Raw genomic sequence first — 57,671 nt, 5'->3', positions numbered from 1 at the left:
CGGCGCAATATTGAGCGCGCGCAAGGCATTGGCTGCCACATTGGCAAACACCGGCGCGGCAACGGTGCCGCCGTAGTGATTACCGGCACTGGGCTCATCAATCATCACGGCGATGATCAGACGTGGATCAGACATCGGTGCGATACCGACAAAGTCAGCCACATATTTGTGCACATATTTGCCACCAACAATCTTATAAGCCGTACCAGTCTTGCCACCAACCCGATAACCGGGAACCTGCGCCTGTGGTGCGGTACCACCAGGTGCGGTCACGGTTTCCAGCATGCGACGCATCTGCAATGCGGTGTTTTCCGCAATCACGCGCTGCCCAACCGGGCTCTCGGAAACCTTCTGGAAGGATAATGGAATGATGTCGCCATTGCGGGCAAAGATCAGATAGGCATGGGCCAACTGAATCAATGACAACGAAATGCCGTGACCGTAGCTCATCGTAGCCTGCTCAATCGGACGCCAGGCTTTATAAGGGCGCACGCGCCCTGCCACCGCGCCCGGAAAACCGAACTTCGGTTGCTGCCCGAGACCGACCTTGGTGAACATTTCCCACATTTCCTGCGGCGGCATTTGCAGTGCCACCTTGGCAGTACCGATGTTCGAGGATTTCTGGATGATTTCTGCGACCGTGAGCGCGCCGTGTGGCTCGGCGTCACCGATGGTGGCGGTACCAATGGTCATTTTCCCGGGCGCCGTCTGGAAGACCGTCGATGGTGTTACCCGATGGGTATCAAGCGCTAATGCAATCGTGAACGGCTTGAGTGTCGAGCCTGGCTCGAAGGTATCGGTCAGCACCCGATTGCGCAACTGCTCGCCGGTCAGCACCGAGCGGTCGTTAGGATTGTAGGTCGGCAGATTCGCCAATGCCAGCACCTCGCCAGTACGAGCATCGACGACGATAATGCCACCGGCCTTGGCCTTGTTCTTATCGACCGCTTCCTTGAGCTGGGTGAAGGCGATGTACTGAATCTTGCTATCGATGGACAGCGTCAGATCCTGACCATCATGCGGTTCGCGTACCGCTTCGATATCTTCAACAATACGTCCCAGCCGGTCCTTGATCACGCGACGGCTCCCGGTGGTGCCAGCCAGCGTCTTTTGCGAGCCAAGCTCCATGCCGTCCTGCCCCGCATCCTCGACATTGGTAAAGCCAACCACGTGCGCCATGACTTCCCCCTCAGGGTAGAAGCGCTTATATTCCTTGCGAGTTTCGATACCCGGAATGCCCAGTTTGAGAATTTTGTCGGTGGTGTCTTGCTCGACCTGCCGTTTAAGGTAAACAAAGCTGCGATCCGAATCCAGCTTCTTGCGCAGTTCGGCATCACTCATGTCCAGCAACGTAGCCAGTGCATGTAGCTTTTCCTTGGGCGCCTCTTGAACGTCGTCAGGAATTGCCCAAATAGCCTTGACCGGTACCGAGGACGCCAACACCTGACCATTGCGGTCGGTGATCTTGCCACGTGTCGCGGGCAACTCCAGTGTACGGGCATAGCGTGACGCCCCCTGCTTCTGCAGGAAGTCGGTCGACATGCCCTGCAGGAACAATGCACGGCCGGCCAAGGCAACAAATGCGGTAAATAACACAAACAGAACCAGCCGCGAACGCCAGGCCGGCATCTTGACCTGCAAGACCGGACTCGCCGAAAAGGCGACGCCACGAGAGGCGGCGACGCGTCCAGTGGCGTTGGGGGTGCGCGGCGGCATGCGTGTCATTTCGCCCCCACCGTCAGATATTGAGTACGTTGTGGCGTCAGTGAAACCATGTTCAGATCGCGCCGCGCAACTTCTTCAATCCGCGCATTTTTGCCCAGCGTAGACTGATCCAGCTGCAACTGCGCCCAATCAATATCGAGCTGGCGCGCTTGCGATTGGGCGCGCTCCAACTCGATGAACTGACTGCGCGCCTGATACTGGGCATTGACCAGCGACAGCGCGCACAGCACCAGCAAGGCAGTCACTACAACGCTGAGACGGCCGATCATGGTGCCACCTCGTCGGGAGCACGTTCAAGCGCACGCATGACTGCCGAGCGCGCACGCGGATTAGCGCTGACTTCAGCATCACTCGGTTTGACGCGTGGCAGAAGTCTGGCCAGCGGTTGCGGCAAATCCACGGCACGAATGGGCAGGCGACGGTCGGGCTGCGGCACATGGGCTTTGGATGCCATGAACTGCTTGACGATGCGATCTTCCAGCGAGTGAAAGCTGATCACAACCAATCTCCCATGCTGCGCCATCTGGCGAAATGCCTTCTCCAGCCCTATCTCGAGTTCTTCAAGCTCTTTATTGATGAAAATCCGTACAGCCTGAAAGGTACGAGTGGCCGGGTCTTTGCCTTTCTCGCGGGTTTTGACGACTTGTGCCACGAGCGTGGCAAGCTGTCGTGTGCCTGAAATTGGTTCGACTGCCCGGCGAGCAACAATCGCCTTTGCAATCTGAACAGCAAACCGTTCTTCCCCATAATCTCGTATCACCTTTGCAATTGTCTGTTCATCGGCTGTTGCCAGCCACTGTGCCGCCGAGATGCCACGGGTGGTATCCATGCGCATGTCCAGCGGTCCATCGAAGCGGAAGCTAAAACCACGTGCCGCGTCATCCACCTGCGGCGACGAAATACCCAAATCCATCAAAACGCCATTGACGCGATGCACACCCTGTTCGGCCAACGCCTCATCGAGCGTCGCAAAACTGTCATGCACGATCGTAAAGCGTGGGTCGGCGATGGTCTGCGCAGTGGCGATCGCCAGCGGATCCTTATCAAACGCAATCAGACGCCCGCGTGGGCTGAGCCGCTCCAGAATCGCCCGACTGTGACCGCCACGGCCGAAGGTACCGTCCAGATACACGCCATCAGCGCGCGCGCCAGTAATGGCCAGCGCGTCAACCGCTTCTTCCAACAGCACTGTGCGGTGCTGCAAATCGGGCACCGATTGCATAGTCATCACGCGCTGCCGTCAGAAGGAAAAATTACTCAACACATCTGGCATGCCCGCAGCAACAGCTTCCGACTCACTCTCGGCCAGCTTGGCAGCATCCCAGATTTCAAAATGGCTTCCCATGCCCAGCAACATGACGTCGCGCTGTAAGCCAACGGCGGCGCGCAACTCCGGCGCAATCAAAATGCGCCCGGCCGAGTCGAGCTCAACGTCGCAGGCATTGCCTAGGAAAATACGCTGCCAGGCGCGTGCCGACATCGGCCAGGAGGCAATCTGCTCGCGATGACTTTCCCAGGTCGGCCGTGGAAAAAACAGCAGGCAACCGTGCGGGTGACGGGTCAGCGTTACCCTTCCCTCGCACTGCACGGCCAGGGCGTCACGATGCTTGGCCGGGATTGTCATCCGTCCTTTGGCATCGAGATTGATCGCTGAGGCGCCCTGAAACACTGTGTCTGACCTTTTTACTGTTGCGGTTGGCATGGTTATGGTGTGCTGTCCTTTCGCAGGAAATCCAAAAAATCCCCACAAAAAAACACTTTTTCACACTATCGCCCACTTTAGAGGATGCACTAATACAGGTCAAGCGATATTGCATGTCCAAAACAGGGGTTTTGCCAATAAAGTCAAAGACTTAGCGCACTTATCTAAAAAGCATCAAAAAGCCATTTCTTTAGAAAAATGAATGACTTAGCGAATTTTTGAAAGATTTCACATGAGCTATACACATGTGTTTCACGCGTATTGCGCATGGTCTCTGGGATGGAAGGCGATTGACGCTACCGCGGAGCACTTCGTGACGCACCGCAATCGGGCAGATCAGCAACGCAGGAGGGAAGTAACAGAAGACGCTCGTTGCATCAGGAGGCATCAATCTACGCGAATAATATTAACGAAATGACAAGCAAATGTCACTGTCTTGAAAGCGCTCCGAGGAGTCAGAAAATCGTCAAAAAAAATTGGCGTCGAGGCAAAAGCAAATCGCCGCACATAAAAATCCTTTTATACCGATTGCCGTTTCCATTATTGAAGTAAAAATAGATCACCACAATTCAATTAAACGCAGATGGGGCTTGCCGACTAGCCGCATTCCAATGCTAAAATCTCGGCACCTTAACAGTGAAAGGAATTTTAAAGTGAACAAATCTGAATTGGTCGACGCAATCGCTGCTGATACTGAAATCTCGAAGGCTGCTGCACAACGTGCATTGGACTCAGTCGTTGAGAACATCATCAAGGCTGTGACCAAGGGCGACACCGTACAACTGGTTGGTTTTGGTTCCTTCTCGACAGGCAAGCGCGCTGCACGTACCGGCCGCAACCCACAAACCGGCGAAGAGATCAAGATCGCTGCTGCAACCACCGTGAAGTTCTCGGCTGGTAAGTCGTTCAAAGAAGCAGTGAACAAGAAGAAAAAATAATTGTTCGATTTGAATGCTGTGAACCTGGAGTTCACAGCATTCAAATATCCCCCACATCAGCGCCTGCGTCGTATCCAGCTGCACTATCCCGCAGCTCCCTCCCGATTACATCCCGTTCACACTACCTGTCACAGCAACCGTCACGCGACATTGCATTGACTACGCCTGCGCGAAGGAAATCTCGACAACCCCAATACCAGGTAAATCACCCCTGACTTGCGTACCGGGTGCTGCGACCAGCTTGCCGGTGCAGGAGCCGGTGGTCACAAACTGCCCCGCCTTGAGACCATCTCCGCGCGCAGCGAGATGATTGGCCAGCCAGGTCAGCAACGGCCAGATGTCACCAACCGGATTGCCGCCAACCGTGGAAACGACTTCCTGCCCGTCAAAATACAGGTGAGCAGCCTGAGTTAGCTGATCCACCATTCCCAGATCACTGCGTCCCGCTCCGTAGATAAAAGCACCATTGCTCAATGCGTCGGCCAACGCCGCCAGCGGGCTGGCAGCAGCGGAATGTTCAGTACGGGAATAACGCGAAGACACGATTTCAATGGCTGGATGGATCGTTCCCACCGCAGCCACGACCTCTGCCTGCGTATAAGGCGTTGCACGCGGCGGTAGATCTTGCTGCATGCGCACGGCAATTTCGAGCTCGATACCGCGCTCACCCGCCACGAGCAGGTCGGCAAAATGATAGGGGGCGGCGAAAGTCAGCGATGCCGGCATGGGAGCGCAACTGGCTGGCGCATCAGGTGCCTTGGCGCCAACCTTCCAGCCGCCGACCTGCCCTAGCGCCAGACTGACGGCATCTTGTACCGCATAGGCCTCAGCGGCATCTGCTGGCAGACAGTCCTGCGGCAGATGTGACAAACTGGTTTCATGTTTGCGTACGGCCAGCAAAAGGGTGGCCGCTGCCTTGATTTTTTCGGTATTCATGACGGTTCCAGAGTAAAAGGAAGCGCTGCGCATGCCATTGCTTGTCAACAGATGTCTTGCACATTGCTATTCGGCGATTATTTCATGTCGGCGCTAGAATAGGGGCCCAAGCGATGGATTCTCCACGCCCGCTCTTGCCAGAAAGGACCGTCATGACCGCTGCCCGCCCGCCGCTACCGCCATTTACCCGCGACACCGCCATCATCAAGGTACGTGCTGCTGAAGATGCCTGGAACTCCCGCAACCCGGAAAAGGTGTCGCTGGCCTACACCGAAGATAGTCGCTGGCGTAATCGCGCCGACTTCCTGCAAGGTCGTGCCGACATTGTCAGCTTCCTCACCAAAAAATGGATCCACGAGCAGCAATATCGTCTCGTCAAGGAAATCTGGGCGCATGACGACAACCGCATTGCGGTGCGCTTTGCCTACGAATGGCACGACGATTCCGGCAACTGGTTTCGCTCTTACGGCAATGAAAACTGGGAATTTGATGAAAATGGCTTGATGCGCGCCCGCCATGCCTCAATCAATGACGTACCAATCAAGGAAAGCGAACGCAAGTTCCATTGGGACCGAAGCGCCCCACGCCCAGCGGATCATCCTGGGCTGAGCGAACTGGGTCTGTAATTCTAACGCCGATCTCAGGTCAGCTCAGGTCAAATCAGCCAGTGGATGCGCCTCTGCAGCCCAAGGATCGGCGAAAAAACCCTGCAACCAGGCCGCACTAGCATCTTCAAGGCGTGCTGGTTGCCATTGCGGCTGATTGTCCTTGTCAATAATCAGCGCCCGGATACCCTCCACGAAGTCGGGTCGAGCTGCGCAATGCAAAGCCACCACCAGCTCCAGGCGAAACACCTCCGCCAGCGACCTATGCCGCACACGCCGCTGCAATTCCAATGACAACAGCGCCGAACCAGGTGCACCGGCTTTCAGGTTGGCCTGTGCCTTGTGCCACCATGGCTGTTCAGTTTCCAAGGCCAAAATGGCTGCGACCGTCTCCTGTGGCGTCGGTGCGCTGCAAAGCTGGTTGATCAAATCGAAATGTTCACGCAATGACGACGGCGCAAACTGACTCGCATCAGCGGCCTGTTCTGACTCGCGCAACGCGTGGGTAAGTAGCGCGTCGTTGGCATCAGGTAGATCGGACCAGGGTTGTTGCAACAGGGTGGCGAGGACTTGCCGCTTGCTTTCGTGGGTCAGGCGATAATCGGCCAGACCAACCAGCAGAGCATCGTTGGCATTCATACTGACACCGGTGAGCGCCAAAAAGGCCCCGAGTTTGCCCGGCGCACGACTCAAAAACCAGCTGCCACCGACATCCGGAAACAAGCCAATCAGGATTTCCGGCATCGCCAGACGCGAACGCTCAGTGACCACGCGATGGTTGCAACCGGCCATCAGACCAATCCCGCCGCCCATCACGATGCCATGACCCCAGCACAATAAAGGCTTGGGAAAAGTATGCAAGCGATAGTCGAGCCGGTATTCGTGCTCAAAGAATTCTTCCGCATAGCGATTGCCGCGGATGTCGTCGCGCTGTGGCGAAGCATGATGCTCGCGCATGGTACGGTAGAGTTGCTGCAGATCACCACCGGCACAGAAGGCTTTTTCACCCTGCGCCTGCAACAGGACCATGGCAATCTGCGGATCATCGGCCCAGCGCAGCAATTGTGGCGTGAGCAAATGCACCATCTCCAGCGACAGCGCATTGAGCGTCTTTTCCGAAGCCAGCGACGCCACACCAATGCGGCGGCCGTTCTGGCACAACAGTTCTTCAAACAAAACCGGTTGGCTCATGCTGGTCCCTGGTCCCGTGTCTCGAATTGATCGATTGTGATCGAATTTTTTATTTATTGCCTGCTGCAGCGGCCTCGTAAGTTACCGCAGCAATGTAAAAAAGTGAAGCAAGCCGATAGGCCGGATTCTGTTACGACGGTTACCCGTTATGACAGCCATTCCTCTAGGCGCGGGATTGCTCCAGCGCTCAAGCTTTCTACCCGCACGCTCCGCGAGCAGCATCAATGCGTGCCTATTTGAAATTGCTCCGGGTGGAGGTTACCGCGTTTCACCGTAACTTAATACGCTCGTCTCTGTGGCCCTATTCCTCGCCTTATACCGGCTTGCACCGACTTTCAGCGGACGGCCGTTAACCGTCACCCCGCTCTATGGAGTCCGGACCTTCCTCCCGCCATCGCATAAACGACGGCCAGCGGCTGTCTGGCTTGCTTCGGGCGCTATTGTACTAGAACTGCCGGGCTTGGCGATGCCGGCGGTGATTCCTAAAACTGTCAAGATCATTTGCAGAATGGTCCTATTGCGAATGTGACATCAAAAAAACATACTGAGAAGTTTTTGAGCAGAGGGAAAATGAAATTTCTCATCAGAAGAATCGCCATCGGGCTAGCTGGACTCGGCACATTCTGGATGTTGGGAATGATCAACAGCAACGAGTTGCTGAAATCTGGCGTGCTGCTGACAAGCGGTGTACTGGGACTATGTGGATTGTGCTTCCTTGGACGCGAGCGACACACTGCGGCATCACGCATCGCAACTTCGCTTTATCTCCTGTTTTTCATCGATGCCGCCATCAAAGGGTTTCTGCGCGACTATTTTGGCTTACGCCCGAATCATGTGATGGTTCTGCAGGCTATTTTTGACACTAATGCGATGGAAACACGAGAGTTTTTCATACATAACTGGCACATGCTCGGCATCGTCACCCTGACATGTACATTCCTGGTGATCCTGGCATTGCTGCTACAGCGCGGGTGTCAACAATGGGAACAATCGCCAGCAACTGCACCGGCAGGCCGCAAGACCAGGGTCGCGGCGCTGGCATCGCTGGTCATTTTCCTTGGCTTGCATTTCAATCCCACCATGGCCCGAGAAAATCCACTGCTGTTCTGGCCAATTCGGTACAACTATTATCAGCAACAACAGTTGTCACTGCAGCGCATGCAGCATGAAATTGCCGTCAATATGGCACCAAGGCAGGACTGGCAGGTACATTACGACGGTGAAGCGCAGCACACTGTGGTACTAGTCATCGGCGAAAGCATGAACCGCGTCAATATGTCCCTGTATGGTTACCCCCGCTCCAGCACACCACTGCTGAGTGCACGCCGGTCCGAGCTGATCGTGTTCCAGGATGTGGTCTCGCCGGATGCAACGACGCTACCGAGCATGATGAAGATGCTGACATCAGCCGATTTACAGCATCCAGCCCTGTGGCAAAGCCAGCCCGATGTTTTACAGATTGCCAAAGAAGCCGGATACAAAGTCTTCTGGCTCTCCAATCAATACATTGGAGATGGCTGGATCAGCCTGACGGCGCAACATGCTGACACACAAACATTCATCAACCATGGCAGCGGGCGCGGTGAAAACAATCTTGATGGCAACCTGCTCGAACACCTGGGCAATGCCCTGTCTGATCCCGCACCGCTCAAATTTGTGATCGTCCATTTGCTGGGTGCACATCCCACCTACGAGATGCGCTACCCCGCAAATTTCGCCAGATTCGATAACGCCGATGATGCCGTCTCCGCCGCACTCAAGGAGGCGGGCCGATCACTTTGGGTGCGCTATCAGCGTGACCGCTATGACAATGCTGTCGCCTACAATGATTTCGTCATCGACAACCTGATCGGCCGTCTCGCTGCCCAAAGACCAGAGCACGCTGCGAGCCTGATTTACGCCTCAGATCATGGCCAGGAAGTCGGCCACTACCGTGACCATGCCGGTCATTCTTCGGCAGACCCTTCCGGGTATGAAATTCCCATGCTGATATGGAGCAACCGGCCGATCTCCCAAACCGCCCAAGAGAAAGCAGCCATCGAACAAAGGCCTTACCAGACCGATGCTTTGAACCATACCTTACTGGGCTTGTTGCGTACCCGGAGCAGCACCTACCAACCAAAATCTGACATTTTGCATGACGAATTTCAGCCGACTCCGCGTTTTCTTGATGATCGTCCATATCAAGCACAGAGCGAACCGTCACGTCCACAATAGTTGCTCCTGCGACAGCCAGGGCGGCATTTTTGAAGTGTACCAATACTGCCACCGCACCAGACCTGGCAGCGCGATATGATTATCGCTATCGCCACACAATAAATTAATGACCTGCCTGCTGGCATTCTCACAATACCAAACAGCAGCAGGTAACTGCTTCGTCATCTATAAAGGCGCGCCATGAACCTGGATTCTGCGACCCTGAAGTTTCGAGCATTGATATGCAGGTTGGCACCTGCTGTTGCCTTGGCGTTAATCGCGCTGCCATCGTGGTGTAGCAATAACGCCGCAGATGAGGTACCAGCGGTCGTCCTGATCGGTTTCGCTGGTCCGCTCTCAGGCGCCTCCGCCAGCATTGGCCAGAGCATGGAACATGCAGTCGAGATGGCATTGACTGAAGCCAATGCACATCCACTACGCATCGATGGTAAATCGATTCAACTACGCATATTGTCACAGGACGATGAGGGCAAGCCGCGCACCGCAGCGATCGTAGCTGGCTATCTCGCCAAGGCCGGTGCTGTGGCTGTCGTCGGTCATTGGCAATCGACTGCCAGCCTGAGCGCAGCACCGATCTACCGTGCGGCCGGCATCCCGCAAATTTCACCGGGCTCCAGTAATTATCAGCTAACCGCCAACGGCGATAAAAATATCTTCCGGGTAGTTGGCCGGGACAAAGATATTGCCTATCGTTGTGCCCAGATCGCCCAGCACACCCTACAGGCCAAGCGGATTGTCATAATCAACGACGATACTATCTACGGCAGCACCCTGGCCAGCTTTTTCAGTGAGAGCCTGGAACCGCAGCAAGGTATGCTGGTCTCGCACTATAGCGTCAACAACACGACCTCAGACTTCAACGTTGTGCTCAACGCGCTCAAGACCAACCACCCCGATCTGGTGTTCTTTGGTGGCCAGATGCACCAGGCTGCCGTACTGCAAACCAATCTCAAGCGGGTTGGTATCACCGCCAATCTGATCGCCCCAGGCATTGTTGATCCAGACTACCTGAATTTGACCGGTGCCGCTGGTGAGGGATCACTTGGCGTGTCCACGGGCATCCCCCAGGAACGCATGCGTGGCTGGAAAAAATTCAAGGATAGGTATAGCGCCATCTTCGGCGATCACATCGATTATTACGCGCCATTTGCCTATGATGCCGCGAATGCCATCATTGCAGCTATCAAGCAGGCCAACTCCGTCGCGCCGGAAAAACTCATTGCTGCGCTGCACAGCCTGCGCTACCAGGGACTGACCGGCCCCATCTCGTTTGACGCCCAGGGTAATCTGAACCACCCTACCTATACTCTGTTTCGCGTACAAAGTGGAAAGTGGCAGCCGGTTGAGAGTTTCGGAGGGAAATAAGACTGCAACGACAATGCCGATTCAGCATACGACAGCGATTATGATTCTGGGTATAGTTAGTGGGTTGTCAGCACCTCCCCGACGACATTAACAGGACCATGCCATGCATCTCTGCGTACTCGGCGCCGGTGTAATCGGCGTCACATCAGCTTATCGTCTCCTGCAAGACGGTCATCAAGTCACCCTCATCGATGCTGCGCCCCAAGCTGGTCATGGCACCAGCTTCGGCAATGGCGCGCAATTGAGTTACTCCTACGTTGCACCCTTGGCTGACCCGTCAATCTGGAGCCACTGGGCACATTACCTGTTCAGCGCTGACTCGCCGCTGACCCTGCGGCCACAAATAGAATCGGCGCAATGGCGCTGGCTGTTGTCATTTCTTGGGGCCTGCAATGCCAGGCAAGTAAAAAGTACCACCATTGCCCTGCTGCGGCTGGCGTTCCATAGCCGGGATGAAATGAACCGCCTGCAAAAAAATAGCAACATTGAATTTTCCCACCGTGTGGCAGGAAAGCTGGTGCTCTACAGTGACGCGGAAGGACTGCAGTCAGCGCGCCGACAAGTCGATTTTCAGGCGCAGTTTGGCTGCAAACAAGAAGTCATCGACCTGCAACGTTGTCTCGAGATCGAACCAGCATTGGCCGGCGCACAGCGCACCTGGGCCGGCGGCGTCTATACGCCCAGCGAAGCCGTCGGCGACTGCGCACAGTTCTGTCAGGGGCTGGTCGATACCATGCAGCAAAATACAGCATTCCGTTTTCTGTCCGCCACTACCATCCAGCGACCAGTGATGCAACAGGGTCGAATCCAGTCCGTACAGACCAGTGCGGGCAAGATTGAGGCTGATGCCTTTGTGCTGGCAATCGGCAGCGAGAGTGTCGTATTTGCACAGCAGGCAGGTGTGCGCCTGCCGCTCTACCCACTCAAAGGTTATAGCATCACTGTGCCGCTCGATGACACCAGCAGTCAGCAAGCTGCGCCACAAGTATCCATCACGGATTTGTCACGCAAGATCGTGTATGCACGTCTGGACAATCGCCTGCGTGTTGCAGGGCGGGTCGAGCTGGTTGGTCGCGATCGTAGCATTCCCGCGCGCGCCATCGGGGAATTGCAAGAGGGTGTACGTACCCTGTTCCCCGGCAGTCTCGGCAACAAGAATGATCACAATGGCAACGACAGCGCCAGCCGCTTGTCACCCTGGACCGGCTTTCGCCCAGCGACACCCAGTGGGGTACCGATTGTCGGCGCGTCTCCCATCGACAACCTGTATCTCAATCTTGGTCAAGGCGCACTGGGCTGGACGCTGGCCTGCGGCAGTGCTGCGGTGCTGGCAGCCAAAATCGGCGGCTATCGGAGCGCCATTGATGACGCGCCATTCCGCTATCAGCCATAAACGATAGCGCGCTTGTTTTCAGCATCGTCCTATGTTCAGGTTTTATCAAACGCTCATATACTCGAAAAATTTTCTGGTGTATCAAACGATAAATTGCGCGTCGCCTAGTGAATTGACACCCGGCGGGCCACCAACTGAAGGGGAATTTTGTTGAAATCAGCAATGCGTATCGCACTGGCCGCCTTCATCATGGGCAATGCCATCAGCTCTGGCGCCACCGGCCTCGTTACACTCCCGGATGACGACAACGCCAGCGAGGAAGCGATTGCCAACTTGAACCACGACAGCCCTTGCTGGTTCACGCGGCAATCGGGGCTGGAAAGTCACTACATGAATCTACGCCTGTGTCGTCAGGCAGAAGCGGCGCGCGGCATGTCCCTGCCACATCAGGAGTCCAGCGCACCGTTAGTACCCGGCACCCAGCCGGGCTGAGTGCCGCCACATCAAGACCAGCCTAGCGCGCTACCGGACGTCCAAAGAAAGGATAGTTGGGATCGTGATAGCCCGGTGTGGAGGCATGCCCCGGTGTTACCAGACTATCCACTAACGCCTCTTCCTCGGCTGAAATCGTCAGACTGACTGCCGCATAATAGTCCTCCATCTGCGCCAACGTACGCGGACCGGCAATGACACTGCTGACAGCCTGATTGGCGAGCACCCACGCTGTTGCAAACTGGCCCAGTTTGATGTCACGCGTGATCACATGTTGCTGCAGTCGCTCAGCAACAATCAATGACTCTTCACGGAATTCAGTTTCCAGAATGCGCTTGTCACCACGTCCGGCGCGGGTATCTGCGCCCGGCTGTTGGCCCGGCTTGTATTTGCCAGTCAACACGCCACGCGCAATCGGGCTGTAAGGCACGACACCCAGACCATAATGCAGGCAGGCTGGCAGAATCTCCACCTCGGGCATCCGGTTGAGCAAGTTGTAATAAGGCTGGCACACCAGTGGCAAAGGCACATGATGCTGCTGGCACAGGCGCACGATTTCGGCAATGCGCCAGGCGCGGAAATTGGACACGCCAAAGCCCAGAATCTTGCCACTGCGAATCAGGTCGCCCAGCGCCAGCACCGTTTCTTCAAGATTCTCTTCATGGTAATCGCGGTGCAGATAGAGGATGTCGAGATAATCAGTCTTGAGCCGACGCAGGATATTGTCGGTTTCACGCACGAGCCAGTGCCGCGAATAATGCGACTGGTTCGGCGTCTCACTCATCGGATTGCCCAGCTTGCTGGCCAATACCCACTCATGTCGCTGCCCCTGGAGCAGCGTGCCCACCATCTCTTCAGACTTGCCCTTGCTATAGACATCGGCGGTATCGATAAAATTGACACCATGCTCACGCGCCGAGGCGACGATACTGGCGGCTTCCTTACTATCAGTCTGGTCGCCAAACATCATGGTGCCAAGACACAGCGCCGATACTGTTAAGTTGCTTTTGCCGAGGCGACGGTAGTGCATGAGAGTCTCCGTAGAATGAATCGAAAATCGGTCGAAAATGGTTCGATAAGAGGAAAAGAAAGACCGCAAGGTACAAACAAGGGAAATGATTCTAGCGCGTTGTGCACATCTGTGCAGTCCTTGACTTTACCTTGCCCAAGCTCACAAGACCGGCGCTTCCTCTTCCTGCCAGCGCTGCTTGTCGCGCAACGGTGGCGCTCCGAACATGCGGCTATATTCGCGACTGAACTGAGAGGCACTTTCATAGCCAACGGCCTGCGCGGCCACAGCAATATTGAGGTCATCAACCAAAATCAGGCGACGTGCTTCCTGCAGGCGTAGATTCTTTTGATACTGCAACGGACTCATCGCCGTGACAACCTTGAAATGATGATGCAGCGACGACACGCTCATGTGCACGTCGCGCGCAATATGATCGATGCGCAAGGGCTGGGCAAAACTTTCCTTGAGCAAACGTACTGCTTTGGCAATCCGGTTCATCTGGCTGTCCTGCAACACGGTCTGGCGCAGCAAAGCGCCCTGCCCATTCATCAACAGCCGATACAGGATCTCGCGCTTGATCATTGGCGCCAGAATTGGAATATCACGCGGCGTCTCCAACAGGCGCAATAACCGCAACACAGGATCAAGCAGGTTGACATCAAGCCGATGGATAAACAGTCCACGCGCCGCTTCCGAGGCAATCCCCTGAGGCAGTTGCGCATCGCCGATCAGCGCGGCAATATCGCGGGTATCGAGATCCATGCGCAGCCCAAGATAAGGCTCTTCGGAACTGGACAGACTGACTCTGCCCACGGTCGGCAGATCCACCGACGACACCAGATAGTGCATGGGATCGTACTCATAGACATCCTCTCCCACGAACAAGCGCTTGGAGCCTTGCGCAATGACGCCAAAAATCGGTCTTTGCACAGCGTGCTTGGGGCCGCCCGGCTGGCAGATGCGATGCAGATAGAAACCCTCGATCGCGGTCTCGATCGAGCCTTCATAACCCGCTGTCAGGCGCTCGATGAGTACGACCAGTTCCTGCTGCGCCGCCTGCAGGCGAAGTTCCGGACCAGCATCGGAGGCAACGGGTTGATCTTTGAGATCCATAGTGACACGTGCAACAAACAAAGAAGCTTTGAGCTTACTCCAGAATGCAGTTTTGCCTGAATCTCCGCTCTTCGCAATGGAGAAATAGGCAATTAATTGCGAGGATTAGGTATCCAAACTGTGATCAGACTATCGAAAAAGGCCATTCTTCTGCGGGATTTTCGTTAAAAACACGCAACGAATAACGCGAACACGCAAGCCATCCTGAAAATGAAAAAATGCCTGATCCCCCATGAGTTTGGAGAATCAGGCAAATATTGAGCAGCTTTCAGCAATGCCAATTTGCTGCACCGCACCCATAATCTGTACAGCCCAAACCGACACCCATCTCACTACCTGGTCGGTGCAACACTCCTTCCCTGATTTGTCACTTTACTGGCCCCGCCTACGATGATCCACGCTACAGGTACTCGCTCGCCTCTGCTCTCAGAACACGCTTTCAGCGATGTTGTGTTGCGCCAGGACAGCGCGCACGGTGCGACTCTCGGGGGAGGCAGTGAAGCTGCATTCTTCTGCCGTATTCTCCATCCCGATCTGGCAGGCCTTCTGCAACGGGCAGGTCGCAAACAATTCAGCCACCCAATCAACAAAGGCGCGTACCTTGGGCGACAAATGCCGGTTGTGCGGATACACCACCGAAATTGGCATTGGGACTGGCTTCCACTGCGTGAGCACCTCAATCAGATTGCCCTCGTCAAGGTGCGTCTGCACCATATACAACGGTGCCTGAACCAGACCGAAACCCTTCAAAGCACCTGCCACATAAGCATCGCCATCGTTGACCGAGAGCTTGCCGGCCATTTTCACTTCCTGCGCAACACCATCGACCATGAAGTCCCAGTCAATGGTCCGACCGGTACGACTGGAGAAATAATGGATCGCCTGATGCTGCGGCAGGTCGGCGATCGCATGCGGCATGCCATGGCGCTCGAAGTAAGCCGGCGCACCACAAGTGACAGCCTGGAAGGTACCGATGCGGCGCGCAACCAGACTCGAATCCTGCAGCTCGCCGACCCGGATCACGCAATCAACCGCCTCCTGAACCATATCCACCGGGCGGTCACCCATGCCCATGGCCAGTTCGATATCAGGGTATTTGGTGTAGAAGTCGCACAGGTTGGGCAACAACAACAAGCGACCAATCGAAGGCGGCACGTCAATGCGCAAGCGCCCTTGCGGGCCGCGGTTGACGTCACGAAACGCAGCCTCGGTTTCATCCACTTCGGCCAGAATGCGTACACAACGCTCGTAGTAGGCCGCGCCGTCTGGCGTCAGGCTGATGCGACGGGTCGTGCGGTTGAGCAAACGCACATGCAACAGACTTTCCAGCGCCTGCACGGTGGTCGTGACGGTCGCGCGCGGCAAGTTCAGATTATCAGCAGCCCGCGTAAAGCTATTGGCGTCCACTACCGCCGTAAATACCTGCATTGCCTGAAAACGGTCCATTTCACTCTCCTGAAGAGCAGCAGAAAATTTCTGCTTTTGTCGCCAAAATACGGCTTACTCATTCCTTCGTCTTCCTTTTTCACGGATAACAAAGAAAACACCATCATCCAAAAAAATCCTGATGCAAGGCTGCCTCGTCAAATTACACGCCAACCAATCGGGTTATTTTACGCCGATTGTTTGTTCAGCATGAATAGTGTTATTGGATTTGAGGACTTTATCGGCACCGATGCTGTGCCGCACAATCCGCCTCACTCTGATCAATGTGAGTTATTTACTCGCCAGAACATCATGCAATCTGCAGCAACCGGGCGCGAACCAGCCGCGCCGACGATCCGTAACTTCAGCATCCCCGGCCCGATCGGGATGATCCCGGTGCGTCTGTATCAACCAGCCGACACACCTGTGTCGAACCAACGATTACCACTAGTGCTGTATTTCCATGGCGGCGGCTTTGTCAGCGGCGGCCTCGATGATGCAGATCTGCAAGCCAGCTACATTGCGCGCCACGGGCACACCGTCGTGCTCTCGGTGAGCTACGCGCTGGCGCCCGCCAAACCATTCCCGGCCGCACCCGAAGACGCCTATGCCGCAGTGGTCTGGGCCTACAAGCACGCTGCCGAACTGCACATTGACCAACGCCGTATCGCCGTTGCCGGTGATGACGCCGGTGGCAATCTGGCCGCCAGCCTGACTATGATCACGCGCGACCGCTGTGCCATGTCGCTGGTAGCGCAGGTGCTGATCAGCCCAATGCTCGACCCCAGCATGCGCTTGCTGGGTGACGCCGAACGACTCAATTCGGACACCAACGCCACCATCTGCGCGGCCCGTTATCGCCAATATCTGCCACACACCATGCAACGCCTGCATCCCTATGCAGCGCCGCTGGAAGTCACCCGTCTGGCTGGTTTGCCGGCAGCCTTCATCGGCACTGCCGAATGCGATGTATTACATCTTGAAGCCGAGAACTATGCCGGCGCCTTGATTCGGGCCGGCGTGCACACCCAGGTTGCCCGTTTTGCCGGTATCACCCATGGCGCATTGCGCACCCACCTTCCCCTGCTCAGGGACATCGTTGATTTCCTGCGTCGCCGCTTCGGCGCGCTGGTCAATGGTGGTACCGAGCTCAGCCCCCAACCGCTTTAACTTCTCAATGAGGTCCATCATGCCCAACACATCACCCCGCCACCCCGCATTACGTTCGCGCTACACAGCAGCGGCCGCTGTCTTTGCCGTCATCGCCATCGCCGTCGCCGGCACACTGGCTGCCATTGGCGTCGATGCCAATGCCGATGCGCCACAAACACCACCCGCTGCAGCCGTCGATGTGGCTGAAGTCGTGGCACGCCAGATCGTCGACTGGCAGCAATACTCTGGACGCCTCGAAGCGGTCGACAAGGTCGACATCCGCCCACTGGTCTCCGGGACCCTGACCGCTGTGCACTTCAAGGATGGCGCACTGGTCAAGAAAGGTGACCCGCTGTTTACCATCGATCCACGTCCCTACGCTGCCGAAGTCGCCCGGGCACAAGCCCAGCTGACCGGTGCTGAAGCCCGCGCCAGCTACACCGCAACCGATCTGGCACGTGGTGAGCGCCTGCTGGCCGACAACGCCATCGCCCGCCGTGACTATGAAGAAAAGCAGAACGCCGCCCGCGAAGCCGCTGCCAACCTGCAAGCGGCGCAAGCTGCCTTGCGTACTGCCAAGCTCAACCTCGACTACACCCAGATCACGGCCCCCGTGTCTGGGCGCATCTCGCGCGCCGAAGTCACCGTTGGCAATATTGTCTCAGTCGGCTCCACCACACCACCACTGAGCACACTCGTTTCAGTCGCCAAAATCTATGCCGCCTTTGATGTCGATGAGCAAAGCTTCCTCAAATACGTCAACCCGGCGCGCAGCAAGGGAGAACAAGTACCGGTCTACCTCGGTCTGGCCAATGAAGACAGCGCTTCCCGCGAAGGCAAGGTCGGTTCCATCGACAACCGTCTCGACACCTCCTCTGGCACCATCCGCGTGCGCGCCGTATTCGATAACGCCGATGGTCAGTTGATTCCGGGGCTGTATGCGCGCATCCGTCTGGGTGGCGGCACACCACACCCTGCGGTGCTCATTGATGAGAAGGCTGTCGGCACCGACCAAGACAAGCGCTTCGTCCTGGTACTCGACAAGGATAACCATGCGGCCTATCGCGAAGTCCATCTGGGCTCAACTCAAGATGGCTTGCGCGTCGTCGAAAGTGGTCTCAAGAGTGGTGAACGCATCGTCGTCAATGGCCTGCAACGGATTCGTCCCGGTGACACCGTGAATCCGACCGTGGTGCCAATGACCAAGGCCAAGCAGGCCTGATAAGAACATTAACGGGGAGTTCCCATGAACATTTCAAAATTCTTTATCGACCGCCCGATCTTTGCGGGCGTGCTCTCGATACTGTTGCTGCTGGCCGGTATTCTGGCCATGTTCCAGCTGCCTATTTCCGAATATCCGGAAGTGGTGCCACCGTCGGTTGTGGTACGCGCATCGTTCCCTGGTGCCAACCCCAAGGTGATCGCCGAAACCGTCGCCTCGCCGCTGGAAGAGCAGATCAACGGTGTTGAAGACATGCTCTACATGCAGTCGCAAGCCAACAGCGACGGCAACCTCACCATCACCGTCAACTTCCGCCTTGGTGTTGATCCGGACAAGGCGCAACAACTGGTGCAAAACCGTGTTTCGCAAGCATTGCCGCGCCTGCCGGAAGATGTACAGCGACTCGGTGTGACCACCCTCAAGAGCTCACCCTCGCTGACCATGGTGGTGCACTTGATCTCGCCCGACAACCGTTACGACTCGACGTATCTGCGCAACTACGCCGTGCTCAATGTCAAGGATCGGCTGGCACGGATTCAGGGTGTCGGCGAAGTCGGCCTGTTTGGTTCCGGTGACTACGCCATGCGCGTCTGGCTCGACCCCAACAAGGTTGCGCAACACAATATGACCGCCAGCGATGTGGTCAATGCCATCCGCGAGCAAAACGTTCAGGTCGCCGCCGGTATCATCGGTGCCTCCCCCAGCTCGCCTAATGTGCCGGTACAGCTGTCGGTCAATGCGCAGGGACGTTTGAAGACCGAACAGGAATTCCGCGACATCATCCTCAAAAGCAGCCCCGATGGAGCCATCACCAAACTCGGTGACGTAGCCCGAGTGGAACTGGCCGCCTCAGAATACGGCTTGCGTTCGCTGCTGGACAACAAGCCTGCGGTCGCCATCCCGATCTTCCAGGCACCCGGCTCGAATGCGCTGGAAGTCTCCAAGCAAGTCCGAGCTGCAATGAAGGACCTGTCCAAAGACTTCCCTTCTTCGGTCGAATACCGCATCGTCTACGACCCGACCCAGTTTGTGCGCTCTAGCATCGAAGCTGTAGTGCACACCCTGCTCGAAGCGATTGCACTGGTCGTGATTGTGGTGATCATCTTCCTGCAAACCTGGCGTGCTTCCATCATTCCGCTGCTGGCTGTGCCGGTGTCGATTATTGGCACCTTCTCGCTGCTGCTCGGTTTTGGTTATTCGATCAATGCACTGTCGCTGTTCGGCATGGTGCTCGCCATCGGGATTGTGGTCGACGATGCCATTGTGGTGGTGGAAAACGTCGAGCGTAATATCTCGGCTGGTCTGTCACCGCGTGAAGCGACCTATCGCGCCATGCAGGAAGTCAGTGGCCCGATCATTGCGATCGCGCTGACGCTGGTCGCCGTGTTTGTACCACTTGCCTTCATGACCGGCCTGACTGGTCAGTTCTACAAGCAGTTCGCGATGACAATTGCGATCTCGACCGTGATCTCGGCCTTCAACTCGCTGACCCTGTCGCCCGCATTGGCTGCGCTGCTGCTAAAACCGCATGGCGCTAAACCTGACTGGCTGACACGCGTGATGGATCGTGTGTTTGGTGGCTTCTTCATCCGCTTCAACCGCTTCTTCAACCGCGCCTCCGAAGGTTACGGCCGCAGAGTCACTGGCGTGATTTCACGCAAGGCCTCGGTCATGGGCGTCTATGCCGTGCTGCTGGCAGCGACCGTAGGTATTGCCCATCTGGTACCGGGAGGCTTCGTACCGGGGCAAGACAAGCAATATCTGGTCTCCTTTGCACAGTTGCCAAATGGCGCCTCGATTGATCGCACCGAAGCCGTCATGCGCAAGATGAGCGAGATCATGCTGAAGGAACCCGGCGTCGAAAGTGCCGTCGCCTTCCCCGGCCTGTCGATCAATGGCTTTACGAACAGCTCCAGTGCCGGGATCGTTTTTGTCACACTGAAGCCGTTCGAAGAACGTCGTAGTAAAGAACTCTCAGGCGGTGCCATTGCCATGTCGCTGAACCACAAGTTTGGCAGCATCAAGGAAGCCTTTACCGCCGTCTTCCCACCGCCACCGGTGCAAGGTCTGGGTACGCTGGGCGGCTTCAAGCTGCAGATCGAAGATCACGGTGCAGTCGGCTATGCCGAACTGGATGCCGCTGCACAAGCCTTCATGAAGGCCGCACAAAAGGAACCCGCGCTGGGGCCGATGTTCTCCAGCTATCAGATCAATGTGCCGCAACTGGACGTCGATCTGGACCGCGTCAAAGCCAAGCAGCTCGGCATTCCGATTACCGATGTCTTCAACACCATGCAGATCTATCTGGGTTCGCTCTACGTCAACGACTTCAACCGTTTTGGTCGCGTCTATCAGGTGCGGGCACAGGCTGATGCACCCTACCGTGCTAGTGCCGATGACATCCTGCAACTGAAGACCCGCAACACCGCTGGTCAAATGGTTCCGCTGTCCTCGGTCGTCAAAGTGACGCCAACGTTTGGCCCGGAAATGGTGGTCCGCTACAACGGCTTCACCGCCGCTGACATCAACGGCGGACCAGCACCCGGCTACTCCTCGGACCAGGCAGAACAAGCCGTGGCACGTGTCGCCGCAGCCACGCTGCCGCATGGCGTACGCTTCGAATGGACCGACCTGACCTATCAGAAAATCCTTGCAGGCAATGCCGGCGTCTGGGTATTCCCGATCAGCGTGTTGCTGGTGTTCCTGGTGCTGGCTGCGTTGTATGAAAGCCTGACCCTGCCACTGGCCGTGATCCTGATCGTGCCGATGAGCATTCTGGCGGCACTGACCGGTGTCTGGCTGACCAAGGGCGACAACAATATCTTCACTCAGATTGGCTTGATGGTGCTGGTGGGTCTCTCGGCCAAGAACGCCATTCTGATCGTCGAATTTGCGCGTGAACTGGAACTGCAAGGCAGCACCGTCATCCGTGCTGCGATTGATGCCAGCCGCCTGCGTCTGCGTCCGATCCTGATGACCTCGATTGCCTTCATCATGGGTGTAGTACCGCTGGTAACGTCGCACGGTGCCGGTGCAGAAATGCGTCAGGCGATGGGGATTGCGGTGTTCTTCGGCATGCTCGGCGTCACCCTGTTCGGCCTGTTCCTGACACCGGTGTTCTATGTCCTGCTGCGCAGCATCGGTGGTGGCAAGAAGCTGCACACCGCACACAAGCATGAAGCTCCGCTGACAGCCGGCACCCATGTCGCACCGAGCGAACCACACGATGCCCGCTAAGGTGACCATGCGCCCAAGCGCATGAAGACAAGCAAAGGAAAAACACAATGAACACATTCAACCATACGCACCACAACAAGTCACACAGCCTGCGCGCAGCGCGCATCGGCTCGGCGTTGCTGGCAGCACTGCTGGTGCTGGCCGGTTGCTCGGTGGCCCCGACCTACGAACGGCCACCGGTAGCGACTTCGGTCGGCTACAAGGAAGCGGGCGATCAGTCCGGCACACCAGCCTCAGCAGACTGGAAGACTGCCCGGCCCGCCGAGAACCTGGCCCGCGGTCAATGGTGGACCATCTTCCAGGATGCCACCCTCAATGAGTTGGAGCAGCAAGCCCTGGCCGCCAATCAAAGCCTGAAAGCCGCCAGCGCCCGCCTGCAACAATCCCGCGCGCTGCGGCAGGATGCACGCGCCGACCTGTTCCCACAGGTCAGCACCGGCTTTGGCCCGACCCGTCAACGCGTATCTCCCGCCTCACAAGGACTCGCAGCCGACGCCAACACCTCGCCTACCACCCTGTGGCGTGCGCAGGCCAACGTCTCCTACGAGGCCGACCTGTTTGGCCGGGTCGCCTCCACCATCGACGCCGCCACCGCCGATGCCCAAAGCAGCGAAGCACTGTTCCAGTCAGTACGACTGGCATTACAGGCCGACGTCGCGCAGCAATACTTTCTGCTACGCGAGCTCGACGCCACGCAAGCGCTCTACAGCCGTACCGTCGATCTGCGTGAAGAATCGCTGCAACTGGTACAACGCCGCTTCAATGCTGGCGATATCGACGAAGTTGATCTGGTCCGCGCCAAATCAGAGCTCGCCTCCGCACAGGCCGACGCGTATGGCGTAGCACGCCAGCGCGCCAATGCCGAACATGCGTTAGCGATCTTGCTGGGCAAGACACCGGCCGAATTCAACTTCACGCCGCAACCGCTGTCACGGGTCGTCATCAACATCCCCGCCGGCTTGCCGTCTGACCTGCTCGAACGCCGTCCCGACATCGCCGCCGCCGAACGCACCATGGCCGCCGCCAATGCCCGCGTTGGCGTCGCCAAGGCTGCCTACTTCCCGCAGCTCAATCTGACCGGCACGCTCGGTTATGAATCAGCCAAGCTGGGAGATTTGTTCAACTGGTCCAGCCGCACCTTCCTGCTGGGGCCACTGGTCGGCACCGCATTGACGCTCCCGCTGTTTGACGGCGGTCACCACGATGCCGCCGTCAACCGCGCCCGCGCCGTGTATGAAGAAGATGTCGCCAACTACCGGCAAAGTGTGCTGACCGCCTTCCGCGAAGTAGAAGACAACCTGGCCGGACTTCGCTTGCTGGGTGGGCAGACCCAGGCACAAGATGCCGCCGTCGCCGCCTCCACCCGCGCCGCCAGCCTGTCGCACCTGCAATACCGGGAAGGTGCCATCAGTTACCTCAACGTCATCGACGCCGACCGCACCGTGCTGCAACAACAGCGCACCTCGGTGCAACTGGATGGTGAACGCGCCCGTACCACCGTCAACCTGATCCGGGCACTTGGTGGTGGCTGGCAGGGTACGCCTGCTGCCACGCAGACTGGCGATACGTTGGCCGGTGCTGTTGGTGATAGCAGTGGCAATGGTAGCAATGGTGCTAGTAGCAGCAAGGTCGCTAGTGGTGCGAAACCGGCGCTCTAAGGTACTGCTGGTTTTTTAGTTTTTGCTTTTTCATCCCCTTTCCGGCCGTGGCGAGTTCCCATGCTCACGCGGCCGGTTTTTTTATTTTTTTGAAAAAATAATTTTTGGTGCTATTCATTAATCTTCTATTTTTTTAATTCACACTATATTTCACATATCAAAATAAAATTCCAGGAATAGAAAATCATATTATTTTTATAGTAAATAATGAAAATTTCTAATCCATCTCCATTGAAAGAAATACTTGTTCAATGGAATTCATAAACAATACATCATTATTATCATCAGGATTACCTACGTAAGAAGCATAAACAGTAAAATCGGAGTCGTCTGAAGCAAAAACAATGTCTTTTTGAGTATTTTTAACGATTCCATCTAAATTTATCCATTGATGCGTCAACACCATAACTTCTCCTGTTTTATTCTTTGTGCTTAAAAAAGAATAGATATGCCTTAAATTTTTTCTTTCTAATTTTTTTAGATAATCATAATCAATATATTGTTTCGAGTTAAATATTCTCTCCATATGCATCAAAGTCGAAACATGTAGATTCTTGCCTCCTTTCTTGCTCTTCAATATAAAATCTTCCTTACAATTTTTTCAAACTAAAGGTTTTTTATTTATAAAATCAGGTATCCTGAAATTTAAGCCACCTCCGCAGTAATAAAATCTTTCTCTTTTTTCTCCCGCAAATGCGCACGACACATTATTAAAAATAATAAAAATAGCTAATAACATATTTATTATTTTCATTGCTGTCTGTCCAAGATAAATTTTAGATTTTTTGGTGGATTAATTTCAGCATCAAGAACATACAATGCATGCTCAAAACAAGGCCAGCGAATTTCTTTGAAATGTAATTCTGCAGAGTTTATGCATTTTGTGACTTGTATTGCATCCTTTATATCAACTCCTTTATCTTCCCAATAATTAATACTTTGCAACCGGTTGGGAATTAATTTTTCCTTGCCTTTTTCGTCTTTTATTTTTTTAAAACGTTGCTTTGATATCCAGTAATGACCGCTCGAATCACAGGTTAAATGTGCATCTGTTATCAGCTGCGCCGCAGTTTCATCCGTTAAAAAACACCTTCCTTTATATTTCCCGTATTGGACATAGTTACTTCTACCAGTGAGTTGGATGAGACCGCGTCCCTTAAATCTCTTTCCGTCACTCCAATGCCAGATGTACCTTGCGCCAGATACGACGCTTCGAATACCCATGCTTACGCACCTTCCATTCGCCTTCGGCGAACACTTTCAACCTGGTGCTATCAACAACCAGATGCAGGGGTTCGCGGCTGGCTGGTATGGCAAGGACCACATCAAGCTTCTGGGCACGACGACTCAGTGTTGTGTAATTTGGTACAGGCAAACCAGAGAAGGCCATATCTCGCTGACTTTGGGCGAATCCCTGAAGTGCTCGCAGCGGCAGACGAAATACCTGCTTGAGACCCAGCGGCATCTGCATACAGGCAGGGGCGATCAGGTCATCCTCGTTGATCCACATCGTGATATTGCCTCGTGCAATCAGACCAGCCTTTTAGGGTGACCAATTCCTGATCCGATAAACTTCCTTTGGCTCGCTCGTGCTGCGTTCGTCCTTGCGCATTTCTCTGCTCAAAAGAAGAGAATTTACCCAGTTCGATTCGAAGTTAACAGCACTATCGTTATCCCTGTTGGGCGTAAACGTCAGCCCGACTTGCAGCTACGGGATTTATGCAACAACGCCATAGGAAGGTACATTGTGGAGAGCAAAAAATAAAAATTACTTGATTAGTCAAACATATTTATTTAAATATTTTATTTCATCTCGTAATTTTCACAGGTGCCATGATAATTTTTATCTGATAAATCTATATTTTTATATGATTTATTATTCTTGTTTTTGGTACTTATCTCAAAAACGCCTGACGGCCTCCCTATAAAAATTTTTTCCTCAGAATTGTCCATGGCGATTTTATAAATTCCTCCCCCATCTTGAAATTCCTCCGAATGCCAAATCTCGTTAAAATTCAGATCTTTAAAAATTGAAACCCTTAATTCCGGAATTGATCCCATAATAAAATCAATTTCCTGGGATGACATTGAGTCAAATTTCGATGTTGTCGGATAGGTCCCATAAACAATAAACCATTTCCCATATTTGCTAATTTCCCACCCTATTACTCCATAGTCAAAATTAATAAAATAAATTGATGTTTTACCTATTTTTAGTATCAAAGAGCTTTCTAAATTATTTTCAATACTTGTTATTTCGCATATATTCCCCGGGTAAGCCTTACATAAATTTAAAAAAAATATAAAAAAAACCATATATTTCTTCATACTACAGTCCCGAGTATCAACCAAGCTGAAAATGTTTCGTCCAATCTCCTTCTATAGCTTTTCACATCCGTTTTTTTATTAACTATCGCCGTTACTGAATACGAAGATTTCTCATCGACACCGTGGTCTGCAGCTCTATATACTTTGTATCTGATCCAAAAAAATGCTGCGGTATCAACTGCATTCCATGGCGAATTTGCGACATCCTCTGGCTTATCTATTACTGGACCCTGCAGGTACGGATAATGTGCAAACCAATCTGCTATATAACTCCTACGATCAAGCCATCCTCTAAAAACCCAGTACTCAGAATAGTTGTATCTACCAGTCAGTTGTTTAAAACCTCTGCCTCTAAATTTGAGGCCGTCACCAGGAGAGGTATTCCCCAAATTTTTCTTGAGCTCCAAGTAGTTAAAATAACTATATTTAGACAAATCTTCTTTCTCGTAACCAATAAAACCATTATTTTCAGGTCGAATCATAATATGATTATTTTTAATCGCCCGAGATACGTCAATTGGCACTTCACGAATCGCCATCATGTAGTAAGTTTCTACAGCAACTTGGCCTAAAAAATGCGCCTGTCGAGTTGCATTAGTTAAACCGTATTTCCGCATAATTTTATTCAACGGGATCTCATATAAATTTATGTACTCAACAGCTTTCTTTCCAAATGAAGCATATGCTGAATCTGGGTAAAGTCGAACCAATTCCGCTTCACTCAACCACCCGCACTTCCTGAAATGCTTGATGAACTCCGTCGGATGGAAATGCCACTGCGCGTCTTTGTACTCTTGCGGTAATCCATCAAAGCTCACTGCACGGGCGTGGTTTTCAAAGCGGGCCCAGCGATCTGCACGATTCTTGGCGCCGAACTCCATCTCATTGAGGCATCCATAACGCGCAATGATCGTGCCTCTGTCCCACTCCGTCGGGAATTGACAAATTGCCCTGCGCAATGCCTTGCTCACGTCCTTCTCCGGCAGACGTCTGGATAGTTCGACGTCATCCTTGTTGCGATCCGGATTGGGTTGATCGTCTTCTGCCCGGATCAGTGCCTTGAGTCTTAGTGAGTCACATATCACTAGGTTTCGTAAAAAAGAAGTCTAATATTATTAATTTTTAAATTAAATATTAATTAATATTAATTGAATAAATTATATTTTCGTATAATTTAAAATCAGATTCGTCTCCTTTCCCAAAAAATGAAATTACGGCTCCATTTTCAAAAATAATATCTGCAATCAGGCCATTATTCAAATGCATACCGGCCTCATCTGAGGTTCTGTAATAAATATTTGCCTTTAAGTATTTAACTCCATTGAAAATTTTAGGTTTTATTGGCGACGAATATCCCTCAGAGTTTGGAATCCATTCGTTATCACTTAATCTAACAAAAAAATTTTGTGTAAATTCGTCTTCATGACAAATTTGTAAAATACTGTATTCGCTATCTATTGATGGTGAAACGGAAATACAATTTTCTCTTTCAAATTTACATACCCAGTTTTCAGGTATTGATAAATTGAATTTTGAAAATAAAATTAAATTTTTATCGCCAGCAGATGCAAATGAAAAATTAATTATAAATAAAAATAAAAAAAACAAATTAAATTTTGATTTATTCACTAAATTTCATCCCCGACGTAAATATAAGAATTTTTGACCTCAAAGAATCTCCGATCAAATGATTGAGTGTCAAATTTATTTATTACTAAGCTTATCGAATTTGATGATTTTATATTTACCCCGCCATCAGCAGATTTTATACATTTATTTTTTGCAAAAAAGTGACCGCCTGAATCAATGCAGTTATACGGGACATTTGAGATAATTTGCGGATTATCGATAATCGGTGCTCGGTGGCCTATTTTTTCACCCCACCATACGCTGTCAAAATTAGACAATGATATCCAACCGCGATATACCCAATATTTTGCGTAATTATATCTTCCTGTTAACTGCTTAAATCCACGCCCTCTGAATTTCATTCCATCCCCAGATTTTGAGTATTGTGGATCTATCATTTCCCTCGTTAGCGCATATAGATACAATCTATTTTTTTGATCTTTTTTAATTTCAATAAATAATTTATTATTATTTCTGTCACGCAAATCGCTTTTTTCTATATTCCCGAGGTTATTCCCATCTTTTTCATAATTATGAAAATTTACATACATATCTTTCGGATCAGAATAATATTTATTTATCTCAACAACATAGCTCGGATGACTGGGATTTTTGTGGAAAGAAACGGTCCCCTCCATCATATTCATCAAATAATATGATTCAATTGCGCCTTGCCCAAGGAAATGAGCCTGCCTTTCAGCGGTATTTATCATATATTTCCGCATTACTATATTTAATGAAAATCGATATTTCTCCCTAATTGGGACTGGGGTTTGTTTATAAATTTTTTCTAAAGTTTCCTCATCCATCCACCCGCACTTCCTGAAATGTTTAATAAACTCCGTCGGATGGAAATGCCACTGCGCGTCTTTGTATTCTTGCGGTAATCCATCAAAGCTCACTGCACGGGCGTGGTTTTCAAAGCGGGCCCAGCGATCTGCACGATTCTTGGCGCCGAACTCCATCTCATTGAGGCATCCATAACGCGCAATGATCGTGCCTCTGTCCCACTCCGTCGGGAATTTGCAAATTGTCCTGCGTAGTGCCTTGCGTACGTCCTTCTCCGGCAGACGTCTGGATAGTTCGACGTCATCCTTGTTGCGATCCGGATTGGGTTGATCGCCTTCTGCCCGGATCAGTGCCTTGAGTCTTTTTGAATCACAACGCTGGTCATTGGGACTGGTATCGTCGTCGTAACAGTTCCAGCCAAATTGCGGCAGGAAATCGGCATCGCTGAATTTATAAGTACCCGGCGCATTCAGGTCTGCCCAGACTGACTTATCCTCTAGTGTTCTGATCTTGCGCCAGTGCGCCGCGTTGTCTGGCAAGGGGTCTTTATCTGTTTCACTCCGACCGATATTGCGACCGAAGCGCAATAACTCATACCAGCCAGAGGGACTGCTTTTTACTGCGGGATGTGCCTTGATCAGGCTGTTGTGACGATCGGTGGCTTCTTTGTACAAGTTGTATTCGGCGTCGGCATCTTGTCGTGTGGCACCTAGCTGACCGTTGATGCCGTAGCTGGTGAATGCACAGCTACCGGGCGTTTTGCCTTCGTTCCCGTAATCGAGTTTGATCCATTGGGCCGTGCCGAGCGTGATGTCGGTTTCAGCGCGAAGATGATCGGTGGGTGCTTTGAGACTGATCGGCGTCGTGGCTGGCAGATAAATGTAGAGGCTGCCGAAGATGCTGTCGGTACGACCGTCTTTGGTGGGAATGGCTTCTGGGTCTAACCAGCCGGGCTCGCGCCCGATGATTTTTTTGAGGTTCTCGGTGTCGCAGCAGATCTCAAAGTGCAGCTGTTTGGTAACCGCGTGCATTGATGTTGTTGAGCGGATAAAGCTTGATGGCACGTGCAAATTCACGACGTAGGTCCATCGTGTCTTCCTTACTCCATTCAACTACTGTCGCTGCAATGCGTTTATCAATATCGCGCACCCATTCATTACGCGCAGTATCAAAGCGAACTGCACTTCCATTTACTACTCCATCGTCGACTGAGTAACAGGTGAAACCAAAATAAAACGGTGCAATATATTCTTTGGTTTTTAGATTCAATGGATTTTCAATAATGAATCCGCTACCACCTCGCTTGTCATCTTTAGCGTAACTGATAGAAAATTGTGCAGTTATCGGTATTTTTAAAGATACATTACAGCCTGGCCCCATGTTGGCCTCGTGCTTTTTTGTTCTTTTAAATGCAGTATCGTTTGCTTGCAGCGTCAGCGGCCAGAGCAATATCAGTAGGCTTATCCATCGTTTCATGATTTATCTCCTCGGCTCAAAATCTGTTGGGTACATCACTGTAGGCTGACCGTTACCATCTGGCAGTAAGAGCTCTGACAACACGGCTACCGCTACGCCATATGCGCAGCAGCGTGAGTCAAATCCATTCAAGCCAGAATAATCGATCCTAGACACGGCAAGAGGTGAATTCACCGCCGCGCTGGCCTTCCAGAAAGCTGGACTGCGATAATAGGTTTTTCGACCAAGATTGCTTTCCACCACGCGCGCTTCAAGCACGTGTGGCGCATCGGCATGTTTGCCCATCCCCCTTGCTATCCAGTAGAAACCGGCACTATCGCTCGGCGCAAGAAGTGCTTCTTGCTCTGGAGGAGCATGAGGTTTAGTAAGCGCTTCCACATCGTTACGCCAAACCTTAATTTCCTGAGTTATTCCCGTAAATTTTTCATCCTCTAAATCTGTATTACGCCTCTGATTCGGCGGTAATCGATAAATGGCGTTATAAACTTTCATCAATTCATCGCGTAGTCCTGGCTTGATTTTTCTACCGCGCCACGCCCAGTAATCGCAATAGTTTCCAGGATTGGTCAGCTGCAAAAAGCCACGCCCATACCAGGGCGCGTACCACAGGCCTCTTCCTCCTGTTTCAGGAAGGGACTGCATCCAGTTTGTTTCCTGTACTGCGTTACCGAAGAAGCATGCTTGTCGCATCGGTGTGTTGATGCCGTATTTGCGCATTGCCCGATTCAGTGGAGTCAGGTGATATTTGAAAATTTGGCTATCGTCAGTAGTGTCAGTTCTAACCTTCTCCCAAAGTATCTCCTTGTTCCTTGTCTGTTTATTAATTGCAGTACGAATAGCATAGCTTGGCACCAATTGCGCAATTTCCTCCTTACTCAACCATCCACACTTCCTGAAATGCTTGATAAACTCCGTCGGATGGAAACGCCACTGTGCGTCTGTGTACTCTTGCGGTAATCCATCAAAGGTCATCGCCCGCAGATGATTGACATACTCTATCCAGCCCTCCGGATTATCCTTGTAGCCGTATTCCACTTCCTTGAGCCACTCATAGCGCTTAACCATGGCGTGCTTGTCCCACTCGCAGGGGAATTTGCAAATCGCCCTGCGCATTGCTTTGCGCACGTCCTTATCACCCAACCGTCTCGATAAGTTGACGTCATCCTTGTTGCGGTCAGGATTGGGTTGATCGCCTTCTGCACGAATCAGTGCCTTGATTCTTTCTGAATCACAACGCTGGTCATTGGGATTGGTATCGTCGTCGTAACAGTTCCAGCCAAACTGCGGCAGGAAATCGGCATCACTGAATTTGTACGTACCGGGCGCATTGAGGTCTGCCCAGACTACCTTGCCCTCTAGTGTTCTTATCTTGCGCCAATGGGCTGCATCGTCGGGTAGTGGGTCTTTGTCTGTCGTACTCCGACCAATATTGCGACCGAAGCGCAATAACTCATACCAGCCAGAGGGACTGCTTTTTACTGTCGGATGTGCCTTGATCAGGCTGTTGTGACGATCCGTCGCCTCTTTGTACAGGTTGTATTCGGCGTTGATATCCTGACGTGTTGCTCCCAACTGGCCGGACGTGCTGTAACTGGTGAGTGCGCAGGTACCGGGCATTCTGCCTTCGCTTCCATAGTCAAGTTTGATCCATTGGGCAGTGCCTAGCGTAGTAGTACTATCAGCGCGAAGATGATCGGTGGGTGGATCGATACGGATCGGCGTCGTGGCTGGCAGATAAATGTAGAGGCTGCCAAAGATACTGTCGGTACGGCCGTCTTTGGTGGGAATGGCTTCCGGGCCTTGCCAGCCGGGGTCGCGGCCGATGATTTTTTTGAGGTTCTCGGTATCGCAGCAGATTTCGAAATGGAGCTGTTTGGTATGACCATAGATCTGCCCGGCTACGCCCAATTTGTCCTTGCGATAGACCTTTCTTCCAACTCCTCCCGTGATCAGAATACGGACAAGGTGCATGTAAACGCTGTAGTACGTGATGCTGACTGGTTGGTCGCCATCTGCGCCGATCTCAGTCTTGTGTTTCAGGACGATGCAGCCGTTGTCAGTCCAGCTTTCGTCATAATATTGACCGGCTAGATCGTTAGTACGCATGGGATTTGGCTTGTGCATAAACACGACCTCGCCATCGGCAATTGCGTGTATTGGGTAATCGTGACTACCCGCATCCCTTGCTTGCAGATGAATACCGTTGTGCCACATCAGGTGATTGCTGACGGGGAAGGTGCCTTCTTCGATGCCGGTGCCGCCAATCAAGCTACTGGCAGTCGGGCGCATGGCTGCTTCTGTGATCTCGTCGTCGGTTGGGGTGACGATCACCGGATCGTTGAGCGACTTTTTGGTGGTGTATTTCTCGTCTTTTTTGACGACCGGCAAAATGAATGGGGGGCTGATGATCATCTGAACGCATTCATGAAGTTTTCAATGAAAGCGTGTGATGCTAGTGGTCTTTTATGGCGTTGGGCGATGCTTCCTACAAATAGGTCTTCACTTTCGATTTAGTACGAGACAAAGCAATCTATTGCACGGTGCACAAACACACCGTGCAAACCCTTCCTTAATTATTCATCCCAAAACTTGTTCAGGCTGGCGATGTGTTGATCCGATACATCGCGCAGCATGGTCGCTGCTGCCAGCGAGAGACGAAACAAGTTGGCGCTATCGGATTTCCCAATCGATGGCGCGACCTCTTGTTCAGGATCGCTGTCCTGATTCAATTCATTGACCAGATCACGGGCGTAGATGATGTGCATGCAGGAGGTAATGCCTGCACTGACATCGCGGGTGAGTTCAATGAAATTGACGAATTTTTCCTCTTGGCCGGGGCCGTGAATCCAGTGGAAGTCTTCGTGGTGAGGTGGGATTGTTTTTTGGTCAGACGTAGTAGTGCTAGGCATGTGAGCCTCCTCTGGTAGCGGTTAAGCCGCAGCCCGCTGCTAAACGGGAGGGCGGCAAATGACAAGGTTAGCAGACCGGTACCAAAGGAACCCGGCAGGCCGAAGCCTCCCTACCACTGCCGCCCATTGAAGGCGCAACAATAGCTCGCAAAAAAACCGCATTGCGCGGTTCTTGCGCTTTGGTAATCCAGGCTGCTAAACCTGATCCTCTTTTTCTCAAGGACGGCCGATTATTCTCTGTTTGAACAACCAGCGTCAAGCCAATTTTGGAGCTTGTCCGGCATGTTGATGATGCCGGTTGATTTAGGGCTGCGGATCACTTACCATCTGACGTTCTTGCTATGGTGAACCATGCGTGTAGAAATTCTGGGGTGTAGTGGCGGCATCGGCGGTACCTCCCGCCGCACAACATCATTGCTGCTGGATGATGACATTCTCATCGATGCCGGAACCGGCGTCACGGATCTGCCTTTACCGGCTTTGAAGACGGTTGATCACGTCTTTATCACCCATTCCCATCTGGACCATATTACCTGCCTGCCCTTTATCGTGGACAGCGTCGGGGAGATGCGCAATACGCCGTTGACCATGCATGCCACGAAGGAGACGCTGGAAGTGATCCACCGGCATATCTTCAACGATGACATCTGGCCTGACTTTACCGTCATCCCTTCGCCGGAGAACCCGTATCTGTGCTTCAACACGCTCGAAGTCGGGCGCTCGGTGGTGATCAAGCATCGCAGTATCACGGCCTTGCCGGCTAACCATACGGTGCCGGCAGTGGGCTACCAGATCGATAATCTGGATACCGGTGCGACGATGGTCTTCAGTGGCGATACCACGACCTGCCCGCCGTTGTGGGACATCATCAACAATATTCCCGATCTGCGCTATCTGCTGGTGGAGAACACCTATCCCAACAGCCAGCGCGAGATGGCGATCCATACCAAGCATTTCTATTCCAGCCTGTTGCTGGCGGAGATGAAGCGCTTGCGGGTCAATCCGGAGATTCTGATCACCAATGCCAAACCGGTCTGGTTTAACCAGATTGAGAAGGAATTGGTACAGGGTGCCGGTGCACGCAAGCTCAGAATGTTGCTGGCCGAGACCATCCTCGACCTGTAAGCACGAAGATACTCAGGAGAATTTGCGCGCTGCATCCAGTGCCAGACCGGCACCGATGCTGCCAAACAAATCACCTTCCACCTGGCGCGCCTGTGGCACCAGTGCGGCGATGCGATGGCGCAACAGGTGTACCCCGCTGGAGCCACCGGTAAAAAAGACGGTATCGATCTTGTCTGCACCGACACCGGCATCGGCCAGTAGTTTGGTGACGGTTTGTTCGACCGTTTCGACCAGATGATCGATGCTGCTATCGAAGTCGTTGCGCACCAGTTGCAGCGATGCGGCCGGGCGCAAGCGGTCCAGCTCTAGCGTGAAAGACGCTGCTTCCGACAGGCCAATCTTGGCCGACTCTACCTGCAAGGCCAGCCAGTGTCCGGCGCGTTGTTCGACCAGATCAAGCAGGCGGGCAAATTTGTCACGCTCGCGCACTTCGCGGTAGACGTCCTGCAATTGCTGCCAGGCCTTGCGGGTGTAGATCTGGTTGATGGTATGCCAGGTCGCCAGATTGAAGTAGTAGCTGGACGGTACTTCGCTGTTGCTGTTGAGCTGGCTGCCTAGCCCCAGCAGGGGCATGACGTTGGCCAGACTCAGGTATTTGTCGAAATCGGTACCGCCGATGTGTACCCCGCCGGTAGCCAGAATATCGTCGCGCCGCTCGGTCAATGCCGCCCGTTGTGGCGACAGGCGCACCAATGAAAAGTCGGAGGTACCGCCGCCGATGTCGGCGATCAGAACCAGCTCCTCGCGGTCGATGGTGGATTCGTAATCGAAGGCGGCGGCAATCGGCTCGTACTGGAAGGCAATCTCTTTGAAGCCGACTGCGCGGGCGATCTCTTCGAGGGTGTCTTGGGCGAGTTGATCGGCGGCGGCGTTGTCGTCCACAAAATAGACCGGGCGGCCCAGCACCACGCTGTCGAAGCGGCGACCGGCGGCGCGTTCACCGCGTTGTTTCAGTTCACCGATAAATTGCGTGAGCAAGGCACGGAACGGCAGTGCGCGGCCACCGACTTCGGTCTGGCCGTCAATCATGCCGGAGCCGAGCAGGCTCTTGAGGGAACGCATGAGGCGCCCTTCGTAACCGGACAGATAAGTCGACAAGGCGGCCCGGCCGTAGCTGAACTCGTTCTCGTCGGCATTGAAGAAGACCACCGAGGGCAAGGTTTGCTTGCCGTCTTCCAATGTCAGCAACGCGGGTTGTCCCTGCCTGCTCCATCCCATGGTGGAGTTGGATGTTCCGAAATCCACGCCGCAAGCCTCTGACATGCTGTTCCCGCCTTTTTTACCAAAGGTCGGGATGATATAGAAAAGCACGCGGCATGTCTGTAGTCAGACAGCCACCGTATCCGCTTTCTATTGGCGCTCTGACAACTTGCTCTGTCAGCTTGATTTATTGCAACTTATTGATTGCACAATTCGGCGCAGAAACGAACAACGTCGCCCTGATGGATTCACGATCCTGGCCCCCGCGCTTGGGCAGTAATGCGTGCTAATTGAGCCCCGCTTCCAGCTGCAAACGCGCGACGTACTTGTGAAACGGCATGATAATCGACAAGTATATTTTCCCGAGAAGATTGTTGATTTTAACCAGCGTTGAAATCGTCACTGTAGATCCGTTCGGACCCGCTTCAATACTGATCCAGATACGAAAATTCAGATGTTTGTCGTCCCCACCGACAACGATCTCGGTAGTGGTACTGGAGATAATCGGAAAGACGTCAATTTTCCCCAGCCCTCGATCACTAAAATCAACACTTGCCTTTATTCCGAACGGCGCCACGATGGCATTACGTAATGCCATCAGCCGTTGGACCGCGGGCGGCGGATTGGCGAATACGGCACGCGCTGCTTGTTCGGCGTCGGCGTAGGTGCGATCTGCTTGACCGGAATAAGCATCGGCGAAATCAATGTGCGGCAACCCTGAGGCACGAATCGCTGCTGTCGGCGTGGGAATCAGGAAGGCTTTGTTTGTCATGGGTTAGCCCTAAAAATGGCATGTTGAGAATCTTACAAAATGACGATTGTGAATTCCTTGCTGCGGCAATTGTTTTTCGACTACCGCGACGCGGTGATGCTTGCCCTCATCATGTTCCCGCGCCAACCCACCGGTTGTCGGTGGACACCCTTGCCCGCAACGATTTGAGCATGTGGCTGATGCCGAGGTAAGTCCGTTCAAAATACGGTATCTCGTCACGAAAACCGGTCATATAGCGCGCAATTGCCCGTTGCGGTGTTGCCTCAAATGCGGGATAGGGCGACCGGGTCGCGAAGTCGAATCGGGCCGTACGGAAAGGCGCAATCTGCCAAGCCTGCAAGGAGGCCAATGCTGGCATCAATTCCCGCTCAAATTCGGCCAGCGATAGACTCGGCGAGATCATTGCCAGGTCGACATAGTGCTGCCGCAATGCCTCACAGTCGCCATCGGGCTGATGCTGCAGCAATGCGCACCAGGCTTTTGCGAGCGCGGCGGTAAAGTCGGGAGAAAGGCGCTTGGTACAACCGAAGTCCACCACGCCGATTTGACCATCCGGTAAAAAAAGGAAATTGCCGGGATGCGGATCAGCATGTAAGCGCCGCCACACAAAGGTACTGTGCAAAAACCAATCGAACAGGAGTTGCCCGGCCCGATCGCGTGCCTGTTGTGACGGGTTAGTGACAAGCCAGGCATCTAGGTGCAGGCCGTCAACCGCTTGCATCGTAAGTACATGCCGCGTGCTGTGGCTGGCAATCGGTTGTGGCACAACGATCCCTGGTAATAACGCGTGCTCGCCGAACCAGCGCAACTGCTCTGCTTCGTGTGTGTAATCGACTTCTTCGGCGAGTTTGTATTCGATGTCGGCCATCAAGCGCTCAACAATGTCACTGTCAGGCAGCAGATCAGTGCTTAACCGCACTCCTTGCAGCAGGCTGCGGATCATCCGCATATCGACGCCGATCGAACTGGCGATGCCGGGATACTGTAGCTTGACAACCACCGGTTCGCCGCCGTGCAATTGCGCGTGATGTACCTGCCCCAGGCTCGCAGCGGCGAATGCCTGCGGGTCGAAGTACTGAAAGAGCTGGTCTGCATCCCGAGAAAATTCCTGCCTGAAGACCCTATGCACCAGTGCGCGATTGAGCGGCGTCGCCTGATGGAAGCTCCGTGCCAGTTGCAGGCGCACGCCCTCCGGGAGCAATCCTGTCTCCATGCTCAGCAGTTGCGACGCCTTGAGGGCAGTGCCCTTGAGCCGGTTGAGTGCGCTAAACAGAATTCTTCCTAACTCGGCTTCACGCCCTGCCTGCCGCGCTTTGGAATCCTCTTCGCCGGCGTGCTTGCGTGCGAGATATCCGAGATGAACGATACCGGCTTGCGCAACGGCCATGCCTGTGATGGCTCCCCTGGCAAGCGTGCTGGTGGAGAGTTTGTCGTTACGTGCCATAGCCGCTGGCTTTCGGATGACGTATCAGTGGCCCGGCCAGCTGCACCAGATCGAGCAAGGCCGAGCCGTTTTGCATCAGGCGCGCAAGCTGGCTGCGCAACAGGAACCCGGCCAGATCCGACAATTTATTAAGCAAGCCGCTCTCCAGCACTTGCACCAGCAGCGCTAACGTTAAATCGACCAGGCGGGTGGTGTCGGCAAGTTGGTCTGAGCGGTCGTTGAGCCAATACACGATCACGGCCAGCAAATAGTCCGCGAACAGGCCGCCGATGAGCGGCTTGAAGTCGCAAGGTGCAATGCTGCCGGCTGATTCAGCGGCATCGAGGAAGGCGACAACCTGCTGTTTGATGGCGAGCTTGCCTGGCAACGCGTCTCCCATCATTAGCGTGGGCGACTTGCCCACCAGCTCACGAGCGACGGCGACGAACTCACGATCAGCCAATAATATTTCCAGCAATGCATCGACCAGGCGCTGCAATCGCTCTTGTAACGTATACCCGGCAAAGCCATCGGTGCCAAGGGCGGCGGCAATGGCATCGTTGATCGATTGTTCGAAATAGCCCAGGACTAACTTTTCCTTGGTGGGGAAGTATTTGTAGATCGTGGCGTCGCCGATCCCGGCAGCGCGCGCGATCTGCTTCATGCTGGCGCTGTCAAAACCGTGTTCGGTCATCAAATCAACTGCGGCTTGCAAGATCACGCGCTGAGTGTGTTGCTGCTTCGATTTTGTGGTTTTCATGATGTTTACTATCCTTTAAATTAAAATTTAAAGCAATTAAAGAATAGTAAATATTTTAATTGGATATTTCAGACCTCCGATACTTGTCGGTCACGGGATAAGAACCACTGCGCGCCACATGCCAGTCGTCAGGCTTCCACCACATCCGGCATCTGTTGCCACACTGACAATACGATCCATTGCTACTTGTTTATTGGGCAATGCGGCAATCGTGGTCGAGCAGGACTTCCGCGCTACCCTGCTCTTGCAGCGCAAAATTGACCGGCATGTCGAGCAGATAAAAGCCGCTGCTGCCGTCCGCAAAGCGGGCACCGGTCAGCAACAGTGATTGCGCTGCCATGGCGCGCGCGGCATAGGGGCTGCGTGCCGCGGCGAGCTTGAACGGGTCTTGCGTGGCCAGGGCATCGGCAGGCAGGCGCAGGATGCTGTAAGTGTGGCCATCGAGCTGCAGCGACTGCCATTGGCCAAACGGGTCGTCCCGGTGTGTTTGCAATAGCGCTGGCAGATCGGGCCGCACGCAATCCATGTGGATATGCAGCTGCAACTGGCTGCGTGCGGCTGCCGAATTGACCTCCAAGGCGAACTGGTCTGGTGCTAATGACTTGCCCAGCGCTTGTGATACGTAGTCGCGCCGCTCCCAGGCTTGACGCCAGTAATTGGGGGCATCGGGCGAGAGTAATTCGCGGCTTTCAATACCGGCCAGCCGGGTCGTGGGAATCAGCAGATGCTGGGCCACACCATTGATGTCCTTGAGCAGCACGAACCCGTGTTCGCGGTCTACCAGCGCGCAGGGTGCCGGGTTGCCATGGGCAATGCTGTTGGGTAGACATTGTTCATGTGCAATCTGCCATAACGCATCGGGGCTGGCGGCTTGTGCCGGCGCGCCAATGACGGAACTGAGCAGCAGCAAACTGGCAAGATAAAGACGACACATCATGGGCAACACTCCGGGTCGAATAGATTGGCTTGGGGACAGGGCACAAAGTGTACGCGACGAATATGTCAAACCGGTGGCATGCGCTAGGATGGAGGCTTCGACATGACCATGCATGGAGCTGTGATGCAAGCAATTCCCCGTCTCACCCTCAACAATGGCAGTGCGGTACCGGTGCTCGGTCAGGGTACCTGGAACATGGGCGAATCGGCCGCCCAGGCGAGCGCTGAAATCCGTGCACTACAGCATGGGATCGATCTGGGCATGACCTTGATCGATACCGCCGAAATGTATGCCGACGGCGGGGCCGAGAAGGTGGTTGGCAAAGCCATTGCCGGTCGTCGCGACGCGGTCTATCTGGTGAGCAAGGTGTTGCCGCACAATGCTTCGCGCCAGGGTACGCTACGTGCCTGCGAAGCCAGCTTGCGGCGCTTGGCGGTGGAACAAATTGATCTGTATCTGTTGCATTGGCGCGGTACGCATCCGCTCTCGGCCACGGTGGAGGCGCTGGAAACGTTAGTCGCACAGGGCAAGATCGGGGCCTGGGGTGTCAGCAATCTGGACCATGAAGACATACAGGAATTGCTGGCACTGGAGCACGGCGCACGGGTGCAGGTGAATCAGGTGCTGTATAACCTGTCGCGGCGCGGGATCGAGTTTGACTTGCTGCCGGCCTGCGCGCGCGATGGTATTGCCGTGATGGCATATTCACCGATTGAGCAAGGCCGCTTGCTCAAAGACCCGGCATTGAACGCGGTGGCCCGTCGACATGGCGCGACGGCAGCACAGGTGGCGTTAGCGTGGACCTTGCGGCAACCGGGTGTGATTGCGATCCCGAAAGCGTCGACGCTGGCGCATGTAGCGCAGAACCGCGCCTGTCTGGAACTGACCTTGAGCACAACTGATTTGCAGGAGCTGGATACTGCATTCCAGCCGCCACGACGAGCGCAGCGGCTGGAGATGCTGTAGCAGCGGAGTAATGACTCAGGCTGACTTGATGTTGTCAGCCGATAGTGGCAGGCGACGCACCCGCTTGCCGGTCGCAGCGAAGAAGGCATTGGCGACTGCCGGGCCTACCAGTGCGGTGGCTGGTTCGCCGATACCGCCGGGTTTCTCGGTACTTTGCACCAGCGTCACATCGATCTTGGGCATCTGGAACATGCGAATCACCGGATAGTCGTGGAAATTGCTTTGTTGCACACGACCTTTTTCGAGGGTGATTTCTGAACCCAGCGTGGAGGACAGACCGAAGGCGATGCTCGACTCCAGCTGCGCATGCACCGTATCCGGATTGACCATATGCCCCAGATCGGCCGCCACGGCAACCTTGTGTACCGTGATCTCGCTCTCCTTGACCGATATCTCGACCACCTGCGCCATGTAGGTGTCATAGCCTTCCATCAGGGCCACGCCACGATGGTGACCGGCTGGCAACGGTGTACCCCAACCAGCCTTGGCCGCAGCCAGCTTGAGTACATTGGCCAGACGTGGCTGCTCTGACAACAGGCCCAGTCGATATTGATAAGGGTCACGTCCGGCAGCGGCGGCCAGCTCATCGATGAAGCTTTCGTTGGCGAAAGCATTCAGGGCATGGCTGACCGATCGCCAGTAGCCAACACGCAAGCCGCTGTTGTGCTCGATCAGCGATTGCGTCATGTTGGGAATCGCATAGCCGACCACGGACGCCTCCGCCATGAAGGGGTCTAGCGTGCCCTTGGGCAAGCCAAAGGCGCGTTGCGTGACCGATTGCGAGGTCAGCTGGAACGTCAGCGCCACCGGGTTACCGCTCGCATCCAGACCACCTGCCATGCGATGCAGTGCCATGGGGCGGTAGAAATCATGACTGGTGTCATCTTCGCGGCTCCACAATAACTTGACTGGCTTGCCGACTGCCTTGGAGATTTCGGCGGCCTGCACCGCAAAGTCGACTTCCAGACGACGCCCAAAGCCGCCACCGAGGAAGGTGGTTTTGACCGTGACATCCTCTGGCTTGAGGCCGAGTGCAGCAGCGACATTACCGGCCGTACCTTGCTGGAACTGGGCCGGACCGATCACCACACATTTGCCATTGCGATAGTCGGCAGTAAAGTTTTGCGGCTCCATGGTGGCGTGTGCCAGCAAAGGTGACCAATACTCGGCCTGCAGAACCTTGGCAGCGCCCTTCAACGCAGCGTCAGCGTCGCCGGTCTTCTTGATGGGAATCGGGGTGTCGCTGGCGTTACGGATACTGTCGCGCATGCTGGCGTTATCGATCTGCGCGCCCGGACCTTCGTCCCAGGTGACGGTCAATGCCTCACGCGCCTTCTTGGCACGCCAGTAACTATCGGCAACCACGGCCACGCCATCGCGAATCTGCACGACATCGATCACGCCGGGCATACCCTTGGCCTTGCTCGCATCAAAACTGACAACCTTGCCGCCGATGACCGGGCATTGCTCCAGCGAGGCGTAGACCATGCCAGGCAGCTTGACATCGATCCCATAGCCCGCCGTCCCGTTAACCTTGCCCGGGGTGTCAAGGCGTTTGGTCGGCTTGCCGATGATCTTGAAATCCTTGGGGTCTTTCAATACCACGTCCTTGGGAACGGGCAACAGGGCAGCGGCTTCCGCCAGCGCGCCGTAAGTTGCCTTACGGCCGCCGGGGCCGATGACACTGCCATCATGCACATGCAAGGTGGCGGGATCGACCTGCCACTTTTGCGCAGCAGCGCTAATGAGCATGGTGCGCACTTGCGCGCCGGCGACGCGCAGCTTTTCCCACGCTTCGCGCACCGAAGTGGAACCGCCAGTCAGTTGTCCGCCCAGCAGCGAATTGACATAGACATCGCCGACCGGAGCAATCTCAACCTTGACCTTGTGGATATCCACACCCAGTTCCTCGGCAATGAGCATTGGCATGGAGGTGTAGACACCCTGCCCCATCTCGGAGCGGGCGGAAATCAGGGTAATAGTGTTGTTGTCTGCAATGTGGACCCAGGCGTTGGGCGTATGCAGAGTACCTGCAGCGGTTGCTTCACTGACCGCGCCTGGCAGGGCAATGCCTAGCGTCAGGCCGCCACCCACAATGGCCGAGGTCTTGAGGAAATCGCGTCGTGTTGTCGTCATGGCAGTCTCCTCAAGCCTTGCGCATTTCAGCGGCGGCATCTTTGATGGCGGCGCGAATGCGGTTATAGGTACCGCAGCGGCAGATGTTGCCACTCATGGCGTTGGCAATATCGGCATCACTCGGGTTCTTGTTGGTGCGCAACAAAGCTGCGGCACTCATGAGCTGGCCCGACTGGCAATAGCCGCATTGCGGCACATCGTGCGCAATCCAGGCCTTTTGCAAGGGATGGGAATTGTCCTTGGACAAGGACTCAACGGTTGCCACCTTCTTGCCTGCCGCTGCCGACACCGGCGTCTGGCAGGAGCGAATGGGTGTGCCGTCAAGGTGGACCGTACAGGCACCACACAGCGCCATGCCACAGCCGAATTTGGTACCGGTCAGCCCGAGTTCATCGCGAATCACCCACAACAACGGTGTATCTGCCTCTGCCTGCACTGTGACCTGCTTGCCGTTGAGGTGAAAGCTGGTAGTCATCTTTTTGCTCCTCCGACGTCCTTGGGGTAAGACTTTGCCGACGAGACGTCGCACCTCGGCAAGCCTGTGCCTGACGGAACCGGCAGTGTTCTGTGATCGGCAAATACACACTGTCGACCGCACTGTCGCGATTGCGTCCGAAAATAATAGGCTGAACGGTAAGCACTAGCCAGAAACTATTCGATGAAAAATTAATATTTTTATTGTGATTTTGACCGCTATTTTTCTGGATATATAGCGACTCGCCGGACAGCCGCAAGCGACTTGACCTGCTCTGCAAAGGGTGTTTTACCGGGGTAAATTTGCTGCCACGCAGCATTGCGGTACAGAAGCAACACATTTGGCAGAGCAAGCCAGGTTGAAAGACGACGATCTACGGCAAGCCCTTCACATTCCATCTTCACATGTTAGCTGGAAGCGCCCCTCTGAGTATCTCGAAGCCCTGCAACTAGCTGTATCTAGAGCGCTTATCAGGGGGGGGGCGCAATGGCCCTCTTGCGTTGAAAGTGCTTACTTTTATAGATCATGCGGTGGGATTGGAACTGTTTACTTGCAATGTACGCCCGCATGTCATCCATGATGAGACCAAAAGTTGCACAGGTCTTTTCCAAAGCCTCTTCATTCAGGAGTTCTGGGTCAAGTCCTGACACCACGCTCCACAGAAGTCCCTTCTTGACTTCAGGCTGATCTATTTCAAGTCCTAGTTTTTCACCCACCACATACCATTTCTCTCCCTTGTTGATCAGTTCTCGGGCAGGTCCATCGGTCGCAAATTTCTGAAGTGGCATTTTGAATTGTGGATCATCAATTTCGAGTTCAAGTTTTTTACCCACCTCTTTCCATTGCCCTCCCTTCAGGATCAGCTCTCGGGCAGGTCCATCGATCGCTATGTGCTGGAGTTTTATCTTGAATTCTGGATTGTCAATGTCGAGTCCAAATTTTTTACCTGCCTCTTTCCATAACATTCCTCCTTTGATCAGTTGTCGAGCAGGTCCAAAGAGTGCAACATCCTGAAGTAGCATGTTGACTTCAGGATCATCAATTTCGAGTCCAAGTTCTTCACCCACCTCTTTCCATTGCCCTCTCTCTTTGATCCGTTCTCGGGCAGATTCATCGATCACTATCCCCTGAAGTCTCTTCTTGACTTCAGGATCATTAATTTCGAGTCCAAGATTTTCACCTACCTCTTTCCATTTCCCTCCCTCCCTGATCTGGTCTCGGGCACGTCGCTCGAACACAATCTCCAGAAGTCTCTTCTTGACTTCAGGATCATTAATTTCGAGTCTCAACTTTTCACCCACTTCATTCCATTTCCATCCCGTCATGATCAGTTCTTTGGCAGGTCCGTCGATCACAATCTTCTGAAGTTTCATCCTGAATTTATCATTCCCAGGTTCGAGTCCAAGTTTTGTATACAACTCATCCCATTTCCATCCCTCCTTGATCATTTTTTGGGCAGGTCCATTGAACACAATCCGCTGAAGTTTCATCCCGAACTCAGGATTCTCAGGGTCGATTTCAAGGCATTTAGCCACCTCATACCATTGCTCTCCACGCAAGATCCTGTCTTTGGCAGGGCCCTCAATCACAATCATCTGCAATGCAGTCTTGACGTCAGGTTTATCAAGTTCGAGGTCAAACTTTTCCCCCACCTCATACCAGCACCATCCATCCATTATCAGTTCTTCTGCTTTTTTCCACTGACGTGCAATATATTGAAGTTTCCTGCTGACTTCAGGATGATCAATGTCGAGTCCAAACTTTTTACCCGCCTCTTTCCATGACTCTCCGTTCATAATCAGTTTTCGGACAAGTCCATCGATCAGAATTTGCTGAAGTAACATCCTGACTTCAGTTTTTTTCATTTCGAGTCCAAATTTTTCACCCACCTCTTCCCATGGCTTTTCCTCTATGATCAGTTTTCGGGCAGGTCCATCAATCACAACCTGCTGAAGATTTATCTTAACTTTAGGATTTCTAATTTCGAGTCCAAGTTTTTCACCCACCTCTTTCCAGTGCTCCCCCTTCCAGATCAGTTCCCGGGCAGGCCCATCGATCACAGCCTGCTGAAGTATCATCTTGACTTCAGGGTCACCAAGGTCGAGTCCAAGCTTTTTACCTACCTCATCCCATCGCTCTCTCTTCATGATCTGTTCGCGGGCAGATTCATCGATCACAACCTGCAGAAGTTTCGTCTTGACTTCAGGGGCATCAAGGTCAAGTGCAAACGCTGTAGCCACCTCCTTCCATGGTTTTTCTTCCATGATCAGTTTTCGGACAGGTCCATCGATCGAAATTAACTGAAGTTTAATCGCGACGTAAGGCCTACTAAGGTCGAGGTTAAACGCTGTAGCCGCTGCATGCCATTGCAGCCCATTCATGATCTCGTTTCGGACCCCTCTATCGATCAGTTTCCTTTGCCTTACAATCTTCTGAAGTTCCTCATTAGCGCGAATCCCGAGCTTCCTACACACTGTATCCAATAGCTCACCATCTATGATCAGCTTTACGGCAGGTCCATCGATCACAATCTGCTGAAGTTTTTTCTCGATCTTAGGGTTATCAACGTCGAGTCCAAGCTTCTTACCCACCTCATCCCATCGCCCCCCCTTCATGATCTGATGTCGGGCAGATCCATCGATCACAATTTGCTGGAGTTTCAGCCTGACTTCAGGACGATCAAGTTCAAGTTCAAGCTTCGTACCTACCTCATTCCATCGCCCTCCCTTCATGATCTGTTCTCGGGCAGATTCATCGATCACCTTCCTCTGACTTTCAAACGTCTGAAGTCTCTCTCTGACTTCAGGCTTACCAAGGTCGAGTCCAAGCTTTTCACATGCCATAATCCCTGAACATCCCTCCATGATCATTTCTCGGGCAGGTCCGTCGATCGCAATTTGCTGCAGTTGCATCTTGACTTCAGGGTGATCAAGGTCGAGTCCAAGCTTTTCATCCAACTGATCCCATCGCGTTCGCTCCATGATCAGCTTTCGGGCAGGTCCATTGATCACAACCTGCTGAAGTTTCATCTTGACTTCAGGGTCATCAAGGTCGAGTCCAAGATTGTTATCCACCTTATCCCATCGCCTTCCCTTCATGATCTGATCTTTGGCAGGTCCATCGATCACAACCTGCTGAAGTTTCATCTTGACTTCAGGGTCATCAAGGTCGAGTCCTAGTTTTTTACCTACCATCTTCCATGGCCATTCCTCCATGATCCGTTTTCGGGCAGGTCCATCGATCACCATCTCCTGGAGATTTTTTCTAGTGGCATCACCAAGTGTAAGACCGTGCGCTTCAACCACATCAGACCAGGGCTTTAGCTGCCTGCCTACTTCTTCGGCAATAAATATCAGCTGCTCCTTCGATTCATTGGTGGCTTGCTGCATCACACAATCCATTTTTTCCTGCACAGGTGTCGATTCCTGATCAGGATCGCGTATACAGATTCTCTTTACCTGTTCAAACAGCGTCTCGTTGCTGCTGATCGCCTCCATAATCTTCTTCAAGGATATTGCTCGCTGACTTTCTGGACCCATGTCAATGCGGCTGGTACTGCTGGCCGCATTGACGATCTCGTGTTCAAGAGATAAACGCTCTAGGCGCTCTTTTAGAGCATTAATTGGGGTCTTTTGAGACGTACTCGGATGACAAGATGACAGCGCAGGCAGCATTTTAGGGTCCTCAACTATAGGGAGACTTATACTGCGCCCGTGAATGAGCTCACACTATCAAAAATAAACCCAGATCAGTGCAGGTTGTCTCTCACTGCCATCTCCGCTCCGCATCCTGTACGTCAGATTTCCCCATTTTCCAAAACAACCCTGATCGATCGCGATAATTCGTTTGCAAAACAAAAGGCGGCTGTTTATACTCACAGACATGTTGTACGATGACTGATAACAATTCAGTCTGTAAAGCAACTTTTTATAATAAAACCTGGTGCCGCCATTGCCGCAGGCGTCGCAAACCTGGGTAGGAGACTCCCGCAGACATCAGTTGCGGCAGCATCTGCCCGGTGCTTGACGATAGTCCGCCGGCAGACGCACCGTACTCGTCGGAGATAGGTCTGTGCGTATCAATCAAGTCAGCGCAGTAGCGGGCGCGCGAGCAAGCCACATCCGCTATCTGGTGCTGTTCATGCTGTTTGTGGTGACGACTCTGAACTACGCGGATCGGGCCACGCTGTCGATTGTCGGTACATCCATGAAAGCCGATCTGGGTCTGGACCCGGTGATGATGGGCTATATCTTTTCTGCCTTCAGTTGGGCCTATGTCATGGCGCAATTGCCAGGCGGCTGGCTGCTGGACCGTTTTGGCTCCAAGCGCGTGTATGCGGCAAGTATCTTCCTGTGGTCGTTATTTACCTTGCTGCAAGCGGGTGTGGGCTGGCTTGGTACTGGCATGGCGGTGGCGGCCTTGTTTGCGTTGCGCTTTATCGTGGGCCTGGCCGAGGCGCCGTCGTTCCCGGCCAATGGACGCATTGTGGCGTCCTGGTTCCCAACCGCCGAGCGCGGCGTGGCTTCGGCGATTTTCAACTCAGCCCAGTATTTTGCGGCAGTTCTGTTTACGCCGTTGATGGCATGGATTGCCCATACCTACAACTGGCATGACGTCTTTGTGGTCATGGGCTGCTTCGGTATTGCGCTGTCGGTGATCTGGGTCAAGGTCATCCATGCGCCCAAGGAGCATCCGCTGATCAGCCGTGCCGAGCTGAACTATATCGAGCAGGGCGGCGCGCTGGTGAATATGGATCAACAGCCGCAGGCGCATCAGCCCGCCAAGGACAAGCGGGCCAACTGGGGCTATGTGCGCCAGCTGCTGAGCAACCGGATGTTGCTGGGCGTGTATGTGGGTCAGTACTGTATCAATACGATTACCTATTTTTTCCTTACCTGGTTCCCGGTGTATCTGGTGCAGGAGCGCGGCATGTCGATCCTGAAGGCCGGTTTTGTGGCGTCCATTCCGGCGGTCTGCGGCTTCATCGGTGGCGTCGTCGGCGGCATGATTTCTGACCGCCTGATCCAGCGCGGCATGAGCCTGACCTTATCGCGCAAAATTCCAATTGTGGCCGGGATGCTGCTATCGACTACGATGATCCTGTGCAACTACGTAGAAACGCAATGGCTGGTCGTGGCGATCATGGCGCTGGCCTTCTTTGGCAAGGGCGTCGGCGCACTAGGCTGGGCGGTTGTGGCCGATACGGCACCGAAGGAAATCGTCGGCCTCAGCGGCAGCCTGTTCAATATGTTCGGCAATGTCGCCGGCATCACGACACCGATTGTGATCGGCTATATCCTCAAGGCCAGTGGCTCCTTCAGTGGTGCACTGGTATTTGTTGGCGCCAATGCGCTGGTTACCGTGATCAGCTATCTGGTGATCGTCAAGGACATCAAGCGGGTTCAGCTCAAGCCGGTCTGACGACTGCTGACACCGCTCGCATTACTTTTTGCAAATGGAAAAAATTATGTCTACTGCATCTAAAGCTGAATCTAACGCTGAACCTCAAGCCGCCAGCCAGTCAGCTCCGGCGCGCTATATCCTGATGCATGCCAACGACAACGTCGCCATCGTCGTCAACGATGGCGGTTTGCCCCTTGGTACCGTGTTCCCCGATGGTCTGACACTGCTGCAGGCCGTGCCGCAAGGTCACAAGATTGCGCTGCGCGATATTGCGCAGGGCGCAGCGATCATTCGTTACGACGTGGCCATCGGCTATGCCGTGCGTGATATTGCCAAAGGTAGCTGGATCGAAGAGTCGCTGGTCACCCTGCCGCCAGCACGCGAGCTGGATAACCTGCCGATTGCCACCCGTGTGCCAGCACCGGCAGCACCGCTGGACGGCTATACCTTCGAGGGTTATCGCAATACCGATGGCTCGGTTGGTACGCGTAACCTGCTGGCCATCACCACTACCGTGCAATGCGTGGCCGGTGTGGTTGAACATGCGGTCAAGCGCATTCGCGAAGAGCTGCTGCCCAAGTACCCGAATGTGGAAGACGTGGTCGCACTGGAACATACTTATGGTTGCGGCGTCGCCATTGATGCGCCCAATGCGGATATTCCGATCCGCACGCTGCGTAATATCAGCCTCAACCCCAACTTTGGCGGACAGGCCATGGTGGTGAGTCTCGGTTGCGAGAAGCTGCAACCGAACCGCCTGCTGCCGGAAAAAATGATCCCCATCCACAAGGAAGGTGCTGCCTATGTGGTGTGCCTGCAGGATGCGGAACATGTCGGCTTCAATTCCATGATTGCCTCCATCATGGACATGGCTGAAGCCCGCCTGCAAGAGCTCGACAAGCGCCGCCGTGTGACCTGCCCGGCAGCCGATCTGGTGGTTGGTGTGCAGTGCGGTGGCAGCGATGCCTTCTCTGGTGTGACCGCCAACCCGGCAGTCGGCTTTGCCACCGATCTGCTGGTGCGCGCTGGTGCCAGTGTAATGTTCTCGGAAGTGACCGAAGTGCGTGACGGTATCGACCAGCTGACCTCGCGTGCCATCAATGCCGATGTTGCGCAGGCGATGATCCGCGAGATGGACTGGTACGACAATTATCTCAAGCGCGGCGGTGTCGATCGCAGCGCGAACACCACGCCTGGCAATAAAAAGGGTGGTCTCGCCAATATCGTTGAGAAGGCCATGGGCTCGATCGTCAAATCTGGTAGCGGCCCGATTGCCGGCGTGCTGTCACCGGGCGACAAGCTCAAACAAAAGGGATTGATCTACGCCGCCACACCGGCCAGCGATTTTGTCTGCGGCACGCTGCAACTGGCGGCTGGGATGAACCTGCACATCTTCACCACAGGTCGTGGCACACCCTATGGTCTGGCCGCGGTTCCCGTGATCAAGGTGGCGACCCGCAACGATCTGGCGCGCCGCTGGCATGACCTGATGGACGTCAACGCCGGACGTATCGCCAGTGGCGAAGCGACCATTGAAGATGTCGGCTGGGAACTGTTCCACCTGATGCTGGATGTGGCCAGTGGCCGCAAGCAGACCTGGGCCGAGAAGTGGAAGCTGCATAACGCGTTGACTTTGTTCAACCCGGCACCGATTACCTGATCATCCAATGTCGTTTCAATAGTAATAGCAACCCGTCCCCGCACATCCAACAACAACATTGGGGACGTTTACCAACCAAGGAGGAGTAGAGACAATGAATATCGGAACAAGCACCACACTGCTGCGTAATACACTGGCATTAGCAACCCTCAGCGCCTGCGCAATACTCTCAACACCGGCGCTGGCCAAAACCATCGTCTATGTATCAAATGCCGACAGTCAGGAAATCGACATCCTGGAATTGAATCCCAAGGATGGCAATCTGAGCTGGATCGACAAGGTCAAGACCGGCGGCAATGTGATGCCACTGGCACTCAGCCCGGACCATCACCGTCTGTACGCATCGTTGCGCTCACAGCCCTATTCGGTGACCACCTTCGCCGTCGATCAGCAAAGCGGCAAGTTGCGTGCATTGTCCACCGTGCCACTGGCCGACAACATGGCCAATCTGGCGACCGACAAGACCGGTCGTTACCTGCTGGCAGCGTCTTATACCGGTCACAAGATCTCGGTCAATCCGATTGATGCACTGGGTATAGCGCAAAGTGAAGGCGTACAAGTCACGCCGACCGGCAAGAACGCGCATCAGATCGGCGTTGATCCAACCAACAAGTTCGTGTTCGCGTCCAATCTTGGCAGCGACGTGATTCTGCAATTCCACTTCGATGCCGCCACCGGCAGCCTCACGCCGAATACGCCCGCTGCGGTCTCCACGGCAGCCGGTGCGGGTCCGCGCCATTTCGTGTTTGATCCCAAGCATCACTATGTGTACTCAACCAATGAGTTGAATGGCACCGTTAACACCTATCGTTACGATGGTGCGCGTGGCACGCTACAACTGCAAGGCACCATCACTGCCGTACCCGCTGGTTTCCAGGGCGATGCACCGGCACCGGCGGATATTCACATCACACCAAATGGCCGCTTCGTGTATGCCTCTGAGCGCACCTCCAGCACGCTGGCAGCGTATCGTGTTGACGCACGTACAGGTGCGCTGAGCAGCATCAGCAGCTTTGCTACCGAGACACAGCCACGTGGCTTCAACATCGATCCACATGGCAAATATCTGATCGCGGTCGGACAAAAGTCGAATGGTCTGACCAGTTACCGCATTAATCAAAAAACCGGTGCGCTGACTACGTTGCAGCATCTGGAGGTTGGCAAGAACCCGAACTGGGTAGAAATCATCAACTTGCCCTGATACGTCCGGCACGACCGGCACAATCGCCAGGAATGCCATCACCGCTGCAGAAGGAAATGACACCATGCGCAACATCACCGTTCGCTTTAGTTTGATGGGGGCCCTGGCACTGTTTGCGATCATGATCGTGATCGGTGCCGCAGTGGGGGTATTCACATTGGGGCGCACTAATGCCTCCACCATGGTGGTGCATGAAATCGCGCTACGGGTATTTGCGGTCAACGATGCCTACAAGGACACCACACGTACCCGCTCGGCGCTCACGCGTGCCTACACGGCACTCAAAGAGGCGAATGATCAACACATCCGGGACGCGGCGCTCAACAATGCCGAGACCACTTATGCACGCGCTCTGAAGACGCTCGATCAATTCGAGCAAGCACCGGATTTCAACGGTCAGGATGATGTCCTCAAGCACGCACTGGTGACGTCCGGAAGGGAGCTCTCTGCTGCGCTCAAGCAAGCCATGACAGCGCTGCGTAACAATGATACGGCGGCCTATGCCGAGATCAATGGCCGCGACATCACGGCGAAAGGGGCGCAGTTCTCAACCTTGCTGGAAAAATTTCAGAGCCAGACCAAGGATAACGTGCAGGCAATCGTCACAGACCGCGAACAGGAATACAACATGGTCGTCGTGTTGGTACTGACCGGTCTGGCTGCGGCAATGGCGCTGGTGGTTGCAGTGCATCTGCTGCTGCGTCGGGTCGTGTTGGCCCCGCTCAATCGCGCGGTGAACCTGCTTGATCAGGTCGCGACTGGTGATCTGAATGTCATTGTCACAACGACCGGGAACAATGAAATCGGTCGCTTGTTTTCTGCCATCAACAGCATGCAGCAAAGCCTGTTGCGTACCGTCTCACGGGTACATGCGAGTTCGCGCGTGATCAATCTCGGCGCGCGCGATATTGCCAGTGGCAATATGGATCTCTCGGCCCGAACCGAAACCCAGGCCAGCTCATTACAGCAAACCGCCGCCTCGATGGAGCAACTGACCAGTACCGTCAAACAGAATGCCGATAATGCCGTACAGGCCAATGAACTGGCATTATCGGCCTCTGAAACAGCGATCAAAGGTGGTGCCGTGGTTGCCCAGGTAGTCGATACCATGCAGGCCATCAATACCTCTTCACGTAAGATTGTGGACATCATCAGTGTGATTGACGGCATTGCGTTTCAGACCAATATTCTGGCACTCAACGCCGCCGTCGAGGCAGCGCGTGCTGGCGAACAGGGACGTGGCTTTGCCGTTGTTGCATCGGAAGTGCGCAGTCTGGCGCAACGCTCGGCCAGTGCTGCGCGTGAGATCAAGGAACTGATCACCGACTCGGTCCACAAGGTCGATTCCGGCAGCAAGCTGGTCGAACATGCCGGAGTCACCATGCAGGAAGTGGTTGATAGTGTAAGGCGGGTCACTGACATCGTCGGCGAGATCAGCGCTGCCAGCCGAGAACAAAGTGCCGGCATCCTGCAGGTCAACCAGGCCATCACCCAAATGGATAGCGTGACCCAGCAAAATGCGGCGTTGGTAGAGCAAGCCGCTGCGGCTGCGAAGTCGCTGCAGAATCAAGCCATGACGCTGGCCGAAGTCGTCAGTGTATTTGCGCTTGATGGTACTTCGGAAGAGGTAGCGATATCGCCGGCAGCGAAGACCGCCGTTACGGTACCAGCGCAAAAGAAAATTGCATCACCAGCTGCACCGTTGGTAACGACGAATGAGGACTGGGAACAGTTCTGAACGTCACAGAATGGATTGAGATCGATCTTTATACTGAAATTCAACAGGCCGCTCCCCTCCAGGAGCGGCCTTTTTACATCAGGCTGCGGTGTAGGCAGTCTTGACGGTGGTGTAGAACTCGGCGGCGTAGCTGCCTTGTTCACGTGGGCCATAGCTGGAGCCCTTGCGACCTCCAAATGGCACGTGATAATCAACACCGGCAGTGGCCGTATTGACCATGACCATGCCTGCCTGTGCATGACGCTTGAAGTGGGTAGCGTACTTCAGCGAGGTGGTGCAGATGCCGGAGGAGAGACCGAACTCGGTGTCATTGGCCAACTGCAAGGCATGCTCATAATTGTCTGCCGGGATCACTGCCGCCACTGGCCCGAAGATCTCTTCGCGGGAAATGCGGAAATCGTTGCTGCAATCGGCAAACAGGGCCGGAGTCATGTAAAAGCCACGCGTATCGCGTTCCACGGTCTCACCACCGATCACCAGAAGCGCACCTTCCTGCTTGCCGATGGCAACATAGGACAGGTTTTGGTCCAGCTGCGACTGATCAACGACGGGCCCGATATGGGTATCCTGATGCAAGGCATGTCCGATACGCAAACCAGCCAGTTGTGCACGTGCTGCTTCGATAAAACGTGGGTAAATGTCCTTCTCGACAATGATGCGGGAGGAAGCAGTGCAACGTTGACCGGTCGAGAAAAACGCGCCTTGCACCGCAGCGGTCACGGCCACATTGAGGTCAGCATCATTGAGGATGACCAGCGGATTCTTGCCGCCCATTTCCAGCTGGAACTTGGCCATGCGGGCGATACATCCCTGCGCGACACGGTTACCGGTTGAGACTGAGCCGGTGAAGCTCAATGCTGTGACACGACGATCATCGATAAAGCGCTGCCCCACTACCGAACCACGGCCCATGACTAGATTGAACACACCCGCTGGAATACCGGAACGGCTGATGATTTCAGCAATCGCCCAGGCGCTGCCAGGTACCAGTTCAGCCGGTTTGAATACCACCGTGTTGCCATAGGCCAGTGCTGGTGCAATCTTCCAGGCTGGAATCGCCATCGGGAAATTCCACGGTGCGATGATGCCAATCACGCCCAGTGGCTCGCGTGTGATTTCCACATCCAGACCGGGACGGACCGAGGCCAGCTTCTGCCCCTGAATCCGCAGCACTTCGGCCGCAAAGAACTTGAAGATGTTACCGGCACGACTGGCTTCACCGATGCCTTCGACCAGTGTCTTGCCCTCTTCGCGTGACAATAGACGACCCAGCTCATCCTTACGTGCCAGAATTTCGCTGCCGATCTTGTCGAGCGCATCGGCTCGCGCTTGCGGGTTACCGGTGCTCCATGCAGGAAAAGCCGCCTGTGCAGCGGCAATAGCCAGATCGGCCTGCGCAACATCGGCCTGCGCGTAGTCACCGATGACGTCGCTCAGATCAGAAGGGTTGATGTTATGGCTGACGCTGTTTCCTTGCAGCCATTCACCGTTGATGTAATTTGCAAATTGCGACATGTGTTTCTCCCGTGGGTCGATGTCAAAAAAACTTTAAAAACTGCTAAAAAAAACTGACCGCGGGTACAGGCCGGCGGTCAGTGTGAGTACATTCACCAAGCGCCACGAGGGCGATCAAGGTTGGTGCTGCTGTTCTTGTGATGCTGTTGCAGCGGTTTATCGGCCTGATTACTGCGGTCCAAGACGCTTGATCAGCGCGGCCAGTTCTTCGTGCTCGGCTTCCGTGCAAGGTGTCAGTGGCGTACGTACCGGACCAGCATCGTGACCCACCACGCGGGCACCGGCCTTGACGATACTCACGGCATAACCAGCCTTGCGATTGCGAATTTCCAGGTAGGGGAGGAAGAAGTCATCAATCAGACGGCCAACGGTGGCGTGATCATCCTTGGCAATCGCGTGATAGAAGTCCATCGCTGTCTTCGGGATGAAGTTGAACACCGCCGACGAATACACCGGCACACCCAGCGCCTTGTAGGCAGCGGCATAGACTTCCGCAGTCGGCAAGCCGCCGAGGTAGGTAAAACGATCGCCCAGACGGCGGCGGATGGTGACCATGGATTCGATTTCGCCAACGCCATCCTTGAAGCCGATCAGGTTCGGGCAACGCGCAGCCAGACGCTCCAGCGTATCGGCGTTGAGCTTGCAGACGGCACGGTTATAAATGATCACACCAAACTTGACCGATTTACACACCGCTTCAACGTGTGCAGCAATACCGTCCTGGCTGGCTTCGGTCAGGTAATGGGGCATCAGCAGAATGCCGTGCGCGCCCAGACGTTCAGCTTCCTGTGCATAGGCGATTGCTGCGCGGGTTGCGCCACCGGCACCGGCGATGATGGGCACCTTGCCTTTGCAGGTGTCGACCGCGGTGCGGATGATGTCGCTGTACTCGCCCGGTACCAGCGAGAAGAACTCCCCCGTGCCGCCCGCAGCGAACAGTGCGCTGGCACCGTAAGGCGCCAGCCACTCGAGACGCTCGGCGTAGGTCTTGGGACGGAAATCACCTTGTTCATCAAAGTCGGTCAGCGGGAACGACAGCAGGCCGGAAGAGAGGATGTGTTTCAGGTCTTGTGGTGTGTACATGTCAGTAGGTACCAAAGGATGATGTTAAAAATTCCGTCGCTGTAGAGGTGCCAGAAGCGCGCCAAAGCGTGCTTCGTTCTCAGCATCAAGAATCAGGCTTCAAGATATCAGTCATCGTACAACATCAATAAAAAGAAAGCCAGTAGTTTTTGCTACTGGCTTGGTGTCGTTGTTGTGCGTAAAACCGGGTTGAGAGTTGCCGTAAGGAATTACTGGGCGACACTATTTTCGGTGGTGCTGCCAACAACGCCTGACTCTGCTGCCTCATGCGCACGGCGCAGGCGCTCACGGCTATTGGTCAGATGGTTACGCATGGCGGCACGAGCGGCTTCGGTATCGCGCCGGGCGATCGCTTCGTAGATATCTTCATGCTCACGCTGCACGCGGTCCAGATAGCTAGCCTGCTGATCCCGCGCCAGTTGTGCCGTATCCAGGCGCTTACGTGGGATCACACCATTGCCAAGATGACTGATGATCTCAATGAAATAGCGGTTGGCCGTTGCATTGGCGATCTGGGAGTGAAAGCGGAAGTCTGCATCGATGGTGTCCTTACCCTGCGCCAGATTGTCACGCAGCGCATCGAGTGCCAGCCGGATCTCCTGCAATTGCGCATCGCTACGGCGGGCTGCAGCCAGTCCGGCAGTCTCGGTTTCCAGGCTGATACGCAGCTCCAGCAAGGCCAGCAGATCCTTCATGGTGGTGATGGTCGCCGGATCGATATGGATATTGCCCGTCTTCGGTGGCTCTAGCACAAAGGTACCGATACCATGCCGGGTCTCCACCAGATTAGCGGCCTGCAAACGCGAGATCGCTTCACGCACCACGGTGCGGCTAACACCTTGAGTGGACATGATTTCAGACTCGGTCGGCAGCTTGTCGCCTGGCTTCAAGCGACCATTGGTGATCAATTCAGAGATGGCATTGACCACTTCCTGCGACAGGCTTTGGGATTTCTTGCGCGGACGCAGCAGCGGGCTGGGGCTCTCAGTGGTGGTCATGGGCGTTGATGCTGGAAAAAGTTATGTGACATCTTATCAGAGATGACTGGGTTTTCCGCTGTTTTGGCCGGGATTGCGATGCTATGATCCGGCCCATCGGCCGTAGACAAAAGCTAACAATGACGTTCATCAAGGAGAGGATATGACGGAGCGAGGTAAAAGACGTGCTATTGCATTTAAGAGCAGGACGCCGACCTGCCCTTCACAGCCAGAAAGATCTGGCGACTACACCGAATACCTCGCCAGGATTGGACAAGGTAAAGCACCGGATTCGGATTCGCGACTTCGGCTTGCCTACAATGCCGCCCTGGATATCAGAAAATTTGAAATCGAACTCTACTGGAAGCGATCGACCTATTTCTGGGCCATCGTCGCTGCGACGTTGACTGCGTATGGTGTGGTTGCGACGGCCTCATTCAAAAACGATGGGAGCGCAAGTCTGACATTGCTGTACCAACTCATGTTGCTGATATTGGCAGGTCTGGGAGCACTTTTCAGCAGGGGCTGGGAGCACGCTAACAAGGGCAGTAAATTCTGGCAGGCAAACTGGGAAGCACAAGTCGAATTGCTGGAAGATGATGTGATTGGACCGTTGTACAAAACAGTGTTTGCCCCAGATCACACCAATGGCGATAAGTCGAAGCGCAAGCTGGAGACGATCTACTCACCAACCAAAGTCAATGCGATTTTTTCAAAGATCTTTTTTTCGCTTTTTATTGCTCTCTTTACTTGTACCGCCATTGCGATTCTGCTTCGTACAGCGAGCAGCATATATCAACTCACTGACATCCTGAAATCGATCGATACTATCTGTCCACATTGGCTAAATATCGTCACTGTTGTTGCGATCTTTGCTGTCCTTCTCTTCTTCAGCATCTTTGGCTGGAAGATGGAAAAGCATTCCATCACGACCACTGCTGTCGCAGGTCAATGGAATATCTCCACAAGATCTGCAGATATCACCGACGACGTGACCGGGGATCTTTAAAAATGGTAAATCCACGTGAACAAAAAATCTATCTCGCAGGTTTTGATGTCTTCCGTCTAGATGCCAGCGATTATGGCAAGTCCCTGCACACGCTGTGTGCCCAGTATGGCTTTCAAGGTTTATTCCCGCTCGATAATCAAGCGCCCGCAAACTTGACGGGAAGAGCACTGGCCGATTGGATTTACAACGCCAACATTGCACTGATACATCAAGCGGATCTAGTGATGGCCAACGTCAACAACTTCCGTGGTGCAGAGCCCGACTCCGGCACCTGTTTCGAAATTGGTTTTGCACGCGCGTTAGGTAAGTCGGTATGGGCCTACACCGACGATGGCAGACCACTCGTCGATCAGATAAAGAACACCCAATCGGTACAGAATCATTGTGTTGATGAACATGGGTTGATCGTCGAGGATTTTGGTTTGGTACGCAATCTGATGATCGCGTGCTCCTCTGAGCTTGTGATCGGTGGACCGGAAGACTGTTTGCGTGCAATCAATTTGCGTTCAGGCAATTAAATGAAATGGCGAAATTGAACTGCCCCTCAGTTCGAGCCAAATAGACCAGACTGCTATTACTACCAAACACCAGGGGGTCATTTAATCCAGCTCGTGACGGCTTGCTTCAATCAGGTCTTTGATCAAGTCGCAGGACAATCTGGATGCAAACCGTGACCTACTTCAGTTTTTACATCCGATACGACCCGTCAATGCGGCGTTCCGGCCCGGATGTCCCAAACTGCTTACTCGTCCGAATAAATCGGAGCGGATGGAATTGGATCTGCATCCTCAAGAAATTCAATACTACGAAGCATTTCCAAGACATAAGGCGTTAAAT

Annotated in this window: 47 protein-coding genes, 1 other RNA gene and 1 pseudogene (1 of these 49 running past the window's edge); 18 read left to right on the top strand and 31 right to left on the bottom strand. The window is 54.0% G+C overall.

The annotated features are described in order from the left end of the window. The 4 genes in view from FHW66_RS14670 to mraZ are tightly spaced (at most 12 nt apart) and all read right to left on the bottom strand, a layout consistent with a single transcriptional unit that may run on beyond the window. Window positions 1–1,725 carry the 5' portion of a penicillin-binding protein 2 gene (locus FHW66_RS14670; protein ID WP_183380563.1) on the bottom strand. 57 nt of this gene lie to the left of the window's left edge, so the window shows 1,725 of its 1,782 coding nt (coding positions 1–1,725); it begins with the start codon at window positions 1,723–1,725; its stop codon lies off the left edge, out of view. Further along, window positions 1,722–1,994 (bottom strand): cell division protein FtsL, encoded by a 273-nt coding sequence (ftsL, locus tag FHW66_RS14665; RefSeq protein WP_183380562.1) that lies wholly within the window; start codon window positions 1,992–1,994, stop codon window positions 1,722–1,724. The genes FHW66_RS14670 and ftsL overlap by 4 nt, the downstream gene beginning before the upstream one ends. After that, window positions 1,991–2,953 carry a 16S rRNA (cytosine(1402)-N(4))-methyltransferase RsmH gene (rsmH, locus tag FHW66_RS14660; RefSeq protein WP_183380561.1) on the bottom strand — a complete coding sequence of 321 codons (963 nt, stop codon included), beginning with the start codon at window positions 2,951–2,953 and terminating at the stop codon, window positions 1,991–1,993. The genes ftsL and rsmH overlap by 4 nt, the downstream gene beginning before the upstream one ends. Before the next feature lie 12 nt (window positions 2,954–2,965). Beyond that, window positions 2,966–3,394 (bottom strand): division/cell wall cluster transcriptional repressor MraZ, encoded by a 429-nt coding sequence (mraZ, locus tag FHW66_RS14655; RefSeq protein WP_183380659.1) that lies wholly within the window; start codon window positions 3,392–3,394, stop codon window positions 2,966–2,968. A 686-nt stretch (window positions 3,395–4,080) separates the two neighbouring features. Between mraZ and FHW66_RS14650 the strand changes: the two genes are divergently transcribed. Next, window positions 4,081–4,365 (top strand): HU family DNA-binding protein, encoded by a 285-nt coding sequence (locus tag FHW66_RS14650; protein WP_007880659.1) that lies wholly within the window; start codon window positions 4,081–4,083, stop codon window positions 4,363–4,365. A gap of 159 nt (window positions 4,366–4,524) precedes the next feature. Here the strand turns inward: FHW66_RS14650 and FHW66_RS14645 are convergent, their stop codons facing one another. Next, window positions 4,525–5,301, bottom strand: coding sequence for a 2-keto-4-pentenoate hydratase (locus tag FHW66_RS14645; RefSeq protein ID WP_183380560.1), 777 nt, complete (start codon window positions 5,299–5,301; stop codon window positions 4,525–4,527). Between the two features lie 152 nt (window positions 5,302–5,453). Between FHW66_RS14645 and FHW66_RS14640 the strand changes: the two genes are divergently transcribed. Next, on the top strand, window positions 5,454–5,927 hold the full coding sequence (locus FHW66_RS14640; protein ID WP_183380559.1) for a nuclear transport factor 2 family protein: 474 nt from the start codon (window positions 5,454–5,456) through the stop codon (window positions 5,925–5,927). Between the two features lie 24 nt (window positions 5,928–5,951). Here FHW66_RS14640 and FHW66_RS14635 read toward each other — a convergent pair whose 3' ends face one another. Then, entirely contained in the window at window positions 5,952–7,097 is a 1,146-nt protein-coding gene (locus FHW66_RS14635) for an enoyl-CoA hydratase/isomerase family protein (protein ID WP_183380558.1), read from the bottom strand. A gap of 100 nt (window positions 7,098–7,197) precedes the next feature. Further along, window positions 7,198–7,529: RNase P RNA component class A (gene rnpB / locus FHW66_RS14630), an RNA gene on the bottom strand. A gap of 138 nt (window positions 7,530–7,667) precedes the next feature. On the opposite strand from rnpB, the gene FHW66_RS14625 reads away from it, so the two are divergent. The 4 genes from FHW66_RS14625 to FHW66_RS14610 all read left to right on the top strand — a co-directional run bounded on the left by FHW66_RS14625 (window position 7,668) and on the right by FHW66_RS14610 (window position 12,504). Continuing rightward, window positions 7,668–9,314 carry a phosphoethanolamine transferase gene (locus tag FHW66_RS14625; protein WP_183380557.1) on the top strand — a complete coding sequence of 549 codons (1,647 nt, stop codon included), beginning with the start codon at window positions 7,668–7,670 and terminating at the stop codon, window positions 9,312–9,314. Window positions 9,315–9,494: 180 nt separating this feature from the next. Further along, entirely contained in the window at window positions 9,495–10,679 is a 1,185-nt protein-coding gene (locus FHW66_RS14620) for a branched-chain amino acid ABC transporter substrate-binding protein (protein WP_183380556.1), read from the top strand. Between the two features lie 103 nt (window positions 10,680–10,782). After that, complete coding sequence (locus FHW66_RS14615) at window positions 10,783–12,072, top strand: D-amino acid dehydrogenase (protein WP_183380555.1); 1,290 nt, start codon at window positions 10,783–10,785, stop codon at window positions 12,070–12,072. Window positions 12,073–12,234: 162 nt separating this feature from the next. Next, window positions 12,235–12,504: a hypothetical protein gene (locus FHW66_RS14610; protein ID WP_183380554.1), complete on the top strand. Its 270-nt coding sequence runs from the start codon at window positions 12,235–12,237 to the stop codon at window positions 12,502–12,504. Between the two features lie 22 nt (window positions 12,505–12,526). Here the strand turns inward: FHW66_RS14610 and FHW66_RS14605 are convergent, their stop codons facing one another. The 3 genes from FHW66_RS14605 to FHW66_RS14595 all read right to left on the bottom strand — a co-directional run bounded on the left by FHW66_RS14605 (window position 12,527) and on the right by FHW66_RS14595 (window position 16,075). Continuing rightward, window positions 12,527–13,534: an aldo/keto reductase gene (locus FHW66_RS14605; RefSeq protein WP_183380553.1), complete on the bottom strand. Its 1,008-nt coding sequence runs from the start codon at window positions 13,532–13,534 to the stop codon at window positions 12,527–12,529. Window positions 13,535–13,675: 141 nt separating this feature from the next. Next, entirely contained in the window at window positions 13,676–14,629 is a 954-nt protein-coding gene (locus tag FHW66_RS14600; RefSeq protein WP_183380552.1) for an AraC family transcriptional regulator, read from the bottom strand. Window positions 14,630–15,055: 426 nt separating this feature from the next. After that, window positions 15,056–16,075, bottom strand: coding sequence for a LysR family transcriptional regulator (locus FHW66_RS14595; RefSeq protein WP_183380551.1), 1,020 nt, complete (start codon window positions 16,073–16,075; stop codon window positions 15,056–15,058). A gap of 291 nt (window positions 16,076–16,366) precedes the next feature. Between FHW66_RS14595 and FHW66_RS14590 the strand changes: the two genes are divergently transcribed. Genes FHW66_RS14590 through FHW66_RS14575 form a run of 4 tightly spaced genes read left to right on the top strand, consistent with a single transcriptional unit; the run spans window position 16,367 to window position 23,323 of the window. Further along, the gene (locus tag FHW66_RS14590) at window positions 16,367–17,224 is read left to right on the top strand and encodes an alpha/beta hydrolase (protein WP_255458996.1); all 858 of its coding nucleotides are present in this window, start codon (window positions 16,367–16,369) and stop codon (window positions 17,222–17,224) included. A 19-nt stretch (window positions 17,225–17,243) separates the two neighbouring features. Further along, window positions 17,244–18,428 carry an efflux RND transporter periplasmic adaptor subunit gene (locus tag FHW66_RS14585; protein WP_255458991.1) on the top strand — a complete coding sequence of 395 codons (1,185 nt, stop codon included), beginning with the start codon at window positions 17,244–17,246 and terminating at the stop codon, window positions 18,426–18,428. Between the two features lie 24 nt (window positions 18,429–18,452). Further along, window positions 18,453–21,665, top strand: coding sequence for an efflux RND transporter permease subunit (locus FHW66_RS14580; protein WP_183380548.1), 3,213 nt, complete (start codon window positions 18,453–18,455; stop codon window positions 21,663–21,665). A gap of 47 nt (window positions 21,666–21,712) precedes the next feature. Beyond that, window positions 21,713–23,323, top strand: coding sequence for an efflux transporter outer membrane subunit (locus FHW66_RS14575; protein WP_183380547.1), 1,611 nt, complete (start codon window positions 21,713–21,715; stop codon window positions 23,321–23,323). Between the two features lie 217 nt (window positions 23,324–23,540). On the opposite strand, the gene FHW66_RS14570 is transcribed toward FHW66_RS14575, so the two are convergent. The 10 genes and pseudogenes from FHW66_RS14570 to FHW66_RS14525 form a co-directional block, all read right to left on the bottom strand. Beyond that, window positions 23,541–23,900, bottom strand: coding sequence for a hypothetical protein (locus FHW66_RS14570; RefSeq protein WP_183380546.1), 360 nt, complete (start codon window positions 23,898–23,900; stop codon window positions 23,541–23,543). Between the two features lie 173 nt (window positions 23,901–24,073). Further along, window positions 24,074–24,547 (bottom strand): hypothetical protein, encoded by a 474-nt coding sequence (locus FHW66_RS14565; protein WP_183380545.1) that lies wholly within the window; start codon window positions 24,545–24,547, stop codon window positions 24,074–24,076. After that, a pseudogene (locus FHW66_RS14560) lies at window positions 24,498–24,935 on the bottom strand (transposase); the annotation flags it as partial. The pseudogene FHW66_RS14560 and the gene FHW66_RS14565, both read right to left, overlap by 50 nt. Before the next feature lie 191 nt (window positions 24,936–25,126). Next, window positions 25,127–25,651 (bottom strand): hypothetical protein, encoded by a 525-nt coding sequence (locus tag FHW66_RS14555; protein WP_183380544.1) that lies wholly within the window; start codon window positions 25,649–25,651, stop codon window positions 25,127–25,129. Then, on the bottom strand, window positions 25,648–26,622 hold the full coding sequence (locus FHW66_RS14550; protein ID WP_183380543.1) for a hypothetical protein: 975 nt from the start codon (window positions 26,620–26,622) through the stop codon (window positions 25,648–25,650). Before FHW66_RS14550 ends, FHW66_RS14555 begins: the two co-directional genes overlap by 4 nt. A gap of 163 nt (window positions 26,623–26,785) precedes the next feature. Then, on the bottom strand, window positions 26,786–27,280 hold the full coding sequence (locus FHW66_RS14545; RefSeq protein WP_183380542.1) for a hypothetical protein: 495 nt from the start codon (window positions 27,278–27,280) through the stop codon (window positions 26,786–26,788). Next, complete coding sequence (locus FHW66_RS14540) at window positions 27,280–29,145, bottom strand: hydroxyethylthiazole kinase (RefSeq protein WP_183380541.1); 1,866 nt, start codon at window positions 29,143–29,145, stop codon at window positions 27,280–27,282. Before FHW66_RS14540 ends, FHW66_RS14545 begins: the two co-directional genes overlap by 1 nt. Further along, complete coding sequence (locus tag FHW66_RS14535; protein WP_183380540.1) at window positions 29,069–29,545, bottom strand: hypothetical protein; 477 nt, start codon at window positions 29,543–29,545, stop codon at window positions 29,069–29,071. Before FHW66_RS14535 ends, FHW66_RS14540 begins: the two co-directional genes overlap by 77 nt. 3 nt (window positions 29,546–29,548) lie before the next feature. Next, window positions 29,549–31,957 (bottom strand): M23 family metallopeptidase, encoded by a 2,409-nt coding sequence (locus FHW66_RS14530; protein ID WP_183380539.1) that lies wholly within the window; start codon window positions 31,955–31,957, stop codon window positions 29,549–29,551. 161 nt (window positions 31,958–32,118) lie between these two features. Beyond that, window positions 32,119–32,454 (bottom strand): hypothetical protein, encoded by a 336-nt coding sequence (locus FHW66_RS14525; RefSeq protein ID WP_183380538.1) that lies wholly within the window; start codon window positions 32,452–32,454, stop codon window positions 32,119–32,121. Between the two features lie 351 nt (window positions 32,455–32,805). Between FHW66_RS14525 and FHW66_RS14520 the strand changes: the two genes are divergently transcribed. Further along, window positions 32,806–33,579 carry a 3',5'-cyclic-nucleotide phosphodiesterase gene (locus tag FHW66_RS14520; protein WP_183380537.1) on the top strand — a complete coding sequence of 258 codons (774 nt, stop codon included), beginning with the start codon at window positions 32,806–32,808 and terminating at the stop codon, window positions 33,577–33,579. Window positions 33,580–33,591: 12 nt separating this feature from the next. Here FHW66_RS14520 and FHW66_RS14515 read toward each other — a convergent pair whose 3' ends face one another. The 5 genes from FHW66_RS14515 to FHW66_RS14495 form a co-directional block, all read right to left on the bottom strand. Further along, a complete protein-coding gene (locus FHW66_RS14515; protein WP_183380658.1) occupies window positions 33,592–34,842 on the bottom strand; it encodes an Hsp70 family protein in 1,251 nt (416 codons plus the stop codon). 223 nt (window positions 34,843–35,065) lie between these two features. Continuing rightward, window positions 35,066–35,551 carry a DUF2867 domain-containing protein gene (locus tag FHW66_RS14510; RefSeq protein ID WP_183380536.1) on the bottom strand — a complete coding sequence of 162 codons (486 nt, stop codon included), beginning with the start codon at window positions 35,549–35,551 and terminating at the stop codon, window positions 35,066–35,068. A 109-nt stretch (window positions 35,552–35,660) separates the two neighbouring features. Next, window positions 35,661–36,995: an AarF/ABC1/UbiB kinase family protein gene (locus FHW66_RS14505; RefSeq protein ID WP_183380535.1), complete on the bottom strand. Its 1,335-nt coding sequence runs from the start codon at window positions 36,993–36,995 to the stop codon at window positions 35,661–35,663. Beyond that, window positions 36,985–37,734 (bottom strand): TetR/AcrR family transcriptional regulator, encoded by a 750-nt coding sequence (locus tag FHW66_RS14500; RefSeq protein ID WP_183380534.1) that lies wholly within the window; start codon window positions 37,732–37,734, stop codon window positions 36,985–36,987. The genes FHW66_RS14505 and FHW66_RS14500 overlap by 11 nt, the downstream gene beginning before the upstream one ends. A 190-nt stretch (window positions 37,735–37,924) precedes the next feature. Beyond that, complete coding sequence (locus FHW66_RS14495; RefSeq protein ID WP_183380533.1) at window positions 37,925–38,671, bottom strand: CDP-diacylglycerol diphosphatase; 747 nt, start codon at window positions 38,669–38,671, stop codon at window positions 37,925–37,927. Window positions 38,672–38,794: 123 nt separating this feature from the next. On the opposite strand from FHW66_RS14495, the gene FHW66_RS14490 reads away from it, so the two are divergent. Beyond that, complete coding sequence (locus tag FHW66_RS14490; RefSeq protein WP_183380532.1) at window positions 38,795–39,637, top strand: aldo/keto reductase; 843 nt, start codon at window positions 38,795–38,797, stop codon at window positions 39,635–39,637. Between the two features lie 15 nt (window positions 39,638–39,652). Here FHW66_RS14490 and FHW66_RS14485 read toward each other — a convergent pair whose 3' ends face one another. From FHW66_RS14485 to FHW66_RS14475, 3 genes are all read right to left on the bottom strand, one after another. Beyond that, window positions 39,653–41,773, bottom strand: coding sequence for a xanthine dehydrogenase family protein molybdopterin-binding subunit (locus FHW66_RS14485; protein ID WP_183380531.1), 2,121 nt, complete (start codon window positions 41,771–41,773; stop codon window positions 39,653–39,655). Between the two features lie 10 nt (window positions 41,774–41,783). Further along, on the bottom strand, window positions 41,784–42,248 hold the full coding sequence (locus tag FHW66_RS14480; RefSeq protein WP_183380530.1) for a (2Fe-2S)-binding protein: 465 nt from the start codon (window positions 42,246–42,248) through the stop codon (window positions 41,784–41,786). 470 nt (window positions 42,249–42,718) lie between these two features. Then, window positions 42,719–45,757, bottom strand: a complete 3,039-nt coding sequence (locus FHW66_RS14475) for a hypothetical protein (protein ID WP_183380529.1) — start codon at window positions 45,755–45,757, stop codon at window positions 42,719–42,721. Between the two features lie 631 nt (window positions 45,758–46,388). On the opposite strand from FHW66_RS14475, the gene FHW66_RS14470 reads away from it, so the two are divergent. The 4 genes from FHW66_RS14470 (at window position 46,389) to FHW66_RS14455 (ending at window position 52,250) form a co-directional block, all read left to right on the top strand. Further along, window positions 46,389–47,669 carry an MFS transporter gene (locus FHW66_RS14470; RefSeq protein WP_183380657.1) on the top strand — a complete coding sequence of 427 codons (1,281 nt, stop codon included), beginning with the start codon at window positions 46,389–46,391 and terminating at the stop codon, window positions 47,667–47,669. 46 nt (window positions 47,670–47,715) lie between these two features. Then, a complete protein-coding gene (garD, locus tag FHW66_RS14465; RefSeq protein ID WP_370543473.1) occupies window positions 47,716–49,311 on the top strand; it encodes a galactarate dehydratase in 1,596 nt (531 codons plus the stop codon). 94 nt (window positions 49,312–49,405) lie between these two features. Further along, complete coding sequence (locus FHW66_RS14460; protein WP_183380528.1) at window positions 49,406–50,512, top strand: beta-propeller fold lactonase family protein; 1,107 nt, start codon at window positions 49,406–49,408, stop codon at window positions 50,510–50,512. A 64-nt stretch (window positions 50,513–50,576) separates the two neighbouring features. Further along, window positions 50,577–52,250, top strand: coding sequence for a methyl-accepting chemotaxis protein (locus tag FHW66_RS14455; RefSeq protein ID WP_183380527.1), 1,674 nt, complete (start codon window positions 50,577–50,579; stop codon window positions 52,248–52,250). A gap of 78 nt (window positions 52,251–52,328) precedes the next feature. Here FHW66_RS14455 and FHW66_RS14450 read toward each other — a convergent pair whose 3' ends face one another. From FHW66_RS14450 to FHW66_RS14440, 3 genes are all read right to left on the bottom strand, one after another. Next, window positions 52,329–53,765, bottom strand: coding sequence for an aldehyde dehydrogenase family protein (locus tag FHW66_RS14450; RefSeq protein ID WP_183380526.1), 1,437 nt, complete (start codon window positions 53,763–53,765; stop codon window positions 52,329–52,331). Between the two features lie 168 nt (window positions 53,766–53,933). Continuing rightward, entirely contained in the window at window positions 53,934–54,848 is a 915-nt protein-coding gene (gene kdgD / locus FHW66_RS14445; RefSeq protein ID WP_183380525.1) for a 5-dehydro-4-deoxyglucarate dehydratase, read from the bottom strand. Between the two features lie 209 nt (window positions 54,849–55,057). After that, entirely contained in the window at window positions 55,058–55,846 is a 789-nt protein-coding gene (locus FHW66_RS14440) for a FadR/GntR family transcriptional regulator (RefSeq protein ID WP_183380524.1), read from the bottom strand. Window positions 55,847–55,988: 142 nt separating this feature from the next. Here FHW66_RS14440 and FHW66_RS14435 point away from each other — a divergent pair, with 142 nt between their 5' ends. Further along, complete coding sequence (locus FHW66_RS14435) at window positions 55,989–56,834, top strand: hypothetical protein (RefSeq protein ID WP_183380523.1); 846 nt, start codon at window positions 55,989–55,991, stop codon at window positions 56,832–56,834. A gap of 2 nt (window positions 56,835–56,836) precedes the next feature. Continuing rightward, the gene (locus FHW66_RS14430) at window positions 56,837–57,352 is read left to right on the top strand and encodes a nucleoside 2-deoxyribosyltransferase (RefSeq protein ID WP_183380522.1); all 516 of its coding nucleotides are present in this window, start codon (window positions 56,837–56,839) and stop codon (window positions 57,350–57,352) included. Window positions 57,353–57,671 lie beyond the last annotated feature (319 nt).

This window comes from Herbaspirillum sp. Sphag64, assembly GCF_014192645.1.
Lineage (GTDB): Bacteria > Pseudomonadota > Gammaproteobacteria > Burkholderiales > Burkholderiaceae_D > Herbaspirillum.
The sequence above is the reverse complement of the archived record's forward strand: the minus strand, read 5'-3'. Positions and strand labels throughout refer to the sequence as shown.

Bases quoted from the DNA above. Each gene is read 5' to 3' on its own strand.
- ftsL (WP_183380562.1), bottom strand. From the start codon at position 1,994: ATGATCGGCCGTCTCAGCGTTGTAGTGACTGCCTTGCTGGTGCTGTGC.
- rsmH (WP_183380561.1), bottom strand. From the start codon at position 2,953: ATGACTATGCAATCGGTGCCCGATTTGCAGCACCGCACAGTGCTGTTG.
- FHW66_RS14645 (WP_183380560.1), bottom strand. From the start codon at position 5,301: ATGAATACCGAAAAAATCAAGGCAGCGGCCACCCTTTTGCTGGCCGTA.
- FHW66_RS14640 (WP_183380559.1), top strand. From the start codon at position 5,454: ATGACCGCTGCCCGCCCGCCGCTACCGCCATTTACCCGCGACACCGCC.
- FHW66_RS14635 (WP_183380558.1), bottom strand. From the start codon at position 7,097: ATGAGCCAACCGGTTTTGTTTGAAGAACTGTTGTGCCAGAACGGCCGC.
- FHW66_RS14625 (WP_183380557.1), top strand. From the start codon at position 7,668: ATGAAATTTCTCATCAGAAGAATCGCCATCGGGCTAGCTGGACTCGGC.
- FHW66_RS14620 (WP_183380556.1), top strand. From the start codon at position 9,495: ATGAACCTGGATTCTGCGACCCTGAAGTTTCGAGCATTGATATGCAGG.
- FHW66_RS14615 (WP_183380555.1), top strand. From the start codon at position 10,783: ATGCATCTCTGCGTACTCGGCGCCGGTGTAATCGGCGTCACATCAGCT.
- FHW66_RS14610 (WP_183380554.1), top strand. From the start codon at position 12,235: ATGCGTATCGCACTGGCCGCCTTCATCATGGGCAATGCCATCAGCTCT.
- FHW66_RS14605 (WP_183380553.1), bottom strand. From the start codon at position 13,534: ATGCACTACCGTCGCCTCGGCAAAAGCAACTTAACAGTATCGGCGCTG.
- FHW66_RS14600 (WP_183380552.1), bottom strand. From the start codon at position 14,629: ATGGATCTCAAAGATCAACCCGTTGCCTCCGATGCTGGTCCGGAACTT.
- FHW66_RS14595 (WP_183380551.1), bottom strand. From the start codon at position 16,075: ATGGACCGTTTTCAGGCAATGCAGGTATTTACGGCGGTAGTGGACGCC.
- FHW66_RS14590 (WP_255458996.1), top strand. From the start codon at position 16,367: ATGCAATCTGCAGCAACCGGGCGCGAACCAGCCGCGCCGACGATCCGT.
- FHW66_RS14585 (WP_255458991.1), top strand. From the start codon at position 17,244: ATGCCCAACACATCACCCCGCCACCCCGCATTACGTTCGCGCTACACA.
- FHW66_RS14580 (WP_183380548.1), top strand. From the start codon at position 18,453: ATGAACATTTCAAAATTCTTTATCGACCGCCCGATCTTTGCGGGCGTG.
- FHW66_RS14575 (WP_183380547.1), top strand. From the start codon at position 21,713: ATGAACACATTCAACCATACGCACCACAACAAGTCACACAGCCTGCGC.
- FHW66_RS14565 (WP_183380545.1), bottom strand. From the start codon at position 24,547: ATGGGTATTCGAAGCGTCGTATCTGGCGCAAGGTACATCTGGCATTGG.
- FHW66_RS14555 (WP_183380544.1), bottom strand. From the start codon at position 25,651: ATGAAGAAATATATGGTTTTTTTTATATTTTTTTTAAATTTATGTAAG.
- FHW66_RS14535 (WP_183380540.1), bottom strand. From the start codon at position 29,545: ATGAAACGATGGATAAGCCTACTGATATTGCTCTGGCCGCTGACGCTG.
- FHW66_RS14530 (WP_183380539.1), bottom strand. From the start codon at position 31,957: ATGATCATCAGCCCCCCATTCATTTTGCCGGTCGTCAAAAAAGACGAG.
- FHW66_RS14525 (WP_183380538.1), bottom strand. From the start codon at position 32,454: ATGCCTAGCACTACTACGTCTGACCAAAAAACAATCCCACCTCACCAC.
- FHW66_RS14520 (WP_183380537.1), top strand. From the start codon at position 32,806: ATGCGTGTAGAAATTCTGGGGTGTAGTGGCGGCATCGGCGGTACCTCC.
- FHW66_RS14515 (WP_183380658.1), bottom strand. From the start codon at position 34,842: ATGTCAGAGGCTTGCGGCGTGGATTTCGGAACATCCAACTCCACCATG.
- FHW66_RS14510 (WP_183380536.1), bottom strand. From the start codon at position 35,551: ATGACAAACAAAGCCTTCCTGATTCCCACGCCGACAGCAGCGATTCGT.
- FHW66_RS14505 (WP_183380535.1), bottom strand. From the start codon at position 36,995: ATGGCACGTAACGACAAACTCTCCACCAGCACGCTTGCCAGGGGAGCC.
- FHW66_RS14500 (WP_183380534.1), bottom strand. From the start codon at position 37,734: ATGAAAACCACAAAATCGAAGCAGCAACACACTCAGCGCGTGATCTTG.
- FHW66_RS14495 (WP_183380533.1), bottom strand. From the start codon at position 38,671: ATGATGTGTCGTCTTTATCTTGCCAGTTTGCTGCTGCTCAGTTCCGTC.
- FHW66_RS14490 (WP_183380532.1), top strand. From the start codon at position 38,795: ATGCAAGCAATTCCCCGTCTCACCCTCAACAATGGCAGTGCGGTACCG.
- FHW66_RS14485 (WP_183380531.1), bottom strand. From the start codon at position 41,773: ATGACGACAACACGACGCGATTTCCTCAAGACCTCGGCCATTGTGGGT.
- FHW66_RS14480 (WP_183380530.1), bottom strand. From the start codon at position 42,248: ATGACTACCAGCTTTCACCTCAACGGCAAGCAGGTCACAGTGCAGGCA.
- FHW66_RS14470 (WP_183380657.1), top strand. From the start codon at position 46,389: ATGCTGTTTGTGGTGACGACTCTGAACTACGCGGATCGGGCCACGCTG.
- garD (WP_370543473.1), top strand. From the start codon at position 47,716: ATGTCTACTGCATCTAAAGCTGAATCTAACGCTGAACCTCAAGCCGCC.
- FHW66_RS14460 (WP_183380528.1), top strand. From the start codon at position 49,406: ATGAATATCGGAACAAGCACCACACTGCTGCGTAATACACTGGCATTA.
- FHW66_RS14455 (WP_183380527.1), top strand. From the start codon at position 50,577: ATGCGCAACATCACCGTTCGCTTTAGTTTGATGGGGGCCCTGGCACTG.
- FHW66_RS14450 (WP_183380526.1), bottom strand. From the start codon at position 53,765: ATGTCGCAATTTGCAAATTACATCAACGGTGAATGGCTGCAAGGAAAC.
- kdgD (WP_183380525.1), bottom strand. From the start codon at position 54,848: ATGTACACACCACAAGACCTGAAACACATCCTCTCTTCCGGCCTGCTG.
- FHW66_RS14440 (WP_183380524.1), bottom strand. From the start codon at position 55,846: ATGACCACCACTGAGAGCCCCAGCCCGCTGCTGCGTCCGCGCAAGAAA.
- FHW66_RS14435 (WP_183380523.1), top strand. From the start codon at position 55,989: ATGACGGAGCGAGGTAAAAGACGTGCTATTGCATTTAAGAGCAGGACG.
- FHW66_RS14430 (WP_183380522.1), top strand. From the start codon at position 56,837: ATGGTAAATCCACGTGAACAAAAAATCTATCTCGCAGGTTTTGATGTC.